We start from the raw sequence: 56964 nt of genomic DNA on the forward strand, positions 1-56964 counted from the left end.
CAGCGCCGACGACAGAACCGTGCCGATGGCGAGCAACGACGCGCGCCGCAAGCTTCGCGACAAGACCACCCGTGCCAAAACCCGCACGGCCAAGCCGGCTTCGACCGCGCGGCGGTCGAAAGGCGGTGGTTCCGGCGGGTCGGGGGGTGGACGGCGCCGGCGCGGCTTCCTCGGCCACATCTTCCGGCTGTTCCTGATGCTCGGCCTCGTCGGCGGCCTCGCCGTCGCCGCGGTGGTCGGTTATTTCGCCGTCAAGCTGCCGCAGGAAGCCTGGGCGATCCCGGATCGCCCGCCGAACGTCAAAATCGTTTCGGTCGGCGGCGAACTGATGGCCAATCGCGGCCTGACCGGCGGCAAGGCGGTCTCGCTCGACGAAGTCAGCCCGTACATTCCGCAGGCGGTGATCGCCATCGAGGATCGGCGCTTCTACGAGCATTGGGGCATCGATCCGGTCGGTATCGTCCGCGCCTTCAACGAGAATTTGGCGGCAGGCGAAACGGTGCAGGGCGGCTCGACCCTGACCCAGCAGCTGGCCAAGAACATCTTCCTGAATCCGGAACAGACCATTCAGCGCAAGATCCAGGAGGCGATCCTGGCGCTGTGGCTGGAGACCAAGTTCACCAAGAACCAGATCCTCGAAATGTACCTCAACCGGGTTTATTTCGGCTCGGGCGCGACCGGCGTCGAGGCGGCCGCGCGGCGCTATTTCAACAAAACGGCTTCCGAGGTCGATCTGGGTGAGGCGGCGCTTCTCGCCGGGCTTTTGAAAGCGCCGTCGCGTCTGTCGCCCGCCCGCGATCCGGCTGCCGCCAAGGCGCGCGCCGAGGTGGTGCTGGGGGCGATGCGCTCGGCGGGCTTCATCGGCGAGGCCGAATACGCGGCCGCCAAGGCGCAGCAGCCGACCACCGCCAAGAGCTACTGGACCGGCGCGGAGCACTATGCCGCCGACCTCGTCATGCGGGACATTCGCGATCTCATTGGTAATGTGACCGAGGACGTCATCGCCGAGACGACGATCGATCTCGGACTCGAAAGGACTGCCGAGAAGGTCATCCGTCAGACCATCGACGGCGCCAAGCAGAATGTCTCGCAAGGCGCGCTCGTCGCCGTCGACGGCACCGGTGCGATCCGCGCCATGGTCGGTGGCCGCGACTACGCCCAGAGCCAGTTCAACCGCGCCGTCGACGCCAAGCGTCAGCCGGGCTCATCGTTCAAGCCCTTCGTCTATGAAACGGCGCTTGAAAACGGCTGGCGTCCCGAGACGGTGATCGACGACGCGCCGGTCAAGATCGGCAATTGGACGCCCCAGAACTACGACAATCGCTATCGTGGCCCGGTCACCGTTGCCGACGCGCTCCGCCAGTCGCTGAACACGGTCGCGGCGCGGCTGGTGGACAATGTCGGCGCTCCGGCGGTGATCGAGACCGCCAAGCGCATGGGTATCGAGTCGCCGATGGTCGACAATGCCTCGATCGCGCTCGGCACGTCCGAGGTTTCGCTGCTGGAGTTGACCGGGGCCTTCGCGCCTTTCGCCAATGGCGGCTATCGGGCGACTCCGCACCTCGTCAACCGCATCACCACCGAGAGCGGCAAAGTGCTATGGGAGCGCGGCGCCGAGGTTCCGCCGATCATCGTCTCCGCTGACATCGTCGGGATGATGAACGCGATGCTCACCCGCGTCGTCACCGGCGGCACCGGCCGCAAGGCGGCGATCGAGGGATGGCAGGCCGCCGGCAAGACCGGAACGACCCAGGATTACAAGGACGCATGGTTCCTCGGCTACACGGCCAATTTGACCGCTGGCGTCTGGCTCGGCAACGACAACGGCGCCAAGATGCAGAAGGTCACCGGCGGGTCGTTGCCGGCGCAGGCCTGGCACGATTTCATGACCGCCGCCCATGAAGGCCTGCCGGCCGTGCCGCTTCCCGGCGACTACCGGATCGGCGAGGCGGAAGCACCGCTCACCGCGGACAGTGGTTATGGTGAGGACCGCTATTACGATTCCGAGATGCCAGCCGGCGAGGATCAATATTACAATCAGGCCGGCGCGCCGCTTCCGCCCGCCGATGTCGGCGGGCAGGGGGTCGTCATTTATGACGGACCGCCGCCGCCGGGCGTGACGGTGGAAGGCCGCGTCAATCCCGGCCGGTCGAGCGACCGGTCCTTGTTTCGGCGCCTGTTCGGCGGCTGATCGGCCGTTCTCCGTCAGCGGACGAGACCACTGCCCGAGTAAACTCAAGCCTTCCACGTACAGATCGGAGCGGCCAGCGGCTGCGACAAAGTCGCGCGGCGCTTCGGCGCGCCGTGTCGCTTCCTCCGCTGTAGCGGGTGGCAGACCGCTGGCGTCAGGGGGTGGAGGCCGCGGCGGCGGGCGATCTCACGCTCGCTCCATGCCCTGCGGTGAAATGTCACTCTTTTTGTCAACGGAGTGGAAGGAATTTGCTGGCACGCTAAGGAATTGAATTTAAACAGGAGATAGGCGTGAAGCCGCTGCGCGGACTGATCCGACGCTTTGCCGGGAACCGGGATGGCACCATTGCCATCATCGGGGCGCTGGTGCTGCCCGCGGCGGTCGGCATGATGGCCATTGGCGTGGAAGCCTCGATGTGGCGTGCCCGTCAGGTCAAGCTCACGACGGTGACCGACGCCGTCGCGTATTCCTCTGCCCTGCTCAGGAAAGACGGTGTCGGTCTCGACACTGTGCGGCAACGAGCCCGCGCGCAAGCCATTCTGGCAGGGTTTCCGGCCGATACTGTCACGGTTGATGTCGATTTCGATTCCGCCGGCAAGACGAATGTGCAGATCTCGGAGAAGCAGCAGCGCTATTTCTCGCTGGTTTTCGGAAATGCGGACATCGACATCGCCAAGAGCGCGGTGGCGGAAGCCACCGCCGGCTCGTCCGCCTGTCTCGTCGCGCTCAATCAGACCGGCCCGGCGCTCTCCTTCGGAGGCAACGGTCAGGTGCGGCTGCGCAATTGCGTCGCCGCGTCGAATTCGCGCGCGACGAACTCGATCTACCGTTTCGGCTCCGCTTCGCTCGATATGGAATGCCTGGTCACCGTCGGCGGCATCCAGGGTGTGAACCCGAACCAGACGGTGTGCGAGGCAGAACAGACCGGCATTGCCCCGATCGCCGACCCGCTGGCTTTCGTGGCTACGCCCCAGGTCTCGGGAACGTGTTCGATCAGCGTTTCAGGCACGAAGAAGAATATCGTGAAGACCATCCGCCCCGGCCGGTGCTCTGCCTTGGATTTTACCGGATCCGTGCGCCTTGAGCCTGGCACCTACGTCTTCTCCAGCGACCTCAAACTGAATTCGGGCACCGAGGTCACTGGCGACGGCGTGACGCTGGTCTTCGAGAAGAACGCCAGCCTGTCGATCAACGGTCATGCCCGGGTCGAGCTGACGGCCCCGAAGACCGGGCCACTCAAGGATATTCTGCTGTTCGGCCGTGACAGTGACGGCTTTACGCACAACGGCACGGCGGACGTGGCGCTGTCGGGGATCATCTATTTCCCTTCGTCCGACGTGAAGATCAACGGCAATGCCACCAGCGTTGCCAGCTGCACGCGGATCATCGGCGGGTCGATCGCCTACAAGGGCTCGAGCTTCTTCGACAGCACCTGCGTCGGCGGCGGCGAGGGACAGAGCGACCTGGTCGTCAACCGATCAGCATGGATCACGGACTAGCGATGGCATTCCGCCCGAAACGCTTTCGCGGAAACGAGTCTGGGATCGCCGCGCTGGAGTTCGCGATTCTGGCGCCGTTGTTCGCGATCGCGGCGATCGGAACCGCCGACTACGCGCTTCGCTTCGAGGCGCAAGCCTCGCTCGACGACGCCCTTCGCATTGCCGTCGAGGGCGCCATCCGGCTCGGCGACGATGCCGAGGGCGTGGCCGAATTTCTCAATCAGAACGGCTATTCTGCGACAACGACCACCTTTTCTTCGAGCGATTCGCCCAAAACCACCACTGCCGCCGAAGCGGGCGTGTTGCAGCTCGAGGTGCAGGCGACGGAAGCATGTTTCGAAAGCGGCGTCATGCAGGTGGGTGGGCGCGGCGAGACGGCTTGCGCCGGTCCGGAGAAGTGGCTCCGCCTGGCCAGCTCATACCGGATCGATACCTTTATCGCCGGAGCGGTCGACCTTGGCGCTCGGATCGATGTGAAGGTTCAATGAGCGGGATGCGGGTCGGGCCAGTCAGGCGTTTCCTCGAGGGTCGGCAAGGGACCACCTCGATCGAGTTCGCGGCGGTGAGCGTACCGTTCTTCCTGATGGTGTTCGGCCTGTTCGGCTTCGGCTATGTCGGCTACCTCGACAACGACCTGAAACATGCCGCCAACAACGTGCAGCGCTTCGTGCTCGTCAAGCACGTCACGGACAAGGCCATGATCGCGGAATTCGTCCGTAAGGACTTCCTTGGGGACGACGACAATCTCGACATCCAGGTCTATGAGACCGTCTCCGGCGGCCGGCGGTTCCTGAATGTCGATTTGGCCTTTGTCATCGCGTTTCCCGGACCAATCGAAGTGCTGCGGGAAGGCATGCGGTTGGAGCACAAGCGGATGATACCGCTGTAAGGCGGCCGCGCGGCGGATACGCCCGGCGGGCGAACGTCCTCAAAAGGCGATCGCAGGTTCCGATCATGGCGGGTATCGCGCCGCTCTTTCCACGGGGGCGATCGCCCGTATTGGGACGTGCTCGTTTCCAGAGCATCGGACCAAAAAGTGGAATCCGGTTCTTGGATAGCTCCGATGCTCAATCAAAGCGGTAGAGCGTCCTTTGTGCGTCCGAATGGACGCACGGCGCTCTAACGGACGCCCAGGATCTGCTTCGCTTGCGCGAGCTTTTGCACCGATTGCGCGTGCGAGCCGGCCGCATGCAGTCGTGCGCCCTCTTGACGGAGCGCGTTGACCTTGGCGCGGTCGGCATCGCTCACCGGCTTGGTCGCCAGCGCCTGATCGATGGTCGCCATGTCGGCGGGACACTGGAATGCGAAGGCCGGGGCGGCAAAGCCGATCGCCGCCGCCGTGGCAAGAACGAGGAATTTCATCTCGACGGACCTCCCTTGTCGGGAGGGGCCAGGCGCAACGCGATGGGAACCCAGCCCCCATGCCGGACAATCCGGTGCCGCGATCCTACGCGTCGCCGGGCGGCGGGACAATTCACGGTCGCATGATCTGACGCTGGCGAGCCGGTCCGGAACGCCAACGCTCGCCAGAAGCTGCGGCCGTCGTTGAATGTGTATCGGAGCGCGAGCATTGCCGGTGGGCGGCGAGCCCGGCCGGCCATCGGGAGCGGACCCACAAATCAAAATCATCGCTCGCCGCTTATTGGGGCAGTTGACGGCGAGCGATGAGTTTTTCGCGGGGTCGATGACCCCTCGAAGAACTTCTCTCTTTTACGACCGACATGGTTTTGTCGCATCCCTCAAATGGGGGATGCGCTGCAATTTTGGCAGCCACGGCGACGCGGTCGAGGGCCGTTCCTTCGCCAATGGTGCGATGTGGCGCCGGAGTGCGGGATCGCGGCGCCATCACGATCGGCCGTGGCGGGTTGGCGCAGAACGACGAAAAATTCCCTTGACGCCGCGAGGTGCGGGCGTAGTCTTTCCTTGCGTATAAGACGCCGGGGAGGTCTCCATGGAACCACCTATGTACGATGCCGCGAAAACCGCCGGGGCTGATGTTCGGGTCCCCGCGTAGCGGCTTCTCACTGACAGGTCTCCGGGAGTGGCTGATGAGCCGCTAAAGTCGTAGAAGGCTCTCCCTAGCCACTCCTGGATTTCGCTTTGGCGGAGGGTGCCGGTCGGAAAGCATTGATGATCCGCAAATTCTCAGTCCCGCCTGCTCTCTAGCGCGTCGTGCGTCCATCCGGGCGCCCAAAGGACGCGCTAACATCTTGATTGAGCATCGAGTTATCCAAAAACCGGAGCCCACTTTTTGGTCCGATGCTCTAGCGTTGAATGGCAAGCGCCATGAGGAACCTTCTCGTTCCGGTCAATTCGGATGGGCGGATGTGGCCGGTATTGGAGACAGCGCGTCTCGTGGCCGATATATTCGGTAGCTACATCGAGGGCATCGCGCAGCGCCCCGAATTGCCGGAGGTCGTTTCGGCCGAATTCATCGTCGCCGCGCCGACGCTCGACCTGGATTCGCAACAAAAACTCATGGACCAGGCGCATCGCGCATTCGATGAGTTCATGAACCAGGCCGGCGTTCCGCCCTACAGTGACGGTTCGAACGCGCCCTCTTTCGGTTGGGCCGGTCGGCATTTGGCGACAGACCTGCACATCGGCAGTTACGGGCGGTTGTTCGACCTGATCGTGCTGGGCCGCCCGAACGTGGCCGGAGAGCCAACCCGGATCGCGACTGTCGAGGCGGCGCTATTCGAAAGTGGCCGTCCGCTCTTGCTGGTGCCGCCGTCGGGGGCGACGACGATCGGCAAGACTGTCGTGATCGCCTGGAACGGCAGCACCGAAACTGCCAGGACCGTCGCATTGGCCATGCCGTTCCTTCAAAAAGCGCAGCGGGTGATCGTTCTGAGCGTCGACGGATGGGAGGTCGACGGGCCGAGCGGTGAGAGTCTGGCGCGCAATCTGCTGCGAGCGGGTATCGCCGCCGAGGCCACGACGCGCGACAGCGAGTCCTCGCCCGGTCAAGCCGTGCTCAAGCATGTGCAGGCGCTTGGCGGCGATCTCCTGATCAAGGGTGCCTATACCCAGAGCCGCCTCCGGCAGATGATTTTTGGCGGCGCGACGCGTCACATCATGAGCAAGGCCACCGTGCCGGTTCTGATCGCGCATTAGATCGTGCCGATCTGCCCACCTTGCTCGCTTCACGGCTCCAGGATCGTCGTTCAGCCCGCTTTGCGAATGCCCACGTCCTGGCGCGCCTGCAAGAGCTCCGCAAGCGGCTGCGGCCGGTGGAAGAAAAACCCCTGGCCATAGCCAATGCCAAGCGATCGCAGAATGGTGACGGATTCGGCATCCTCGATCCGCTCGGCGATGACATCGACGCCCAACTCGTGGGCGATCGTACCGATCGAGGCGACGACCGCTCGATCGAAGCGGCTTTTCGCCAGGTTTCGGACAAAGGCGCCGTCGATCTTGATGCTGTCGACCCGGAAGCGTTTGAGATAGGCGAAGGAACTCAAGCCCGCGCCGAAATCGTCGAGACTGATGCGGCAACCGGCCCGGCGGGCGTCGCGGACGAAGCGTTCGGCCGCGACGAAATTGTCGACCGCTGCCGTCTCGGTGATTTCGAAGACGAGACAGGCCGGCTCGACCTTGGTGCGTTCGATGACTGTCTTGACGAACGGCCAAAGCTCGGGGTCGCTCAGGGTATTGGCCGACAGGTTGATGGCGACTGACAAGCCGTTCGCCCTCAGGCTGGCGGCATGGGTTTCAAGCGTATGCTCGATGATCCAGCGGTCGACGGAGCCCATCAGGCCAAATCGCTCCGCGGCCGGAATGAACTGGCCTGGCGGAATGATCGAGCCGTCCGCGGCCATCATTCGACAAAGGATCTCGATATGGTGGCCCGGTTGGGAAGGGGCGTCGAGATCCCGAACCTCCTGCCCGAAGACCACCAGGCGCCGCTCGGCGAGAGCGTCGGCTAATCCCGATGCGACCTGGATCTGAGCCAGATTGCGTTGCGCGGCCCCGACGCTTGCCGAATAGGCGGATACGCGGTTGCGACCTGCGGATTTCGCGGCGTAGCAGGCGGCATCGGCGCGCGCGGTGGCGGTTTCGAGATCCAGCCCCGGATCATCGATCGCCGCGATACCGATGCTGGCTCCGATCTCGTGGTGTTTGCCGCCCCAATGTAGCCGGCGGGTACGGATTTCGGCGAGCAGCCCCGAGGCGATCGTCGTCGCGTCGTCCATATCGGCGACCGGAACGACGGCGGCGAATTCGTCGCCGCCCAGACGTCCGACGACGGTCTCGCGCGGCAGAAATCCCGTCAGCGTGCGCGCGACCATCTTCAGCAATGCGTCACCCGCCGCATGGCCGACCGTATCGTTGATCATCTTGAAACGGTCGAGGTCGAGATAGAGGAGCGCGCAGTCGCGACTGCCAATGGCGGCCTGGAGGTTTTCCTCGAACGCCACCCGGTTCAATAGTCCGGTCAGGGAATCGTGCCGCGCCGCGTAGGCCAGTTGGCGCTGCAGCGTGCGGGCGTTGGTGATATCCTGGATTACCAGAACCGCGCCGACCACCTGGCCGTCGGGATTGATGATCGGCGAGGCGAGATCGCGGACCGCCCGCCCACTGCCGTCACTTCGCACGAAAATCGCATTCTCTTCACGGTCGACGGTGCGGCGCGACAGGACAGCACGATGGGTGGAGGAGGCGAGCGGTGCCTCGGTCTCTTCGTCGACCAGAGGAAAAACGTCGTCGATATTGGCGCCAACAAGTGCCGCTTGGGCGCTGCGCAGCAGACGCGCCGCGGCGGGATTGGCGAAGGTGATGCGGTTGCCGACGTCGGTGCTGATGACCGCGTCGCCGATCGACTGAAGCGTGATGCGCAGACATTCCTTTTCGGCGGCGAGTGCCGCGGCGTTTTGCACCTGCTCGGTGATGTCCCAGATGCTGCCGACAAGCAGCGGCGGCGCGTCGCTATAGTGGACCCGCCGGGCGAGCGCCTGCAGATGCCGGATTTCGCCGTTTGGCTTGACGATCCGGTAGGAGGTCTTCATCGGCTCGCCGGTTTCGGCCGTGATCGCGATGGCGCGCTCGGCCGCGGCGGCATCGTCCGGGTGAAGGTGCTCGTGCCAGGTCGAACGTGGCACCTCGGCGGGACCGGGACCCATGCCGTAGATGTCGCGTATTCGCTGATCCCAGACGAGGCGGCCGCTCTCGGTCTCGAACTGCCACAGGCCGACCTGGCCCGCATCGGCAGGGCGTCGAGGGATGGTGAGGAAGGGTGCGGAGCAGCGTCGGTCATGCGCGCAACCTGCCCCACTTTCAGGCAAAAAATCGTTAAGGGCGACGGACCAATTCATCCCCGCCAAGACCAATGCCGACCGTTCGGCGGTCGGTGCTCGATCGCTGCTCCCGAAGCCGCAATCGCACGCGGGCGCATCACCCGGACGGGTGTCGCAGGAACGATCCGTTTACCCAAAGTGTTACGCCGACGGACATTGTCGCATCCCTGCACTACGCAAGGATGGCCTAATAGGGTAAGAAACCCAATGGTTTCACGTTTTTTGGCGACGATAGCGGCGGAATCCCGTTTGGCGCTCCACTTGCGTTAGCGGCGGATCGCTGTCCGTCCAACCCCGCAACCTCCACACGGCCGGCCCAGGCTGTCGCTTTCAATGCATCTGCACAAGGAAAACCCCATGAAGGCTCGACTGACATCCATCCGGGCGCTCGCCGCGACTTTGGCACTGGCACTTGGCGTAACCGCCGCTCCGGCGCTGGCCGCCCAGTGTGGCAATGGTCCCGGCGGCTTCAACCAATGGAAACAGCAATTCGCCCAGGAGGCGCAGCGCGCCGGAATCTCCGCAGGCACCATCCAATCCGCGCTGATGCCGACAAAGTACAGCAGCAAGGTCATCAGTCTCGACCGCAACCAGCATTCCATGAAGCTGTCGCTCGACGCCTTCATGCAGCGCCGGGCGCCGGCATCCTTCGTCAAGAAGGGCAAAGGGATCATCCAGAAGAACGCCGGCCTGTTGAACTCCATCGAACAGCGCTACGGCGTCCAGAAGGAGGTCATTGTCGCGATCTGGGGCATGGAGACCGGCTTCGGTGCGAATTCCGGCAACATGAACATCTTCAGCTCGCTGGCGACGCTGGCCTATGATTGCCGCCGCTCGGCCTTCTTCACCGAGGAACTGCTGGCGGCTCTGGCGATCGTCGATCGCGGCGATATGCGGCCGGAGAATATGCGTGGCGCCTGGGCCGGCGAGATCGGCCAGACCCAGTTCCTGGCCAAGAACTATCTGCGCTTCGCCGTCGACGGCGACGGCAACGGCCGGCGCGACCTGATCAATTCGAAGGCCGATGTGCTCGCCTCGACCGCGAACTTCCTGCGTCAGCATGGCTGGCGGCCGGGCGCCGGATACCAGGAGGGGCAGCCGAATTTCTCGGTGCTGCGCGACTGGAATCGGGCCGGTGTCTATCAGAAGGCGCTGGCGCTGTTCGCCTCCAAGCTCGCCAATTGATGAGGTTGTAGGGCGGGGCGTTCCGCTCCGCCGCCATCGATTGCAACGCCCCGACCGCAGTGCCGGGGCGTTTGCGCGTCGGGTCGGCGTCAGTCGGCGTCGAGTTCCGGGTAATAGCGAAAGATGCCGTCCTCATTGAAGGCGATGCGCCGCTTGCTCGCCAGATAGGCGGCGACCGCCGGATGGGCGGCGACCCGCGCTGCCAGCGCCTCGGTTTTCGGGTAGTCCGCAGCGAGTGCCGCCATCCGCTTGGGAAAGGCGTAAGCGAGGCCGGCAAGGGTCTGGAACAGGCCGAGATCGGCATAGGATAAGTCAGCGCCGACGAGAAAGCCGGAGCCAGCCGGATTGGCGGCGATCAGGCGCTCGTACCAGCCGAGATATTTCGGCATGCGTTTGTCGCGAAAGCCGGCCGCGCGCCGCTTCGCCTCGCTTTTTTGATCCTCGTAATAGTCCTCGATGCCGACCGGATGATGGGTGTCGTGCGCCTCGTTGACAAAATCGGCAGTGGTCAGAGCGATCGAGCGGGCAAACAGCCGGTCGGCTTCGTCCTTCGGCGCAAGCCCATGACGCTCGCCGAGAAAGACACAAATCTCGGTAGTTTGCGAAATCAGCAGATCTCCATCCACAAGGAAAGGCGGCGCGAACGGGGTGCGATGGCCATGGCGGCCGGCGACAAACGCCATCATGGCGCCGATACCGCCGCCTTCGCTTTCCGGCAGCCGCGCCACGTCGCGATAGGGCGCTTCAGCCGCTTCCAGGACGAGGCGCACATATTCGCCGCGACCCGGAATCATCGGCCAGTAATAGAGATCGTAGGTCATACACGCTCCTTCAGAGCCGCTTCATAGCGGACGGGAGAGGTGGCGGCGTTCGGGGGAATTCAGCGCCAGACGAAGGTGGCGTTTATATTGTCGACGGACGAAATCTCATCCGAGACAATAGGCAAAAGGCTGAGAAGGCTCGATGAAAAATGAAGCGGTGGCAACTCGCTGCGCCCCTCCTCAAAGGATTTCCGCCCATTAATACTGCGACAATTGTCGTATGCCTTGTCCGACGATGAAACCGCTGCGCGGACCGGCTTGGCGAATTGCGTTCGAAGCCGGAAAAATTCGCTGCAATGCCAATGGAATCGGATGGGATTTCCAGCCCGATAGCGAGTGTCCTGTTCGATCTCTCATCTTCAAGTGAAACGCCAACCGGGGCCCCAAGGTAAACGAATTCATAAAGATGTCTGGCTACGTATATCGAGGCGAGAGCGTGATTCGACGTTCGATTCCGGCGGGAAACGTCAGGAAGCCAAATACGGTAGAAATTTCTTTCCCCAAGGGTCAAAACATGCACGCCAGCACCCCCCAGAAAAATAATGAGCCCGCCTCCGCGGGCTTGGACGCCGCAAGCCTCGCCGCGTTGCGACGCATCGAACCCATTCTCACGAGCGTGCTGGATGGCGCGCTTGACCAGTTCTACACGGTGATCCGTGGCAATTCATCCATGAAGGCGTTCTTCACCGACGAACGACATTTGCAGTATGCCTATGACAAGCAGAAGGAGCATTGGCTGGCTCTCGCCAAGGGGGAAATCGGAGCCGCCCATGTCGCGCGAACGGAGCGCATCGGCACGGCCCATGCGCGCATCGGCCTCGAGCCGAAAGAGTTCATCGCTGGCTACGGGTCGCTGCTCGGAGCGCTCGCCAGCCGAACCCTGGCACAGCTCTGGCCGAAAGGCCTCTTCGTCAAAGGCAAGACAGAAGAGGTCACGGCCTCGATCGACGCCCTGATCCAAGTCGCGCTCCTCGACATGGAGCGCACGATCTCCAGCTATCTGGATATCCTCACCCGGCAGGCGTCCGAGAAAAGCATCCAGGAAGAGCAGCAACGCGGCGCGGCTCGCAGCATCGTCGTCGACGAACTGGGCAAGGCGCTGAAGCGGATGGCCGAGGGCGATCTGTCCCAACCGATCACGGCGGCGTTTCCTGAAGAGTTTCAGGCGCTGAAGGACGATTTCAATCAGGCCGTCACGGCGTTCGGGGGCACCGTCGCGTCAACGCGCGGATCGGCGGAGGCGGTGGAAACCGGCGCGCGGGAGATCGCCAGCGCATCGGAGGATCTCGCCCGCCGCACCGAGCAGCAAGCCGCCGGCCTGGAAGAGACCGCCGCCGCCCTGCAGCAGCTCGCCGTTGGGGTTCAGGGCGCATCGAGCCGCGCCGCCGAGGTTTCGGCGAATGTCCAAAGTTCGATGAACGAAGCCCGGAATGTCGGAGAGATCGTCCAGAAGGCGGTCGCGGCGATGGGCCGGATCGAGCAGTCGTCGAAAGAAATCGGCATGATCATCGGGGTGATCGACGAGATCGCCTTTCAGACCAATCTTCTGGCGCTGAACGCCGGGGTCGAGGCGGCGCGGGCCGGCGAGGCCGGTCGCGGCTTTGCCGTGGTCGCCCAGGAGGTGCGCGGGCTCGCCCAGCGTTCGGCGGAGGCCGCCAAGGAGATCAAGACGCTGATTTCGGCAAGTTCGGTGGAAATCGCGAGCGGGGTCGAGCTGGTCGGGGGCACGGGCGAGGCGCTCGGCAAGATCGTCGAACGCTCCACGGAGATCACCGCTGGCGTGGCCGATCTCGCCAACACGTCCAGTGAACAGGCCATCGCCATCAAGGAGGTGAACACCGCCGTCGCGCAGATGGACCAGCATACCCAGCAGAACGCGGCGATGGTCGAGCAGGCGGCCGCAGTCGCGGTCACGCTCAGGGACACGGCCTCCGAGCTGTTGCGAATGATGGCCGAAATCCGCACGACCGCCGATGGCGACGCTGGCAATTCGGCTCATTCAGGGCCGGCTCGCCAGCGGGCGAAGACCCTCGAAAGAGGCCTTCGCAGGAACGGCATGATCGCGGCCTGACGGCGAGCGACCGGCGGCACGTCACGCGCCGCCGGTCGCCACCATCTCGGCTTGAAATTATGCCGCTGCCATCTCCGGCTCCGGCTGCTTGGCGCCAGTCATCAGCGCAACCGCGTCGTTCATCGTCGCGTTCTTCGGATCGACGACGCACAGACGCCGTCCCAGCCGGTGGATGTGAATCCGGTCGGCGACCTCGAAGACATGCGGCATATTGTGCGAGATCAGCACGATCGGCATGCCGCGCGAGCGTACGTCCTGGATCAGCTCAAGAACTTTGCGCGATTCCTTGACGCCAAGCGCCGCCGTCGGCTCGTCGAGGATCAGCACCTTGGAGCCGAAAGCCGCCGCGCGGGCCACCGCGACGCCCTGGCGCTGACCACCGGACAAGGTCTCCACCGCCTGGGCGATGTTCTGGATGGTCATCAGCCCGAGTTCGGAGAGTTTGTCGCGGGCGATCTTTTCCATCGCGGCGCGGTCGAGCATCCGGAGATATTTGCCGAGCGGGCCGGGTTTGCGGATCTCGCGCCCCAGGAACATGTTGTCGGCGATCGACAGGGCCGGCGACAGCGCGAGATTCTGGTAGACCGTCTCGATGCCGGCGTCGCGCGCCTGCATCGGCGCGGTGAACCGCACCGGCTCGCCGTTCAGCCGGATTTCGCCTTCGTCGACGACGACCGCGCCGGACAGCGCCTTGATCAGCGTCGACTTGCCAGCGCCGTTGTCGCCGATAACCGCCAGGATCTCGCCCGGATAGAGGTCGAAGTCGGCGTGGTCGAGAGCGGTGACGCGGCCGTAGTTCTTGACGAGGCCGCGGGCCGACAGGACGGGAGTCTGGGAGGCGCTCATGCGGAGATCTTCCTGATCCACTGGTCGATGGCGACCGCGATGATGATGAGCCAGCCGGTGGCGAAGACCTGCCACAGTACGTCGACACCGCCGAGCCGCAGGCCGGAATTGAACACGCCGACAATGAGGGCGCCGATCATCGGCCCGAGGATCGAGCCGCGGCCGCCGAACAGGGAGATGCCGCCGATCACCACGGCGGTGATCGATTCCAGATTGGCCTCGAAGAACGACGTGGGGCTGACCGAGCCGACGCGGCCGATCGAGGCCCACGCGGCGATGGCGCAGATGAAGCCGGCGACGACATAGACCGAGACCAGCGTGCGGTCGGTGCGAATGCCGGAGAGCTCCGCCGCTTCCTTGTCGTCGCCAATGGCGTAGACATGCCGGCCCCAGGCGGTGCGGTTGAGCACGTACCAAAGGATCAGGAAGATCGCGATCATCAGGACGACGCCCCAGGTCAGCACCGCGCCGCCTAGGGTGAAACGTTCGCCGAACAGCTTCAGGAGTGGCGCGTCGGCGTCGAGCGTCTGGCTGCGGATGGTCTCGCGATTGGAGAAATAATAGTTCAGCGCCAGAAAGATGTTCCAGGTGCCCAGCGTCGTGATGAAGGGTGGCAGCCGCACGCGGGTGACCAAAATGCCGTTGAGCAAGCCGGTGAGCGCGCCGACGACGAGGCCGACCAGAATCGCCAGCGGCACCGGCAGGCCGAACTCGGTCGACAGCCGGCCCATGATCACCGAAACCATCACCATGACGGCGGCGACCGACAAATCGATGCCGGCGGTGAGGATGACGAGGCTCTGCGCCGCCGCCAATATGCCGACGATCGCCACCTGCTGCATGATCAGCGACAGGTTGAAGGCGGAGAAGAAATTGTCGGAGACGAGACCGAACACCAACACCGACAGCAAGAGCACGATGACCGGCACCATGGTCGGGTTGCCGTGCAGGAAATGCTGCAGGTTGCCGAGCGGGCCGCGCGGGCGATGCCCGAAGGCGGCGACGGCGCTGTCGCTCTGGCTCAGGGAGGATTCGAAATCCGCCCCCTTGTCGGTGGTTTCAGTCATGGCGTGTCGCTCCGGAAGGCCAGGGCCGCTAACGCATCAACGCGCGAGGGACGGGCGGGGTCAAGTGGACGGCCCGCGAAGGGCCGCCCACTTGGAAGATCAGCCCCAGCAGCGATCGGTGCCTTCCTTGACGTCGATCGACTCGACGCCATCGACGGCCTTGTCCGTCACCAGATTGACGCCGGTGTCGAAGAAATCGAGCCCTTCGCTCGGCTTGGGCACGGTGCCGTCCTTGGCGAACTGGGCGATCGCCTCGATGCCCTTGGACGCCATGTCCAGCGGGTATTGCTGCGAGGTGGCGCCGATCACGCCCTCCTCGACGTTCTTGACGCCCGGGCAGCCGCCGTCGACGGAAACGATCAGCACGCCTTCGGTCTTGCCGAATGATTTCAGCGCCTCGTAGGCTCCGGCGGCCGAGGGCTCGTTGATGGTATAGACTACGTTGATGTCGGGGTCCTTCTGCAGAAGGTTTTCCATCGCGGTGCGGCCACCTTCCTCGTTGCCGGCGGTGACGTCATGGCCGACGATGCGCGGGTCGTCCTCGTCGCCAATCTTCTTCTCGTCCTTGATGTCGATGCCGAAGCCCTTGAGGAAGCCCTGGTCGCGCAGGACATCGACCGAGGGTGCCGACGGCGACAGGTCGAGCAGCGCGATCTTGGCGTCGGCCGCCTTGTCGCCCAGCGTTGCCTTGGCCCACTGGCCGATCAGCTCGCCGGCCTTGAAATTGTCGGTGGCGAAGGTTGCGTCGGCCGCATCGATCGGCTCCAGCGGCGTATCGAGCGCGATGACCAGAACGCCCTGGTCGCGGGCCTGCTTGACCACGTCGGTGATCGCCTTGGTGTCGGACGCGGTGATCAGGATGCCCTTGGCGCCGGCGGCGATGCAGCTTTCGACCGCCTGGACCTGGGTCTCGTGATCGCCGTCGACCTTACCGGCGAAGGTCGACAGCTCGATGCCGAGCTCTTTGGCCTTGGCGGTGGCGCCTTCCTTCATCTTGACGAAGAAGGGGTTGATGTCGGTCTTGGTGATCAGGCAGGCCTTGGTGCCTTCCTGCGCGGCGGCCGGAGCGGCAAGCCCGGCAACGGTCGCGGCGACGATGGCGGTGGATGCGAGAAGCGTGCGGATTGTCACGGACAAACCCTCCCAAACTGAATGATAAATGCGCCGGGTAGCGCCCGGTCGGCGGGCCGGGCCGCCTCCTCGACAGCCCGATCACTCCTCACGAAACACCACGGCCTGCGGCTTGTCAATGAATATAAATCAGGTGGATTTATTTATTGACCGAAACTTCGCGGAGTGGAACAGTTGCACCCACGTCGAGCGCCAAAGCGTCAGACGCCGTCCTTGGAATCGCGATCGGTTTGGGGATTGGGGAGGAACGCATGGATCACACGACGGCCGGCGAGACAGCCGCGGCGACACGTCGCGACGAACGCATGCGCGGCTCGAACCAGGCCGGCCTGAGGGCCCACAACGAGCGCGCCGTGCTGACGCTGATCCGCCGCCACGGCGAGCTGGCCAAGGCCGATATCGCCCGGCACACCGGCCTGTCGCCGCAAACCGCGTCGGTGATCATGCGCGCGCTGGAGGCCGAACATCTGGTGCTGCGCGAAAAGCCTCGTCGCGGCCGGGTGGGCCAGCCCTCGGTGCCGATGCGGCTCAACCCCGACGGGGTGTTCTCACTGGGGGTCAAGATCGGCCGGCGCTCGGTCGAGCTGGTGCTGATGGATTTCGTCGGCGTTATACGAGCGCGCGAACGCCGCACCTATGCCTATCCCAAGCTCGACGCCGTCTTGGACTTCGTCGCCGTTGCCGCGGCGCGCGTCGTCGCCGCGATCGAGCCGGAATTGCGAACGCGGATCGTCGGCCTCGGCGTCGCCATGCCCTTCGAGCTGTGGTCGTGGGCCGACGAAATCGACGCACCGGCGACGATTATGGACGAATGGCGCAGCGCCGACATTGTCGGGCTCCTGGGCGAAGCGACCGGCCTGTCGGTTCATCTCGCCAACGACGCGACCGCCGCCTGCGCTGCCGAGAACGTCTTCGGCGCCACGCGCTCGTCGGATTATCTCTACGTCTTCGTCGGAGCCTTCGTCGGCGGCGGGCTTGTCATCGGTGGCGACGTCGTCACCGGTCGGACCGGCAATGCCGCGGCGCTCGGACCGATGCCGGTACCCCGCGCTAGGGTGGCGGGTTCCGACACGGGCGGATTCGACGAACTGATAAACGTCGCCTCGATCTTTGTCCTGGAGAAGATGATCGCCGAAGATGGCGGCGATCCAAGTGCGATCTGGCGAAGCGATGCGGCCTGGGACGGGCTCGGCCCCATCCTCGATCGCTGGCTGGCGATCGCCGGGGAGGGGCTCGCCCATGCTTTCGTTGCGGCGAGTTCGATCTATGATTTCGAATGTGCGGTCATCGACGGCGGCTTTCCGCCGGCCGTGCGCGCGCGCCTGGTCGCGACAACCGAACGGGCGATGGCGAACCTCAAGCGCAAGGGCTTGACGCCGCTGGAGATCCGGCCTGGCACGATCGGTTCCAGCGCCCGCGAGATCGGCTCGGCCAGCCTGCCGCTCTTCGCGCGCTATCTGCTGGATCACCGGGTGCTCTACGCGGAGGGGGGGTAGGGCTTCTCCTCACCGTGTGGCGATCACCCCGGTCGAAAGCGCGCAGGCGTGAAGTCAGCGGCGGGGTCTCCTCCGCCATTTGCGCGATTCTGTCAAAGTCAGGCGATGGTGTCGCCGTTCTGCTGCCTCGCGGCCCCGATGCTCTAGGCGCCGGGCGATAGAGCCGACGCGGGTAGAAAACTCTTGACGAGTCTCGCCACGTCCAGTTCCGACGACCGCGTCTTGGTCACCGTCGCCCTGACGCGCGCATGCACATCGCGGCTGATCTCCGCCGCCGAGAAGACGATCACCGCAGTCTGTTCGGGTAGATCCGGCAGCAGATCGAGCCCCGATCCGTCGGGCAGCGCGATATCGAGGATGACGACGTCGAACTGGCTGTGGGCAAGAATCTGCCGAGCCTCGGTCAAGGAGCGCGCTGACGCGATCGAGATATCCGTCCCCAATCCCATCGACATGATGTGGAGAACGCTTTCGTCGTCCTCTACATGCAAGATCCGCGGCCGGAGATCGCCGGACTCCGGCGGAAGCTCGAGTTCCCTCGACGCGGCGAGGAATTCCGCCAGATCGACGTAGAACACGGTCCCCGCGCCCAACTGTGTGTCGAAGCCGATCGTGCCATCGAGCTTTTCCACAATGGCCTTGGCGATGCTGAGGCCGAGGCCGGTGCCACCTTTCTCCCGTGTATCGGAGGCATCCGCCTGTTCGAACTTGCCGAAAATCCGCTCCCGAAACGCGTCCTCGATGCCCGGTCCCGTGTCGATCACCGAAAGGCGCAGCCGGCCGCCCTCGCGTCGTCCGATCTTCACCGTGACCGTTGCTCCGACCGGAGAAAATTTGATCGCGTTCGACAGAAGGTTGGCAAGCACCTGATGCAGGCGGTTGGGGTCGATGTTCGCCTGCGCGCGCGGAGCGTCGTCGATCAGTACGGTCTGGATCTGTCGCTCGGGGAGATAGTTGGCACTGGCGCTGATGGCGCCCTCGATCAAGTCACGAAGGGGCGTGGGCCTCAGATCGAACTGCATCTTCCCCGATTCGATCTTCTCCATGTCGAGAATGTCGTTGATCAACAGCACCAAACGTTCGCTGTTATCGTGCGCGATCTCGACCAGGCGGGCGGCCTTGGCCGGCAGTTCCCCCGCCATGCCGGCGGCGACGAGGCCAAGCGAGCCGCGGATCGAGGTCAAAGGCGTGCGCAACTCGTGGCTGACGGTCGCGATGAATTCGGCCTTGACCTGAGCCGCGCGCTTCATCTCGGTGATGTCGCGATTGTAGGTGATAATTCCGACGACGCGGCCTTGTTCATTCCTGAGAGGGACCTTGAGCGTCGAAAGCCAGCCGGTCGTTCCGTTCGGCAATAGCGTCTCCTGGTCGACGCGCTCGGGTTTGCCGCGCTTCAACATGGCGGCTTCGTCCTGCCGGAATTTTTCCGCCAGGTCGGCTGGATAGAAGTCGAAGTCGGATTTGCCGATCAGGCCTTCCGCGGTGTCCGCCCGCATCAGCGTCGCCGTGGCCGGGTTGGCGACGACGAACCGGCCCTCCATATCCTTCACGTTGAGGCAGTCGGGCAGTTCACGCACCATCGCCCGGTAGATCAGGTTGGAGGTCAACAGGTCGCGCCGCCGCGCCTGCCATTGCAACACGACGGTCATCAGTACCGTACTGACGAAGGTGAGCGCGACGAGCGGAAATCCGGTGCTTGCGAGAAGCGCCATGCGCATGTCCGCCGGGACGGCGACATAGGCGAGCAGTCGGGAAAACGCGACCACGAGCGCGACGATCAGGATAAGGCTGGTCGTCTTGGGCCGAGACCGCGTCCACCAGAAACCGGCAAGCCCGACAAGGCAAGCGATCAGCAGATCAAGAACGCCCGCTGGCACGCCCGCGCCGCCAAGATGCAGACGGTAGATCAGGGTTGCCGTCCCGGCGACGGCCACTGCCGGCAGACCGCCGAAGAAGGCCGCGGCGGCCACCAACGGTGCGCGCAGGTCGATGACAAACCCCGGGAACAGCGGTTGCGCCGTCGCCATCGACACGATGGCGCCGCCGCCCATGATGAGCCCCAGGAGCAGGGGCTGGAGCCGCACCGACAGCCGCCCCGTCCACTCGCTGATGAAGTCCCACAGTACGACCAGGATCGCAACGAGCGCGAGGTTCGCAAAAAGGGATTGCCAAAGCGATGCCATGCCTTTTGCTAGCAGGTTACGATTAAACGGACATTACCGGCGCCACAGGCACAGTCAGTTTCCGAAAGTTCTATAATTTCCGAAATAAACTTCGGTCGCCATTCGTCAGTAAATCATCGTATTACAAGAAAGGCATATCGGACGATATCCACGGTCTTGCTGCGTGGCGGCGCGGCATTTCGAGGCGAGTGCCAGTGCCGGACATCAGGGGGCTTACCTGGAAGGCGGGGGAGGGGCGTGTGGGGGTCCGCCGCACAATCACCCAATCGCCCATCGTGGTCATGGCCGTACGCCGGACTCCGCGGTGCGGCACATCGAAACTGACTGGCGTCACTGGCTATATTTCTGTAATCTTATAATATACCATTATAGACAAGAAGATATATTATATCTATACGATATTAACATATATATCCTATAAATTTGCATTATTTATATTTGTAAATTGGTATATTACCATGAGTAAAATATACATGTTCCGAAATTGCTGTAATCGCCAGCTAGACGTCATCAAACGGTCATAGATGAGTGTGTGTTGCGAAGGCCGACCCGGCATCGGCCTGGCGAGGCACCGCAATCAACCTGGAGATCAAGACCATGCGCAAGTTTCTCGCTAATGCGGCGCTCGCCGCCGTTCTTGCTCTGCCGGCAGTTGCCGGCTTCGCGCAGGACGGCCAGAAGGCCGGCGGCGACGATATGGGCAAGATGATGCAGGGCCAAGCTGACATGCAGGGGCAGACGATGTCCATGCAAGAGGGCGTTGCCCCAACGCAAAGCTCGCAAGGCTACATGGATGCCATGCAGCGTATGCAGGAGCAGATGGGAGCCATCCAGATGTCCGGGGATGCCGATACCGATTTTGCGAAGATGATGATCCCCCACCATCAAAGCGCGATCGAGATGGCGAAGGTCGAGCTGGAGAACGGCAAGGACGAGGAATTGAAGGCGCTAGCTCAGAAGATGATCGATGATCAAGAGAAGGAAATCGAGCAGCTACAGACTTGGCTGGAAAAGAACGAGAAGAAATAACGTCAGACTCGTTAGCGCAGCTGGGCGAAAGCCCGGCTGCGCTGTGATCATAGGGCTACGCCCCGCCCTGCCAGACCTTCACCGCCTCGATCGGCCAGAGCAGCATCAGGACGTTGAGGGTGAGATTGTCGCGGATCATCCATCCGGTGAACAGCTCGAAGGTGACGGCGATCAGGACCGTCAGCCAGACCGGCAGCCGGTCGGCCAGCCAGAAGCCGAGCACCATGAAGCCGAGATCGCTGACCGAATTGACGATGCTGTCGCCGAAATAGTCGAGCGAGATCGTCGCCTCGCGGTAGTGCTGGATCACCCTGTCGGTGTTCTCGGCGATCTCCCAGGCGCTTTCGACGATGAGTGCCAGGACGAGCCGGGCGCCGAGCGACCAGCGCCGCAAAACCAGCCATCCAAGCCCGAAAAAGATGAAGCCGTGGATGACGTGCGAGGGCGAATACCAGTCCGACAGATGCTGGGAGTTTTCCGAGCTTTGCACCACGCCGTGCCAGAGCTTGACCGTGCCGCAGGTGCAGATCGGTTCGCGGCCCATGGCGTAGAGGACAAGCGCCGCCAGCGCGACGATGACGAGCCCGATCAGGGCGTGCCACCGGGAATATCCGGCGGTCGAGACGGTCGTTTGCGGCATGGCCTATCCTCGACACGAAGAGGCCGGCGCGTCCCGCCGGCCTCATGTCCTATATCGTCGCAGGCTTGCGCCTACTGTTCCTCGGTGATCCGCCCGTCGGTGGCGGGATCATAGGCGGCGTTGTCCCGGCCAAGATACTGCGCCACCACCTCGTCGAGCGCCGGGCCGAAATCATAGGCCTCCATCCCCTTGTCGGCGAAGATCTTGTAGCCGTCGCCGCCGCCGCGCATGAAGTCGTTGGAGACGATGAGATAGGTCTTCTCCGGGTCGAGCGGCACGAAGCCATCACCCTCCTTGACCGCGACCGACGTCACCCGGTCCTCGCCCGGCGTGCCGGCTTTCGACCAGGTGAACTTCAGCCCAGCCACCTGCGGGAACCGGCCGCCGCCTTCCTCGACCTCGGAGACGCCATTCTCCAGCGCCTTTTTGAAGTCGGTGCCGGTCAGCTTGAAGGTCGCCAGCGTGTTCTGGAACGGTAAGACGGTCAGCACCTCGCCCATGGTGATCTCACCGGCGTCGATCGAGGCGCGCAGGCCGCCGCCATTGGTGATGGCGATCTCGGCGCCCTGGTCCCTGACCCGGTCGAGCATCGCCTCGGCGACAAGGTTGCCCATCTGGCATTCGCCCGCCCGGCAGGTGTCGCGGCCGCCGTCGATCGGCGCGCTCGTCTCGGCCACGACCTTCTGGCGGATTTCGTCCAGCGGCTTGGCCAGTTCCGCGATTCGGGTCTTCAGCGCGCTGTCTTCGACCACCTCGCCATCCATGATGATCGGCTCGCCCGAGGCGGCGGTGACGATGCCGGCATCGTCGAAGGTCACGTCCAGCTGGCCGAGATATTTGCCATAGGCATAGGCCTGGACGATGGCCACATCGCCCTCGGGCCCCTTGATCATGGTCGGGTAGGGGCCCTTGGCTTTCTTGTCGGTGTTCGACAACAGCGTGTTGGTGTGGCCGCCGACGATGACGTCGATGCCGGGTACTTCGGCCGCGACGCGCTGGTCGACCGCGTAGCCGGAATGGCTGAGCACGACGATCTTGGTGACGCCCTCGCCGGTCAATTTTTCGACCTCGCGTTTCAAGGCCGCCACCGGATCGGCGAAACTGACGTTCGGGCCGGGGCTCGACAATTCGGCCGTGTCGGCCGGCGTGATGCCGATCAGGCCGATCCTTTCGCCGTCCTTCTCGATCACCGTCGAGGATTTCAGCGCGTCGGCGAGTTCCGGCTCCTTGGAAATATCCGCATTGGCGAGCAGGATCGGGAAGTCGATCGCCTCCATGAAGGCGCGCAGCACCTTTGGCCCGTCGTCGAACTCGTGATTGCCGACCGTCATCGCCTCGTAGCCGAGCGTGTTCATCAGCTCGGCCGCCGCCTTGCCCTTGTATTTGGTATAGAACAGCGAGCCTTGGAACTGGTCGCCGCCGTCGACGGGAATCGAATTCGCCGCCGCTTCCCGCGCGGCCTTGATGCCGGTCGCGAGCCGCGCCGAGCCACCGAAACAGGCGTTCTCGGCGGCGTCCTTCTCGCCGCAGCCCGAATCGTATTTGTTGATCGGCTCGATGCGGCTGTGAAAATCATTGGTGTGCAGGATCGTCAGTCTGTACTCGGCGAGCGCGGCGCCGCCACTCGCGGCGGTCAGCGCCAGTGCGGCGGCGGAAGCGAAAAGCAGTCGCATGTCAGATCCTTCCCATCATGGCGGGGCGCCAGGGTCGGCGGCGATGCCATCTCCCGGCGGGCGTTGGTCGCGTGACAGCTCGATCATAAGCGCGGCTGGCGACGCTTTGCTAGTGTCTTTCCCCGCGTCGCCGGCGCCACTCCGGACGTCAGTCACCGATCGTTGATTGACGGATCAATCAATCGATCTATGCTGCCGGCCATGAACCAATGGACCCGCATCCGGCCCGCCGCGACAGGCCTCGAGGCCGCCCGCCGCGAGGCGCTGATCACCGCAGCCATTGCTGCCATCGAGGAAGCCGGCTCGATGGAGGCCACCACCATGGCGCAGATCGCCGCCCGCGCCTCGGTGTCGCCGGCGCTGGTGCATCATTATTTCGGCGCCAAGGACGATTTGATGATCGCCGCGATGCGCCATCTGCTGTTCGGCTTTCGCGATGGCCTCACCCGCCGGCTCACTGCTGCCGGCACACCCCGCGAGCGGGTCAGCGCCGTCATCGAAGGCTGCTTCGATCCCAGCCAGTTTTCCCGCGAGGCCATCGCCGCCTGGCTGGTCTTCTACCTCTACGCCCGCCGCTCGTCCGAGGCGGCGCGGCTATTGCGGCTGTATTTCCGCCGGCTGGAGACCAATCTGATCTCCGGCCTCGCACCGCTCCTCGGCGCCGATGCGGCCATCCCGGTCGCCGCGGCGACCGGCGCGATGATCGACGGCGTCTGGCTGCGCCAGGCGCTGACCCCGCTCACCGCCCCCGACGGACCTGCGGCCGTCCGGATGGTTGAACGCTACATCGACGCGGAGATCGGCACATGAAAGTCATCGAGGAAGCCGACTACGTCGTTGTCGGCTCTGGTTCGGCCGGCTCGGCGCTGGCCTACCGGCTGTCGGAAAGCGGAAAATACGACGTGGTCGTCGTCGAGGCCGGCGGCACTGATGCCGGCCCGTTCATCCAGATGCCGGGCGCGCTGTCCTTTCCGATGAACATGGCCCGCTACGACTGGGGTTACCGCTCCGAGCCCGAGCCGGCGCTCGCCGGTCGGCGCCTCGCCACCCCGCGCGGCCGGGTCATTGGCGGCTCCTCCTCGATCAACGGCATGGTGTTCGTGCGCGGCCACGCCCATGATTTCGACCATTGGGCCGAGATCGGCGCATCCGGCTGGGCCTATGCCGACGTGCTTCCCTATTTCAAGCGCATGGAGTGCTTCGAGGGGGGCGCCGGCCCCGGAACGGGCCAAGCGACGACGGCAAATGGCGGTGATCCGGCCTGGCGCGGCGGTTCCGGCCCGCTCAACGTCAAGCGTGGCGCCATGGAAAACCCGCTCTATGGCGCCTTCGTCGAGGCCGGGCGGCAAGCCGGCTATCCGGTCACCGACGACTACAACGGCGAATACCCCGAGGGCTTCGGCCCGATGCAGCAGACGATCTGGCGCGGCCGACGCTGGTCGGCGGCCAACGCCTATCTGAGACCGGCCATGGCGCGGGGCAATTGCCGGCTGCTCCAGGCCAATGTCATGCGCGTCGCCTTCGAAGGCAATCGCGCCACTGGCGTCGAGGTGAAGCGATCCGGCCGCACCACCGGCCTCGTCAAGGCGCGGCGCGAGGTGGTGCTTGCCGCCGGCGCCATCAACTCGCCGCTGATCCTCATGCATTCGGGCATCGGCGATCCGGCCGAGCTGTCCCGCGTCGGCATCGACACGCGGCTTGCCCGCCCGGGCGTCGGGCAAAACCTGCAGGATCATCTCGAACTCTACATCCAGCAGAGCTGCACCCAGCCGATCACCCTCAACGGCTATCTCGACCTGTTCTCCAAGGGCCGGGTCGGGCTGGAATGGATGATGCTGCACACCGGCTACGGCGCCACCAACCATTTCGAGGCGGCGGGCTTCATCCGCTCACGCGCCGGCATCGACTATCCCGATATCCAGTACCACTTCCTGCCGGGCGCGATCCGCTATGACGGCCAGGCGGCAGCCCCCGGCCACGGTTTCCAGGCCCATGTCGGGCCGATGCGCTCGAAATCGCGGGGCGATATCCAGCTGACCAGCGCCGATCCAGGTGCCAAGCCGGCGATCCGCTTCAACTACATGTCGCATGACGACGACTGGACCGAGTTTCGCCAGGCAATTCGGTTGACCCGCGAGCTCTTCGCGCAGGCCGCCTTCGATGACTATCGCGGGCCGGAGATCCAGCCGGGCGAAGCGCTACAGAGCGATTCCGACCTCGACGGCTTCATCGCCCATTACGCCGAAAGCGCCTATCACCCCTGCGGCGCCGCGCGCCTCGGCGCCGAGAGCGACGCCAACGCCGTGGTCGATCCCGAATGCCGGGTGATCGGCATCGACAATCTGCGCCTCGCCGACAGCTCGATCTTCCCGCGCATCACCAACGGCAATCTCAACGGCCCGTCGGTGATGGTCGGCGAAAAGGCCGCCGACCATATCTTGGACGAGGGGATGCTGGCGCCGGAGCCCGAACTGCGACCCTGGATCAACCCGGACTGGCAGACCCGTCAGCGATAGGCCTCGCGCCGTCCCAGTGGAGGTGGGCCGTATTCGTTGGTCACCGCCTCGCTGGGCTGGGCGGCGAAATAGAGGAAGACCAGCCAGCCGATCAGCGGGATCAGGCCGACCAGCAGCCACCACGCCGAGCGGCCGGTGTCGTGCAGCCGCCGCGCGGCCACCGCCAGCGTCGGCAGGAAGACCGCCAGCGTGAACAGCGCGTCCAAAGGGCGGGCGCCGTGACCGCTCAGCGGGCTCAAACCGAGGATGGGTCCGACGATCACGCTGTCGACGAGGCCTAGGACAAAACTGGCGATCAGGGTGAACAGCACGAACCACCAGAATTCCGAGCGCGGCGCGCGGCCCTGGAAAATGGCGTAGTTCGAAAACACCGAGCGGACGGCTTCTGTAAATCGCATGCTTGCCTCGACTGGATAGCGGACCGATGCCGCCGAAGTGATGCTCCAAACGATGCCGCAGGGCCGTCGGCGGCGCCAGCGAACTTACCGAACGTCCACAGCAGGCGTAAACTGCAACGCTCTGCCCGCTTGGGAGGTTGCGATGCCTGTATCATCCCCAGATGCCGCGTCGGCCGGCTCCTGCCTGTCCCGCCGCCAGGTCCTCGGCCTCGCGGCCCTGTCCGGCCTCGCCGCGCTTGGCGGCTGCGCCACGGCCGGTTCGACGAGCCCGCCGCCGGGCGTCGCGGCCGTTATTTCCGCGACGACGCTGCTGGCGTTCAGTCCGGCGGTTGTCCAGGTCAGAGCCGGCGACACCGTCGAATGGCGCAACGCCTCGCCCTTCGGCCACACCGTGACCGCCGATCCGTCGCTGGCGAAGAATGCTGCCAATGTCCGGCTGCCGCTGGGCGCGGGGCCGTTCAATGGCCCACTGCCGGCCGGCGGGATCTATCGGCGGACATTCGCCCGGCCGGGCACCTACGACTATGTCTGCCTGCCGCACGAGGGCGCCGGCATGAAGGGCCGGGTGGTGGTGACAGCGGGGTAGGGCGTTTGCTGCCTTCGGCTGCAGAAGCAGCGCAGGCGATGACTCCGCCTACGGATTTCCCACCTCGTCCGCCTTATCCGCGTCGCACCAGCGGACCACGATCGGCGCGGCAGGCTCGGCCCCGAGCGTCAGGCAGTCGCCAGCTGTGCCCTCAGGACTCCCCTCTGCGCACAGGGTCCAGCCCGCTCCGGTCGCGCCGGAGGCGGCGAGCACCAGCTCCGGGATGGCGGCGAGATGCGGCGTATAGACATAGGCGCCGTCCTTGAGCACCGCGTCCGGCGGCGGCTCCATGCCGGCGCCGGAGCCCTCGACGCGGCCCTCGACCACGGTCAGCCCGTCCGGCCCGGCGGTCCAGCGTTCCTGCCAGCTGGTCTTTTCCACCGAGTGGGTCCAGGCGAGGGTGAAGGCGGAGGCGGCGAGCACGATCGTCTTGCCGGCGGTGAGGACGCAGATCATTGCGCCAGTGTCGTCGTTTCGTCGGCGGCTTGGACAGAAGCGGGCCGCTCCACGAGACCGCCGGGTCCGCCGGTGCGGTTCACCGTTTCCGGCACGCCGTACTTGCGCACTTGCCACAGGTGCCAGCCGATCACCAGCGCGGCGAGGCCGAAGCCGATTTCGTCGGTCGCCGGCAGCGCCGCGATCAGCGTGAAGGCGGCGACGGCGGCCAGAATCCGCTCCCACCATTTGAGCGGCGCGACGAGGAAGCCGATCGCTGCCGCGCCCCACAGCCCGATGGCGAGGCACGCCTTGATGACGACGTAGATGACCGCCGGCCAGAAGCCGATCGCATCGGCGAGTGGTCCACCATCCTGCAGCATCAGCGCCGGCGTGTAGACCGCCATGAACGGAATGATGAAGCCGGCGAGCGCCACCTTCACCGCTTCCATCGAGATCTTCAGGCCCGGCGCCTTGGCGATCGGCGCCGCCGCGAAACAGGCGAGAGCCACCGGCGGGGTGAGGTCGGCGAGGATGCCGAAATAGAACACGAACATGTGGGAGACGATCAGCGGCACCCCCAGCGCCAGCAGGGCCGGACCGGCGATCGAGGAGGTGATGATGTAGTTGGGGATGGTCGGAATGCCCATGCCCAGAATCAGGCAGGTGATCATGGTCAGCACCAGCGACAGGAACAGCGAGGTATCGCCGACGGAGACGATGTATTGGCCGAAGGTGTTGGCGACGCCGGTCAGCGTCATCGTGCCGACGATGATGCCGACGATGGCGCAGGCAATGCCGACCGGCAGCGCCGTCTTGGCGCCTTCCGATAGCGCGTCGCGGGTCAAGATCAGCGTCTCGCGACCGCCCTTGAACAGCGCCGAGAGGGCGATGAGGATCGCCAGCGCGATCATCACCGGCATGATGCCATATTGAAAGAAGGCGGCGGCCGACAGGCCGAGGCCGATCCAGAACACATAGCGCAGCGCCTGCACAGAGATGCGCCCGGCGAGCGGCGCGCCGAGGATCAGAAGCGCCGTCAGGGCGAGGCCGATGGTGCCTGCGAACAGCGGCGTGTAGCCGTTGAACAACAGCCAGACCAGAACGATCAGCGGCAATAGCAGATACCAGCCGTTCCTGAGAGCCGCCAGCGGCGAGGGCAGTTCGGCGCGCGACAGGCCGAGCAGGCCGCGCTTGCCGGCTTCCAGATGCACCATCCAGAACACCGAGCCGAAATACAGGATCGCCGGGACCACCGCCGCCTGCACGACGGCGGTGTAGGGAACGTCGATAGTCTCGGCCATGATGAAGGCGACGGCGCCCATCACCGGCGGCATGATCTGGCCGCCCATCGAAGCGGTCGATTCGACGCCCCCCGCGAAGGCGGCGCGGTAGCCGAAACGCTTCATCAAGGGAATGGTGAACTGTCCGGTGGTCACCACATTGGCGACGCCGGAGCCGGAGATTGTGCCCATCAGGCCGGAGGAGATGACCGCCACCTTGGCCGCGCCGCCCTTGGCGCTACCGACGAGGCCGAGCGAGATGTCGGTGAACAGCTTGATCATCCCGGCGCGTTCGAGAAACGAGCCGAACAGGATGAACAGGAAGATGTAGGTGGACGAGACGTAGGTCGGGATGCCGTAGATGCCCTCGGTGCCGAAGGCCATGTGGTCGATTACCTGCGAAAAATCGTAGCCGCGGGTGACAAAGGGCGAGGGCAGATACTCGCCGAACAGCGTGTAGGCGAGGAACGTCCCGGCGATGATCGGCAGCGCCGGCCCCATGATCCGCCAGGTGGCGACGAACAGGATCGCCAGCGCGGCGACGCCGACGGCGGTGTCCATCGGCAGCGGCATGCCGGCTCGAAAGATCAGCGCCTCGTATTCCCACCATTGGTAGAAGGCGACCCCCATGCCGGCGACGCCGAGCGCCCAGAACAGTGCGCGCGAAGCCGGGTTTTCGCGCTTGATCGCGGCGATCAGCGGCAGGCCGAGCAGGCAGAGGAAACCGACATGGACGGCCCGCACGATCTGGCTCGGCAGATCGAGAAGATGCGAAGCCGTCGCAAGCTGGAAGATCGAGAAGAAAAACGCGATCCAGAACAACAGCCGGCCTTCGAGGCTGGCCGGAAACCCGGATGACAGCGGGTCGTGCAACTCCGCCCGTTCGTCGTCGGTCGGATTCAGTTTCTCCGCAAGCCCCTGATTCATGATGCGGTTCCTCCCGAATGCCCGTCGCGGCGGGACCTTAGCCGCGCGGAGGAGGGGGTGCAAACGGCCAGGCGCCGGGCTGCCGGAGGCTCGCAGGGCCGCAGTGACCGGGAATCACTTTGCCGCCCTATTGCGTCGGTAATTCGCTAGCCGGGCACACGTCCGAATCACCAAGGAGGCCTTCAATGAAGACCAGAGCGGCAATGATGAAAACCACAACGATCCTGTTTCTTGGCGCGGCTCTTGCCGCCACACCGGTTGCGATCGACTGGACCCATTTGTCCGTCGGGTCGGCGGATGTGCTGGCCCAAGGCAAAGGCGGCGGTAATGGTGGTGGAAACGGGGGCGGCAACGGCGGTGGTAACAGCGGCGGCAATGGTGGCGGCAACAGCGGCGGCGGGAATGGAAACGGCAATGGCGGGCGAAGCGCCAGTGGCGGGAACGCTCACGGCAAAAGCGGCGAGAATCGCAACTCCGCTGCCTCGCTCGGCCGGTTGAATGCCTCCCACGCATCCGCGACCGCGATGGAAAATGCCTCCTCGCGCTCGGTGGTTGGCCAACTCGGCGCATACAAGGACGCCGTGGCCGACGACGACATGGAAAAGGCCGCGGAGTTCCTGGCCACGGCGGCGAATCATACGGTGACCGAGGAGACCGTCCGCGCCGTCAATACCAAGCTCGGCATCGAACTCGACGACCCCAAGGAGGTGGCGAAGCTCGCCGAGATGGCGAGGCAGATGCAGTAAGCTTCGGCTATTGCCCGGTCCCAAGGTGGTGACAAGATCGCTTCTTGGGGCGGGGCGTCAACCTTCACCCACCTTGGCACGACCGAGCGGTCCTCTCGAAGGGCCGCTCGACGCTGTTCGCGGAGGCCGTTTGCCGTGGTAGGAGCGGGGCGGTTAAGGCCGCAACGGCAATCCGTTCGGCGGTCTCACGTGAATCACCGCGAAGGACCCGCTCCATGGCCCGCCCCAACATCCTGATCGTCATGGTCGATCAGTTGAACGGAACGCTGTTTCCGGACGGGCCGGCGGAGTTTTTGCACACGCCGAACCTTGGCGCGCTCGCGTCACGGTCGCTGCGGTTTCAGAACGCCTATACGCCGAGCCCGCTCTGCGCGCCGGCCCGCGCCGCCTTCATGGCCGGACAATTGCCGAGCCGCACCGGCGTCTACGACAATGCGGCGGAATTTATGTCCTCGATCCCGACCTTCGCCCATCATCTGCGGCGCGCGGGCTATCGCACCGCCCTCTCCGGCAAGATGCATTTCGTCGGCCCCGACCAGTTGCACGGCTTCGAGGAGCGGCTGACCACCGACGTCTATCCGGCCGATTTCGGCTGGACGCCGGACTATCGCCGGCCGGGCGAGCGGATCGACTGGTGGTATCACAACATGGGCTCGGTCACCGGCGCCGGCGCCGCCGAGATCAGCAACCAGCTCGAATATGACGACGAGGTCGCCTATCACGCCGGCGCCAAGCTCTACGATCTGGCGCGGGGACAGGACGAGCGGCCGTTCTGCCTGACCGTATCCTTCACCCATCCGCACGACCCCTATGTGGCGCGGCGCCGCTTCTGGGACCTTTACGAGGATTGCGCCCATCTCGATCCCGCGACCGGGCCGATCCCCCTCGCCGAACACGATCCGCACTCGCAAAGGCTTCTGAAGGCGTCCGATTTCGAGAAATTCGCGATCACGCCCGAGGATGTCCGCCGCTCGCGCCGGGCCTATTTTGCCAACATCTCCTATCTCGACGAAAAGATCGGCAAGATCCTCGGCGTGCTGAAAGACTGCCGGATGGCGGAGAACACCGTTGTCCTGTTCGTCTCCGACCATGGCGACATGCTTGGCGAGCGCGGCCTGTGGTTCAAGATGAGTTTCCGCGAGGGCTCGTCGCGCGTACCGCTGATGCTGAGCCTGCCGGGCGGCGAGAGCGGGCTGGTGGCCGTGCCGGTCTCGACCCTCGACGTGCTGCCGACGCTGGGCGATCTCGCCGGCATCGACGCCGCCGACATCGCACCCTTCGCCGATGGGCAGAGCCTGTTGGCGACGGCGCGCGCCGGAAGCCGGTCCGGACCCGTACCGATGGAATACGCCGCCGAAGGCTCCGAGGCGCCGATGGTCTCGCTCAGGGAGGGGCGATTCAAGCTCAATCTCTGCGAGATCGATCCGCCGGAATTCTTTGACCTGGAGACCGACCCAGGCGAAGCGTGCAACCTGGCGGCGGAGCCCGGATGCGACGGGCCAGCGGCGAAGGAAGCCTTCGATAGGCTGCGTCAGGCGGCGGAAACGCGCTGGAATCTTGCGGCCTTCGACGCGGCGGTGCGCGAGAGCCAGCAACGGCGACTGATCACCTACGAGGCGCTGCGCAACGGCGCCTATTACCCCTGGGACTACCAGCCGCTGCAAAAGGCCTCGGAACGCTACATGCGCAACCACATGGATCTCAACGTGCTGGAGGAGAACCAGCGGTTTCCCAGAGGGGAATAGGCGAGGCGGAGCAACGGTCCTGCTGGCTCCGGGCGACGGCGGTTTGGCGCAAAAATCTGCAGGCGGCTGTTTTTTGCGCTGTCATCGAAGCTTCGTCATTGCGTCACGAACCGTTTTTGAAGCACTGTTACGGGGCGTCTTCGACAAGCTCGGCAACAGAGCCCGAGAGTCGCATCAACGGGTGAGGACATCAGATGAACCGCAAACTTCTCAGCGCAGCCGTCGCGCTTGGGGCGATGATCGCTGGCGCGAGCCAGGCTTTCGCCGTGACCGAACTGCAGTGGTGGCACGCGATGACCGGCGCCAACAACGAGGTCGTCGAGACGCTGGCCAAGGAATTCAACGAAAGCCAGCAAGACTTCAAGATCGCGCCGGTGTTCAAGGGGACCTATCCCGAAACGCTGAACGCGGGCATTGCCGCCTTCCGCGCCAAGCAGATGCCGGCGATCATTCAGGTCTTCGACGTCGGCACCGGCGTCATGATGGGCGCCGAGGGCGCGGTGAAGCCGATCGCCGAGGTGCTCGAGGCGGGCGGCTTTACCTTCGACAAGTCGCAATATCTGCCGGGCATCGTCGCCTATTATTCCAGGCCCGACGGCACCATGCTGTCGTTCCCGTACAATTCCTCTTCGCCGATCCTCTATTACAACAAGGACATCTTCGAGAAGGCCGGGCTCGACACCGAAGAGCCGCCGAAGACCTGGCAGGCGGTGTTCGAGGCGGCACGCAAGATCAAGGAATCCGGCGCGGCCGAGTGCGGCTATACCTCGACCTGGCTGACCTGGATCCATCTGGAGAACTTCGCCGCCTGGAACGACGTGTCCTATGGCACCGAGGAGAACGGATTGGCCGGCACCAATGTCGAGCTGAAGCTCAACGAGCCGATCTATGTCGAGCATTTCCAGGCTCTCGCCGATCTCGCCAAGGACGGCGTGTTCCGCTATGGCGGCCGCACCTCGGAGGCCAAGCAGCTGTTCCTGTCCGGCGAATGCGCCATCCTGACCGAATCCTCCGGCGGGCTTGGCGATATCGTCAAATCCGGGATCAACTACGGCATCGGCCAACTGCCCTATGACGAGAACGCCGAAGGGGCGCCGCAAAACACCATCCCGGGCGGCGCCAGCCTGTGGGTGTTCGGCGGCAAGTCGGACGAGGAATACAAGGGCATCGCCCAGTTCTTCAATTTCCTGTCGCAGACCGACATCCAGGGCCGCCTGCATCAGGCCTCCGGCTATCTGCCGGTGACCAAGGCCGCCTATGAGGCGACCAAGAGCTCCGGCTTCTATGACGAGAATCCCGGCCGCGAGACGCCGATCACGCAGATGATGGGCAAGGAGCCGACCGCCAATTCCAGGGGCGTTCGCCTGCCGAACCTGCCGCAAATCCGAGACATCGCCAACGAGCAGTTCGAGGCGATGCTGGCCGGCGACCAGGATGCCCAGACGACGATGGACAAGATCGTCGAGCAGGGCAACGAGGCGATCGCCGAAGCGCAGTAGGACGCCGAACCCGCAACGCGCGCCGGGCGGTTCGACCGCCCGGCCTTTTCCATGGGCTTCGCTTCACGTGTGGCCTGATTCGGACCCAGGATCGCCGTGTCGAAAGCCATCTTTCCCAACAAATGGCTGCCCTATCTGCTGGTCGCGCCGCAGGTGGCGATCACCCTGGTCTTCTTCTACTGGCCGGCAAGCCAGGCGTTGTACCAATCAGTCCTGCACGAGGACCCGTTCGGGCTGAAATCAAAGTTCGTCGGTCTCGCCAATTTCCAGTCGGTCCTGTCGGACCCGGCCTATCTCAACGCCATCAAGGTGACCGCGATTTTCAGCATCTCGACAGCCGCGCTGTCGATGTCGCTGGCGCTGCTTTTGGCGACCGCTGCCGAGAAGGTGGTGCGCGGACGCGGGCTTTACCGCACGATGCTGATCTGGCCCTACGCGGTGGCGCCGGCCGTGGCGGGCCTCTTGTGGATGTTCATGTTCAATCCGGTGATGGGCACCTTCGCCTACATGCTGCGACGCAACGGCTTCGACTGGAACCCGTTGCTTGACGGCGATCAGGCGATGCTGCTCGTCGTCGTCGCGGCGGCCTGGAAGCAGATCAGCTACAATTTCCTGTTCTTCGTCGCCGCCCTGCAGTCGATCCCGAAATCGCTGATCGAGGCGGCGGCGATCGACGGCGCCGGGTCGACAAAGCGCTTCTGGACGATCATCTTTCCATTGATCGCGCCGACGACGTTCTTCCTGCTGGTGGTCAACACCGTCTACGCCTTCTTCGATACGTTCGGCATCATCGATTCAGTGACCTCCGGCGGCCCGGCGCGGGCGACGGAGACGCTCGTCTACAAGGTCTATGTCGACGGCTTCGTCAATCTCGATCTCGGTAGTTCGGCCGCCCAGTCGGTGATCTTGATGGCGATCGTCATCGCGCTCACGGCCTTCCAGTTCCGCTATGTGGAGAAGCGGGTGCACTATGCGTGAGGCGGAGATACCGCGATGATCGAGCGTCACTCCATTGGCCGCCCGATCGCGCATGTGATGCTGGTCCTCGGCATCGTGATCGTCGCCTTTCCGATCTACTACACTTTCATGGCGTCGACGCAGACGCTGCAGGCGATCCTGCGTCCGCCGCTGCCCCTCATACCGGGCGGCGAATTCGTCGAGAACTATGGCGAGGCGCTGTTCGGCGGCATCGGGCGGATCGGCGGCGTCAACGTCTGGACGCTGTTGTTCAACACGACGGTGATGGCGCTCGGCATCGCCATCGGCAAGATCGTCATCTCGATCCTGTCGGCCTTCGCTATCGTGTTCTTCCGCTTCCGGCTGCGCATGACCTTCTTCTGGCTGATCTTCATCACCTTGATGCTGCCGGTCGAGGTCCGCATCCTGCCGACCTACAAAGTGATGGTCGATCTCGGTATGATCGATACCTATGCCGGGCTGATCCTGCCGCTGATCGCCTCGGCGACCGCAACGCTATTGTTCCGGCAGTTCTTCATGACGATCCCGTCCGAGCTGGTCGAGGCGGCGCGGGTGGACGCAGCCGGGCCGATGCGCTTCTTCTGGGACATCCTCATCCCGCTGTCGAAGACCAACATCGCGGCGCTGTTCGTCATCCTCTTCATCTATGGCTGGACGCAATATCTGTGGCCGCTGCTGGTCACCAACGACAACCAGATGAACACCATCGTCATCGCGCTGAGGAAGATGGTGTCCTTCGCCGACGCCGATACGCCCTGGCACCTGGTCATGGTGACGTCGATCCTGGCGATCGTCCCGCCGGTGCTGGTGGTCGTCCTGATGCAGCGATGGTTCGTGCGCGGCCTCGTTGAAGCGGAGAAATAAGCGTGGCAGGCATCGAACTTTCCGACGTCCGCAAGGTCTATCCCGGCGGGGTGGAAGCGGTGAAGGGCGTTTCGCTCGACATTCCGGACGGCGAATTCGTCGTGCTGGTCGGCCCCTCCGGCTGCGGGAAGTCGACGCTCTTGCGCATGGTGGCGGGTCTGGAGACGATCAGCGCCGGGACGATCTCGATCGGCGATCGCATCGTCAACGATCTGGAGCCGGCCGAGCGCGACATCGCCATGGTGTTCCAGAACTACGCGCTCTATCCGCATATGAGCGTGCGACAGAACCTCGAATACGGCCTGAAAAACCGCAAGATGGCGAAGGCCGAGATCGCCCGCCGGGTCGATCAGGCGGCCGGGATTCTCGAAATCGCGCCGCTTTTGGCGCGCAAGCCCGGCCAGCTTTCCGGCGGCCAGCGCCAGCGCGTCGCCATGGGCCGCGCCATCGTGCGCGAGCCGGAAGCCTTCCTGTTCGACGAGCCGCTGTCCAATCTCGACGCCAAGCTGCGGGTGCAGATGCGCGCCGAAATCCGCCGGCTGCAGCGCAAGCTCGCGACCACCAGCCTCTACGTCACTCACGACCAGCTCGAGGCGATGACGCTGGCCGACCGGCTGGTCGTCCTCAATGGCGGGCGGATCGAACAGGCGGGCACGCCGATGGACGTCTATGAGCGGCCGGCGACGCTCTTCGTCGCCACCTTCATCGGTTCGCCGGCGATGAATCTCATCCCGGTCGGGGCCGCCGGCGGCAGCATTGCCGGGCTCACCGGCCTCGACGGCCTGGCGGTTGCTCCGTCCGTCGGACAGACGCTCGGCATCCGCCCGGAACATATGCGCCTCGTCGAGGAGACCCAGGCCGCGCCGGGCGAATTGCTCGCCGATCTGACCGTCACCGGCGTCGAGGTGGTCGGCGCCGAGAGCTACGTCTATGGCGCGCTGCCCGACAAGGGTTCGGAGATCGCCGTTCGGGTGCCCGGCTACTCGCATCTGGAGCCGGGAACAAAGGTTCGCGCGGCTGCACCGCTCGATGCCCTGCATCGTTTCGACAGCGAGAGCGGCCGCCGGCTGGATTAAGTTCGAAACGCGGGAAAAATTTCTGGATTGGTCCCTATGAAGAAAGTCGCCGTTGAAAAGGCCCGTGGACGCGTCAATCGCGCTGCTTCCGCGATGAATGGCCTTGAAAAAAGCGCGGACTTCGCCTCGTTTTCCATTGCCTGCACCGACTTTTTGTTAGCAGCCAATAGCGTCTTTTCAATTCTGGAGAAGGGCGCAAAAGACAATGCCACCAGCCGGCAGTGGTACGGAGGAAAGAAAAAACAGTGCCGGCAAGACCCTCTTATTCGATACCTCGTTCAGGCGCGCAACGCCGACGAACACGGCATTGAACCGGTGGCTGTACATGCCCCCGGTTCCTTTGCAATCGGCGCGCCCGGCGAATCCGTCCTCCTAAGTAACATTACGGTCAACGCCGCCGGTCACACAACGGCTCTTGTACATTCTGTCGGCGGGAAATTACCGACTGTAGAAGTTCAGCCCCCACATCCGAAACTCGTTGCTGTCTATGACGATAGATTTGGCGGCGAGTGGTTTCAGCCGCCCACCAAGCATTTGGGTATGAAACTGCCATCCGCTACACCGCTACCCATCGCGCGGCTAATGGTGCGATTTCTCACAAATCTTGTGGACGAGGCGGCGTCATATATCCGCTATCCACCTCACATAGTTCTGAATATATCCAGAACCACGATTTCATGAGGAGCGCCAAATGACTTCTCTCGCAACGCGAATGCACCCGCCTCGATCATATCGCGCGTAACCTCAATCTTATTGCCGACCTGTCGTGAATCATCCTGCAAAATCGATCCTGCTTTCTCGCGTATAGCTCGGGAAATTTTCTCCCCGTGCTCCGCGCTGCTGCGACACTGATCCGGTCGAAGCGAGCGCGGGAGCGGACGATGGCGGTGAATGGAGACGTGTTGGCGGCGGCGCGCCGCATCGAAGCCGACCGGCATCGAGGCGACGGTGCTGATCGCCGTCGCCTTGGTCGAAACCCGCGCCGTCGCCTTTGCGCGGGCGGGCGCGCGCGGCCGGACTGGCCGATCCCCGCGCCGGCCGAGTCCGCAACCCGGCCTCGCAGGCGGCGCGCTGGCGGCTGTTCGACAAGGCGGCGGCGATCGACGCGGCCGCCGCGGCCCAGTCCGTCTCCTGGGGATTGTGTCAGGTGATGGGCGCGCATTGGAAGCGGCTCGGCTACCGGAGCGCGGAAGCTCTCGCGGACATAGCCCGCGCGTCGATCGACGGCCAGTTCGAGATCGCGGCGCGTTTTCTCAAGCTCGGCGGACTCGCGCGGCGGCTTGCTGGTGGCGATACGACTGGTTTCGCGCGCCGCTACAACGGCCCCGGCTACCGCCGCAACCGCTATGACGAGAAGATCGGGCGGCGTGGCTGGAGGCGCAACGGCTGCTCTCCCCATCATCCGATACGCCGAGCGAACTGCGCCGCGGCGCGCGCGGCGAGGCGGTGCGGCGGTTGCAGGCGGCGCTCGTGAGGCATGGTCATCGACTGGCGATCGATGGAATCTTCGGTCCCGCCACCGAGGCCGCGCTGCAAGCGTTTCAGCGCGCTCAGGGCCTCGCGATCAATGGGGTCAGCGATGTGGCGACGCTCCTCCAGCTGCTTCCAGAGCGTGGTCTTGGAGATTGCCGTTGAGGGAATGTTTGGCTTCGCCATCGGGTGGCTCTATGTAACAAGGCACCATGCCCTTGCCCCCTTCGATCGATCCGCACCGCCACGCCGTTTTCCTCGATTTCGACGGGACTCTCGTCGAGTTTGTCGATGATCCGCAGGCGGTCGCCATCGCGCCGGCGGCGCTCGACCGGTTGGAAGTGCTGCAGGCCGAACTCGCCGGAGCACTCGCCGTGGTCAGCGGCCGCCGGATCGCCGATCTCGACCGGTTTCTGGCGCCGATGCGGTTTGCGGCCGCTGGCGTGCATGGGCTCGAACGCCGCGTCCGTCCCGGCGACGAGATCGAACGTTTGGCGGGTCCCGAAACACTCGATGATGTGCGCAAGAGGCTCGAACGGCCGCTGCGGGACAATCCCCGGTTGAAGCTCGAGGACAAGGGCACGGCGCTGGTTCTGCACTATCGCACGGCGCCGGACCTGAAGGAGGCTGCCGAGCAGACGATGGCCGAGGCGACGGCAGGCCGTCATGACCTTGCCGTGATGAACGGCGACAACATCGTCGAGGTGCATCCGGCCGGCATGGACAAGGGCCAGGCGCTCGCCGCGATGATGAAGGATGCGCCGTTCGCGGGCCGCGTTCCCATCTATGTCGGGGACGACACCACGGATGAATTCGCGCTCGAACATGTGCGCGATGCCGGCGGCGTCTCGATCAAGGTCGGCGACAAGCATAGCGTCGCGGAATTCCGGCTGACGGATGTCACGGCGGTCCATCGCTGGCTGGCGGCATCGGCCTGACCACAGGTCTGGTCCGGCAGCGGGATCGCAAACGAAGAAATGTCGGTGCAATGCCGGCCGGGGACAGGAGAAGGGAGACGATGGCTGAGGGGCAGCGGCGACTGGTTGCGGTGTCGAACCGGGTCGGACCATTGAATGACGAGGGCAAGGCGGGTGGCCTGGCCGTCGGCTTGTCCGACGCGTTGAGGCGGCGCGGCGGGCTCTGGTTCGGCTGGAGCGGCGAAACCTCGGACGAGGGCACCTTCAAGGACGCGCAGACCCAAGTTCAGGGCGACGTGTCGATGACTACCATCGACATGACCGAGGCGGAACTCGAAGGCTTTTATTACGGCTACGCCAACCGGTCCTTGTGGCCGCTGCTGCACTATCGCCTCGATCTTGCGCAGTTCGACCGACAGTCCGAACGCGCCTATCGCTCGGTGAACCAGCGCTTCGCGGCCCGTCTGGCGCCACTCGTCACGGACGACGATCTCGTTTGGGTCCACGACTATCATTTCTTCTTTCTTGGCTCGGAGCTGCGCCAGTGCGGGTTCAAGGGCAAGATCGGCTTCTTCCTGCACATTCCGTTCTGTCCGCCGGAAATCTTCACGGCGCTGCCGGCCAGCCACGATGTCGTCCGGGCGATGCTCGCCTACGATGTCGTCGGCTTCCAGACCGACACCGACCGCCGCAACTTCCTCGCCTTCTGCGTGCGCGAACTGGGCGGTGAAAAGCTGGAGGGGCACAGGATCAAGGTCGGCGACCGCGTGGTGAGGGCGGATACTTTTCCGATCGGCATCGACGCACCGGGCTTCGAGCGCTTCGCCGTCTCGCCGGAGGCCAGCGAGCACGAGGAGATGGTCCGCGAGATGGTCGGCGATCGGTTGCAGATCGTCGGTGTCGACCGGATGGATTATTCCAAGGGGCTGGTCGAGCGCTTTCGCGGCTTCGAGCGGTTGCTGGAGGACTACCCGGAGAATCGCGGCAAGGTGCAGTTCCTGCAAGTGGCGCCGCTGTCCCGTTCGGAACTCGACGCCTATGTCGAACTGCGCAGTGAGCTCGAAGAACTCGCCGGCCATATCAACGGCCGTTTCGCCACGCTGGACTGGACGCCGATCCAGATCATGACCCGTGGCTTTAACCGGCGGGCGCTGGCCGGCATCTATCGCGCCGCTCGCGTCTGCCTGGTCACGCCCTTGCGCGACGGCATGAACCTCGTTGCCAAGGAATTCGTCGCCGCGCAGGACCCGGACGATCCCGGCGTGCTGGTGCTCTCGCGCTTTGCCGGCGCGCGGGCCGAACTGCCCGACGCGCTGATCGTCAATCCCTATTCGACCGATGATGTCGCGCGGGCGTTGCAGCAAGCCCTGACGATGCCGTTCGATGAACGCGATCGCCGCTGGAAGGCAATGCGCGAGGCGGTGTTCGCCGGGACCTCGTCGCATTGGTGCGACGCTTTCCTCGGCGCCCTTGAGAGCGCTGGGGAAAGCTGAGGCTTCTTGGCGTTGAATAGTGTCGGCGGAGACTTTCATCTGTCCGCCGATGTTGGAACGTCCTATGGACGGATGTAGGAATAGTCGTCTTCCTGGAGTTCCATGAGGCGAACCACGCCCGAGGGAACCTCGGTGGCCTCGTCGAGCAACGGAATCTCCTTGCCTTCCTTCTTGGCCATTCCGGCGCGGGTGTTGCCGCAGGCGGCGAAGGACAGATTGGCGATTTCCATCGACATCATCTTAATGCGGTCGGCGACGGGGGATGTGTCGGAGCGCAGCATGTTCAGCCCCGGGCCATAGGTGACCACCTCGATGGTCACGTCCTCGCCCTTCTCGTCGTAATAGGCCTTGATGTTCTGGACGTTGTTCAGCGCCATGTTCATCCGTTGGGGGTCGTTCTCATCGATATGGATCGCGACCTTGTGCGGTTCCGCCGCCTGAGCACCCGTCACGCCGCCGGCGAACGGCGCCGCGAGCATGAAGGCAAGCGCGGCGAGGGCCGCGAAACGCGTCATTGCAATTTTCATTGATACTTCTCCCGTTGCGATCCGATGGGACACGGCTCTCAAATCCGCGCACCGTTTGCGGCGGCAGTGTTGCCGAAGCGGTCCTTGATGTCTACGGTGATATTCACAAATACGAATATGTCGGGTTCACGATGGCGCGACGGGGAGGTCTTATGAAGCAAGCGATGGGTGCCGTTCGGGCAGCAAGCCTATTATCTGTCGTCGCCGAGATTTGGGGTGGGGCCGCCGCATTCGCGCATGGCTTGATCGGCGGCGCACCGGTCCGACCCTTCGTATCGTGTCTCGTGGCCGCTGGATTTGCCGTGGTGGCTCTCGGCGTATCGCCCGCGAGCGCGGCGGAAGCCAAGGCTGTCGAACTCTCCCTCAATGATCTGACGCTGACCGGCGACCTGGTGCGCCCCGATAATGTCGATATGAGCCAACCGGTCGTGCTTCTCGTCCACGGCACCTTTGCGCACAAGGACGTCGAGCTGATCGAGGCGCTGCAGGGCGCGCTGGCCGAACGCGAGATCGCGTCGCTCGCCGTCACCCTCTCGCTCGGACGGGATCGACGGGAAGGCATGTGGGACTGCAATCAGCCCTCGACCCACCGGCACGAGGACGCGGTGACGGAAATCAGCGCATGGGTGGACTGGCTCGGCAGTGAGGGTTTCGGGCAGGTTGTTCCGCTCGGCCACAGTCGCGGCGGCGGACAGGTCGCCCTGTGGCTCGCCAGCGTAGGCGAACGCGACGATATTCCCACCGCGGTTCTACTGGCGCCGATGACCGAGGACGCCGACGCAGCCGCTGCAAGCTACGAACAGCGCTTCGGCGCCACGCTGGTGGATGTGCTCGCCAAGGCAAAGACCACCACGCCTGACCAGATGCTCGATGTCCCGGGTTTGGTCTATTGCTCGGATACCAAGGCAACGGCCCAATCGGTGCTGTCCTATTATGGGGAGACCCTTGAACGCGACACGCCGACGCTGCTGACGCAGGGCGTTTCGATGCCGGTTCTGGTGATCGCCGCCGGCGAAGACGAGGTGGTTACCGATCTGCCGGAGCGGATGGCGCCCATCGTCGATGGCGCGAAGATTCGCCTGGAGACTGTCGAGGGGGCCGATCATCTGTTCCTCGACTTCTTCGCCGAGGACGCCGCCGATCTCGTTGCGGAGCACATCGCGGCGCTGCCCTGAGAACCCGAGATCTCAACCGAAGGAGAGTTGCTATGAAACGGACTGCCATCAAGGGAGGCGCAATCGCGCTTCTGTTCGCCGGTTTCGCCGCCATGCCAGCCACCGCGGCCGAGACTGTTACCTCCTACGAGACCACTGCGCCGTTCGACGAGGTCCGTCAGGACTTGTCGGACGCGATCGTCAACCGCGGCTATGTCATCGACTACGAGGCGTTCGTCGGCGACATGCTGGCCCGCACCGGCGCGGACGTCGGAGCCGAGAAGACCATCTTCCAGGACGGCCGCGCCAACATCATGCAGTTCTGCTCCGCCGTTCTGTCGCGCAAGGCGATGGAAGTGGACGTCATGAACCTTTCGTTCTGCCCCTATGGTTTGTTCGTCTATGAAAGCGCTGACGCGGCCGGCACCGTGACGGTCGGTTTCCGCCGCCTCGACGAGAGTGGCTCGGATGAATCCAAAGCCGCGCTCGGCGAGATCAACGCGGTCCTCGACGACATCGCCAAGGAGGCTGCCGGCGCCGAATGATCGCCGGGTGATTTCAGGCGGCGGCCGGTGTTTCCGGTCGCAGCCGGATCGCGACCAAAAGTGCCGATAGGCCGAGGGCGAGCACCGCCGCCGAGCCGATCAGGGCGGTGTTGTAGTCCGCCTCGCCGGCGACGAGGAATCCGGCGGCGAGCGGGCCCAGCATCTGGCCGAGGCCGAAACCGGCGGTGAGGATGGCAAAGCCCCGTCCGCCGAGACCGTGCCGCCCGAGCGGCATGGTCAAGACGGTGATCGCCATGAAGGTGCCGCCGAACAGCACGGCGGCGACCAGCGCCGCCGTGCCCGAACCGCTGATGGCCGGCAGGAGGACGCCGACGATCTGGGCAGCGTAGGCGGCGGCGAGGGCGGCGGAAAAGCCGATCCGCTCGGCGATCCGCGACCAGATCAGGCAGCTTGGCAGGCCGGCGAGGCCAACGATGATCCAGACCCAGTCGCCCATCGCTTCCAGTCCGGGCCGGGATTTGACGATCGCCACGATGAAGGTGGCGAAGACCGAATAGCCCAGCCCCTCGCAACTGTAATTGATCAGCAGCGGCCAGAACGGCAGTGGTCGGGGCACGCGGCGTCTGGGGTCCGGCGTGTCCGTCCGCGCCGGCAGCGTGCGATCGCGAACCTCGATGAAGACGATCGGCGCGAACAGCGCCGCTAGCAAACCCCCGGCGATCCACAGACCGGCCGAATCGAGCACTGGCGCCGCAAAAAGCACGAGCAGGCCCGAGGCGGCGATTCCGATCCCGACGCCGCCGAAGACCCAGCCGAGCCGTGCCTCCGAGCCGACGCGCGCCAGCGACTCGGCGACCATGCCGGCGGCCGAGATCATCGCAAAGGCGCTGGCGAGCCCGGAAATGGTGCGCAGCGCGAGCCAGACGCCGAGCTGGTCGCTGAGCCCCATTGCGAGCGTGGTCAGAACGCTGGCGACGACGCCGATGCGGAAGGCGGTGAGCCGCGGCGCGCCGCGCGGGACGAAACTGGCGAGAATCGAGCCGGCCAGGTAGCCGGCGAAGTTGGCCGCCGCGATGAGGCCCGCCACGTCGACGCCGAAGCCGTAGTCGCGCTGCATGAGCGGCAGCAGCGGCGTATAGTAGAATCGGCCGACGCCCATGACGATCGCCAGCGTCAGGAAACCGCCGAGAAGAAGTCGATTGGTCGGATGCATGGCGAGAACCGGTTCCGTCGACGAGCCGTTCGCGCCGCCAATGGTTCTTTAAAGCATGAATCCACGCTTCGAAATGCTGTTGTCGCGAAGTTGCCGCGCCGCCCTATGTGCTGAGCGACATGAAAAGAGGAGGCCGCCATGGGCGATCGCAAATCCGGCGTCAAACGCCTCGCCGACCTCGATATGGACGCGAAAATCCCGAAGGATGAGTACGAGCCGCGGCTGGAAGCGGTGCAGACTTGCTTCCGCCAGATCCAGCAGGCCTATCTGCATACGAAGGACGAGGCCGTGATTGTCTTCGAGGGCTGGGACGCGGCGGGTAAGGGCGGCGCAATCCGGCGGATGGCCAGCGTGATGGACCCGCGCGGCTTCCGGGTCTGGCCGATCGGCGCTCCGTCCGCCGAGGAGCTGGCCCGGCACTATCTGGCGCGGTTCTGGGAGCGGCTGCCGGCAAAGGGCGAGATCGCGGTCTTCGACCGCTCCTGGTACGGGCGGGTATTGGTCGAACGTGTCGAGGGATTCGCCGAGGAGGCCGAATGGCGCCGTGCCTATGAGGAGATCAATCAGTTCGAGGCGATGCTGACCGATGCCGGAACCAGGATCGCCAAGGTGTTCCTCTATATCGACAGGGACGAGCAGCTCGAGCGGTTCGAAAAGCGGCTGCGCGATCCGTTGAAGCGCTGGAAGCTGTCTTTCGAGGATTTTCGTAACCGCGACAAATGGGATCAGTACGAAGAGGCCGTCAATGACATGCTGGAGCGCACTGACACTACGGCGGCGCCATGGCAGGTCATTTCCGCCAACCACAAGAAATACGCTCGGGTGACGGCCCTCACCGGGATCGCCGACCGGCTCGCGAATGGGGTCGACCTGTCGCCACGGCCACTTGATTCCGAACTCGAACGGCGCTTCGAGCGGGAAACGACAGATTAGGGGGCACGGTCGGCCACGCTGGTGGCCGACCGAAAGCTTTGAACAGACACGCCGGGTAAAAAGCGGGCTATCTGCTTGCCGCGACGATGCTGGCGATAATGCCGGTGGCGGTCGCAAAAAGTATGTAGTCGTTGTCGACCTTGACCCAGCGGTGGCCCGAGGGCGGACGACGCAGTCCGTGGCGTTGCCAGTTGGAAACAACCGGCCCCCTTGCGGTGGCCGGCAAATGGGCGCCGCGTCGACGCCAGTCCGCGGCATGGCGAGTATCCTTGCTGGCCTGGCGCAGGGTCCTGCTCGGCGCGGCTGCTCTGTAGGTCGTTTTGGCGTCGTGCGCGAAGGCCGGCACGGTCGTCGTGGCCGGGACGGCGAGGCCGAGAGCGATTGCGAGCGATTTCATCATGACGATTCTCCTTTGCTTTCGTCGCAGGAGTAACCACGCCATAAGTCTCGCGATCCAGTTTCAAACTATGTCATTTGTAACGGAGCCAACGGCAAGCGGACGGTCTGTTCGAGACCGCCGGTCTCGCGGTTGGCGACTCCGATCGAACCGCCGGCCTGCTCGACGATCTCCTTGGCGATGGCCATGCCGAGCCCAGCCCCCGGCTTGAACTTGCGTCGACCGGGATCGACCCGGAAGAACGGCTCGAAGGCGCGGTCGATCATCTCGTCCGGTATGCCGGGTCCGTCGTCGGTGATGCTGATCACCGCCTCGCTCCCCTTGCGATGCAGCGCGACCCGCGCGCCCTCGCCGTGGATGGCGGCATTGTCGACGAGGTTGCGCAGCGCCCGTTTCAGCGCGAGGGGCCGGGCGACCACGACAAGGGGCGGTGCGCCAGCCGGCATCTCATCCACCGGACGGCCGATCTCGCGCAGTTCCGCCGTGATCTCCGCCAGCGTCCGGTCGAGCCGAATCGATTCGTCCGGGGCCGTATCGACTTCTTCGCGCACGAGGCGGATGGCGCTGTCGGCGATGCGGTCGAGCTCGGCCAGATCTTTCAGCCAGACCTCCCGATCCTCGTCGGGCAGGAACTCGGCGCGCAGGCGCATGCGCGTCATCGGGGTCCTGAGATCGTGGCCGGCGGCGGCAACGAGGCGCATGCGGCTTTCGATCGCCTCCCGCACGCGGCTGGTCAGCCGGTTGAGCGCCGCGGCGGTGGCGCGGACCTCGGCCGGACCGTCTTCCGGGACATGGGCGGGAAGGCCGTCCGGGCCGATCGTCGAAACCGCCTGATCGAGGATGCGAAGCGGGCGTGTCATCTTGGTCGCGGCAAAGAGCGAAACCGCCGCCGCGCCAAGGATGACCAACGCCATGTAGGACACGAAAGCAGGCCAATTGCGGGTTCGCATGCCGGGATGGGGCAGGTAGGCCCAGCGTCCCGGCGCGAACTCGAAGGCGAGCTGCGGCGTATGCGTTCGCATGTCGCCGACCATGCGCACCGGGATGGAGAGGCCATCGCCGGCCAGGCTCTCAGCAATGCCGCGCGCTTCGTGCACCATCATGCCGTCGCCGGGAACCGGTTCGTCGCCGACGACGATGCCGAGGCGGTCGGCCGCGCCCGGATCGGCCGCGAGAACCGTGGCGACGATGCGAACCTCGTTGGCGAAAGCCGCGCGGAAACTCTCGCGGTCGGGCCGTTCGAGCACCTGCACCGAGACCAATGCCGCGATGACGACGACGCCGACAATGGCGAGGACAAGAAGCAGGGCCAGCCGCGAGCGCAGCGATCTCATGACGCGTCACCCGCGTGCCGTTCGACCCGCGCCGCAAATTGATAGCCGCCATTGCGCACGGTCTTGAACAGCCGGAAGACGCCGTTGTCGTTGAACTTGCGCCGTAACCGGCTCATCGTCACATCGACGGAGCGGTCGAATGGATCGGCGGAGCGGCCGTGCAGCAGGTCCATCAATATGTCGCGGGACAGGACCCGGCCCGGTCGTTCGAGGAAGATCATCAGGAGGTCGAACTCAGCGCCGGTCAGTTCGATCTCCTCACCGTCGGGCGCGCCGACGTGCCGGCGCTCCGGATCGACGGTAAAGCCCTCGAACGCATAAAGGGCATGCCCCGACGGAGGCTCCGGTGGATTCTCCCCACCGCGCCTGAGCACCGCCCGGATGCGGGCGGCGAGTTCGCGCGGATTGAACGGTTTGCCGAGATAATCGTCGGCGCCCAGTTCCAGGCCGATGATCCTGTCGACATCTTCCTTCAGGGCGGTCAAGAGGATGATCGCGATGTCCGGCCGGCGCTCCTTCAGATCGCGGCAGATGTCGAGGCCGGAGCCGTCCGGCAGCATGACGTCGAGCACGACGAGGTCGATGCGGGAATCGGCCACCTTCTGTTCGCAGGCGCGCCGGCTGGCGGCGAGCGAGCAACGAAACCCCTGGCTCTCGAGATACTTTCCGAGCAGTCGTAAGATTTCCGGGTCGTCGTCGACGACGAGAATGTGGGGCAGGCTCATGCGGCGTTCGTCCTTCTGCGCACCCTATTGTCTGTCTGCTCCCGGCCCGGCCCGGCCCGGCGCGCGAGGCGAATTTTGTAACGGGACGTTGCCCCTGGACCCTGTGACACGTTTCGTAACAACTCTCCGTGTCCGGGCCATGTTTCGTAACATTCCGCCGCATCACCGCAACAAGTGGCACCTAGGTTGAGGGTCCAGACGTCATCCAACCAGAGGACATCGACATGACCCAACTTCACAATCGCAACACGGCCCGTCCCAAAAGGTTCGTTGCCATCGCCGCCGCGGCGCTCATGGCCAGCACCGCTGCCGGCACGGCTTTCGCCCAGCAGGCCACCGCCCCGGCGCAGCCTTCCGCCGCGACCGCTTCGGACTCTCGTGACGGTTCAATGATGCGACGCGGCGACGGCAAAGGCATGTCCGGGCAGCGCGGAGAGCGCGGCGGCAAGGAATTCAAAGGCCACGGCGGTATGCGTGGCATGGGCGGGATGGGCCGCATGGGTGGCGGCGGACGTCACGCCGGCATGATGGCGCGCATGTTCACGCCGGCGCACGTCGCTGACGCGCTGTCGACGATCGAGACCGGTATCGGCGTTCGGCCGGACCAGATGGAGGCATGGCGCAAGTTCACCGCCGCAGTGGTCGCCTTCGCCGATGCCTCGCAGCCGCCGCGCATGGGCATGGGCATGGGGCAGGGACGCGGCATGATGATGCCGAATGCCGGCGCCGACACGTCCGATGATGACACCGCGATGGCGGATGATACCGACAGCACCGCGATGGCCGACGAGGAGACCGACGACACCGCGGCCTCGGACGAGGCGATGCAGTCGGATAGCGAGACCGATACCGGCGACCAGGCCAAGCCGCAGTTCCGCGGCTTCCAAATGCTCGACCGCATGGCGGACCGGGCGATTGCCCAGGCAGGCAAGGCCGAAGCGCTGAAGAGCGCGCTGGCCGAGGTCGAGGCTGTGCTGACGCCCGAGCAGATCACCGGTGTGCAGAGCATCGTTCGCTCGATGATGCGCGACGCACGTGGCGAGCGTCGCATGCAGATGCGCGGCCATGGCGGTGGACGCGGCAACATGGGCGGCGATCACGGGCGCGGGGGTGATTCCTCGGGTGGATTCCATGGTCGCGGCGGCGACGACGACCGGCGCTAACGAAATCGCACCTTCTTGGGCGCTTGCGCGCCGCTGAAAACAACGGCCGGCCTCATGACGAGGCCGGCCGTTTTTCGTAAGAGTCGCGCGGGTCAGCCCAGCGCGTCGGCGATCGCCTTGCCGCAGTCTTCGGTGCCGAGCGGGCCACCGAGGTCGCCGGTCCGCAGCTTTTCCTCCGCCAGCACCGTCTCGATGGCGCCGACGATCGCCGCAGCGGCCTCGGCGTGGCCGAGATGGTCGAGCATCATCGCCCCGGCCCAGATCTGGCCGACCGGGTTGGCGATACCCTTGCCGAAAATGTCGGGCGCCGAGCCATGCACCGGCTCGAACAGCGAGGGGAAATTCCGCTCCGGATTGATGTTGCCCGACGGCGCGATGCCGATCGTGCCGGTACAGGCCGGCCCGAGATCGGAGAGGATATCGCCGAACAGATTGGAGGCGACGACGACGTCGAAACGATCCGGATTCAGCACGAAATGCGCGGTCAAAATGTCGATGTGGTACTTGTCCCAGCGAATATCCGGATAGGACTTCGCCATCTCCTCCACCCGCTCGTCCCAATAGGGCATGGTGATCGAGATGCCGTTCGACTTGGTCGCCGAGGTCAGGTGCTTCTTGTCGCGGCGCTGGGCGAGCTCGAAGGCGTAGCGAAGAATCCGGTCGACGCCGACGCGGCTCATCACCGTCTCCTGGACGACAAATTCGCGGTCGGTGCCCTCGAACATGCGGCCGCCGACCGAGGAATATTCGCCCTCGGTGTTCTCGCGCACGACGAAAAAGTCGATGTCGCCCGGCTCGCGGCCGGCGAGCGGGCTCTTGACGCCCGGCATCAGCTTGACCGGACGAAGATTCACATACTGATCGAACTCACGGCGGAACTTGATGAGCGAGCCCCAGAGCGAGACGTGATCGGGCACCGTGTCCGGCCAGCCGACAGCGCCGAAGAAGATCGCGTCGTGTCCGCCGATCTGCGCCTTCCAATCCTCAGGCATCATCTCGCCGTGCTTGGCGTAGTAGTCGCAGGAGGCGAAGTCGAAGGTGTCGAACTTCAGGTCGAGGTAGAATTTCGACGCCGCCGCCTCCAGCACGCGCAGGCCCTCGGGGATGGTTTCCTTGCCGATGCCGTCACCGGCGATGACGGCGATCTTCAGACTGTTGGATGACATAGGACCTCTTTGCTTCAGGTGTAAGTCGGAATGGTTCGGGTTGTCGGTGCGGGGCTTATCGCAGCATTTCGACCGCGACAGCCGTCGCCTCGCCACCGCCGATGCAGATCGCGGCGACGCCGCGCCGCTGTCCCCGCTCGTGAAGGGCGGCGAGGAGCGTGACGATGATGCGGGCGCCGGACGCGCCGATCGGGTGGCCGAGAGCGCAGGCGCCGCCATGGACGTTCATGATGTCGAGCGGAATGCCGAGTTCGCGCATGGCGATCATCGGCACGACGGCGAAGGCCTCGTTGATCTCGAAAAGATCGACATCGGTGAGCTGCCATTCGGCGGCGTCGAGGACGCGGCGGATCGCCTCGACGGGCGCGGAGGTGAATTTTGCCGGCTCTCCTGCGAACTGGCTGGTCGCGACGATCCGCGCGAGTGGCGTCAGGCCACGCTTTTCGGCGCCACTCTCGCGGCCGAGCACCAGCGCCGCCGCGCCGTCGGAGATCGACGAGGAATTGGCGGCGGTCACCGTGCCGCCGGCCCGGAAGGCGGGCTTCAGGGTCGGGATCTTGGCGGCATCTGCCTTACCGGGCTGTTCGTCGCGGCTGACGGTGATCGAGCCCTTGCGGGTCGCGACCTCGACGGGAACGATCTCGGCGCCGAGCGCGTCACTCCCTTGAGCATCAAGGGCGCGGGTCAGCGAGGCGACGGCGTAGTCGTCCTGTTCGGTACGGGTGAACTGGTAGGCTTCGGCCGCGTCCTCTGCGAAACTGCCCATCAGCCGGCCCTTGTCGTAGGCGTCCTCCAGGCCGTCGAGGAACATGTGGTCGATCACCTGGCCATGGCCGAGCCGCAGGCCGGCGCGCGCCTTGGGTAGCAGATACGGCGCGTTCGACATCGACTCCATGCCGCCGGCGACGCGCAGGCCCTCCGGCCGCGCGCAGAGGCTGTCATGGGCCATCATCACCGCCATCATGCCCGAACCGCACATCTTGTTGACGGTGGCGCAGGGGACGGATTTCGGCAGGCCGCCGCCGATCGCCGCCTGACGGGCCGGCGCCTGGCCGAGCCCGGCGGGCAGCACGCAGCCCATCGTCACCTCGGTAACGGCGTCGGTCGCGGCGCCAGTGCGCTGCATCGCGGCGGCGATCGCCCTGGCGCCCAGCTCGGTGGCCGCAAGGCCGGCCAGTTCGCCCTGAAAGCCGCCAAGCGGCGTGCGGGCGCCGCCAAGGATGACGATCGGGTCCTGCATGGCAAATGCTCCTTAAAGCGGCGGGCGGGTCGCGGCCAGCGCCGGCCGATCGGATGCCAGCTCGCGCAGAGCAGACAATCGCGGCGTTGCCGAAATCCACTCGGCGCCGGGAAAGCGTAGCTCAACATAGTCGAGCGCGGTGATGGCGGCGATGGTGCCGAGATCCAGACGCTCGCCGGGCGTGTCGAGGACCATCGCATCGAGGCGCTTCAGGCCGTCGGCGACGGAGCGCCTGCGCCTGGCGGCGATCGGATTGGCGTCGAAGGCGTGGTCGGCGAAATCGCCGCTGACGATCCGGCGTCCGATGAGGATCTGCACGGCGGCGTCGCAGACGCCGATACCGGTGCCGGTGATCGCAAGGCTCTTCGGATCACTGGCCGAGAGGGCGCCCTTGCCCTGTCGCTCGGCGACGGTCGCGATGAGCAGGCACTCGGTGATCGTCGTGCCATCGTCGAGAACGAGGCAGGGAACCCGCCCGGCGCTGTTGGCGGCCAGCAGATCGGCCTCGTCCGCCCAGGGATCGACGGTCTGGATCTCCAGATCCGCGATTTTCGCCTCGATCAGCGCCGCATGGGCGATGCGGGCGAAGGGCGAGGTGGCGTTCTTTAAAAGCTTCATGGCCGGAACCTCAGATGCAGCGGCCGCCATCGACCTCGAGGACGGCGCCGGTGATCATCGCGGCTTCGTCGGAGGAAAGGAAGACAGTGGCGTTGGCGATGTCCTCGGGCCGGCTCATCCGGCCGAGCGGGATGGTGGCGATAAATTTGGCGCGGTTCTCCGGCGTATCGGGAACGCCCATGAATTCGGACAGAAGTCCGGTCTCGCCAATCACCGGGGCAATGCCGCAGACGCGGATCTTCATCGGCGCCAGTTCGACGGCGAGCGACTTGGTCAGCGTGTTCACCGCGCCCTTTGACGAATTGTACCAGGTGAGACCCGGACGCGGACGCAAGCCGGCGGTCGAGCCAATGTTGATAATGACGCCGCCGCCCGCGTCGCGCATGGCGGGGACGCAGGTCCGGGTCATGTGGAAGATCGCCTTCACATTGACCGCATAGACCTTGTCGAACTCCTCCTCGGTGACCTCGAGGATCGGCTTGTTGCGGTGGGTCCAGCCGGCATTGTTGACGACGATGTCGATGCCGCCCAGCGCGTCGGTGGCCGTCTTCCACGCCGCTTCGACCGCTTGTCCGTCGGTGAGGTCGCAGGGAATCGCCACATGCCCGTCGCCGAGTTCGCCGGCCACCCGCCGGGCGCCTGCCTCGTTGATGTCGAGCACGGCGACCTTCGCGCCCTCCTTCGCAAAGGCCCTGGCGATGCCTTCGCCGAAACCGGAGCCGCCACCCGTGACGAGGGCGCGCTTGTTGGCCAGACGCATGAATGATCCTCCCGATCGATCGTCTATCTATTCGCCGTGGTTGAACACGACCGTCTTCAATTCCGAAAACTCGTAGAGGGCCTCGAAACCCTTCTCGCGGCCGTGGCCGGATTTCTTCACTCCGCCGAAGGGAAGTTCGATGCCGCCGCCGGCCCCATAGCCGTTGACGTAGACCTGGCCGGCGCGGACCTTTCGGGCCATGCGCATCTGCCGGTCGCCGGCATTCGTCCAGATTCCGGCGACAAGGCCGTAGTCGGTGCCGTTTGCGATGCGGACGGCATCCGCCTCGTCCTCGAAGGTGGAGACGGCAAGCACAGGGCCGAACACCTCCTCGCGGGCCAGGCGATGCTCGGGCGGAACCAGCCCGAGAACGCGCGGCGCGACATAAAAGCCGCCGGCCGGCGCGTTCGGCGAGATCCGGCCGGTCGCCAGCGTCTTGATGCCGGTTTCGGCCGCGTGATCGAGGAAGGACTGGACGCGCGCCTTCTGCTTGGCGCTGACCAGGGCGCCGAGATCGGCGTCTTCGTCATGGGGCGCGGCGACAAGGCTCTCGAACTTCGCCGTCACCCGCTCCAGTACCTTGTCGAGGATCGGTCTGTGGATGAGCAGCCGGCTGCCGGCCGAGCAGGTCTGGCCGCCATTCTGGACGATCGCGCCGGAGATGAACGGCAGCGCCTTGTCGAGATCGGCGTCGTCGAAGAGGATCTGCGGAGACTTGCCGCCGAGCTCCATGGTGCAGCCGACATTGTTGATGGCGCACGCCTGCTGGATCAGCGTGCCGACCTGGGGCGAGCCGGTGAATGACATGAAGTCGATGCCGGGATGGGCGGACAGCGCCGCGCCAGCCTTTTCGCCATAGCCGGTGACGAGATTGATCGCGCCCTCCGGCAGGCCGGCCTCGAGCGCCAGCTGGGTCAGGCGGATCGGCGTCAGGCAGGCTTCCTCGGCCGGCTTGATGACTGTCGCGTTGCCCATCGCGAGCGACGCGCCGATAGTCCGGCCATACATCTGCGCCGGGTAATTCCAGGCGATGATATGGCCGGTGACGCCCTTGGCCTCGCGCAGGGTCATGACGGTGTAGCCGTTCATGAAGGGCAGCGTCTCGCCATGTACCTTGTCCGCGGCGCCGGCGTAGAACTCGAAATATCGGGCGCAGGCGGCGATGTCGGCCCGCGCCTGTTTCATCGGCTTGCCGCAGTCGAGCGCTTCCAGCTGCGCCAGTTCCTCGGCGTTTTCAGCGATGAGCAGGGAGAACTTCATCAGCAGCCGGCCGCGATCGACCGCCGAGAGCCGGCCCCAGGCTCCGCGCTCGAAAGCCTCGCGCGCGGCGGCGACGGCGCGGTCGATCTCGGCCTCGCCGCCAGCGGCGATCTTCGCCACGACTTCGCCGGTCGATGGGGCGATCACATCGATGGTTTCGCCCGAATCCGCAGCGGCCCACCGGCCGGCGATCTGGATCGTCGAACCGCTCGCCGCGTTGTCGAACTTGAACTGCTGGTTCACCGCTTCCTCCCTGTTTTCCGTACAGACGCGCTAAGACACCGTCGCGTCGGCGCCTCCGCACCTATTGCCAAGGCCCTCTTACGGCTTTGCCGCGCTGGAGGAAAGCCAGCGGATGAGGACGAAGCGCGGCGTCTGACCTTACGCGGTCAATCGTCGGTCTGCTCCCCTAACGACGAGCAGTGTCGACCCATCGCTTCGTCATAGCAGGACTTTGGGTTCAGGGCGGCCCCGCACCGGAAGGTCGATGAGGAAGGACGTGCCGGCATGCGGGTCATTCTTACGCGATTTTTCCGAGAGGCCGGACCAGGCCGAGGTGACGATCATCCGGTCGAGTTTCGGGCCGACGAAGCAGGGGCAGGTGACCTGCCGGGCGTCGATTGCGATCGTGCGGAGGCGCGTCCCCTCCGGCGAATAGGCGTCGACCGTTCCATTGCCCCAGCGCGCGTTCCAGATCACACCGTCGGCATCGCAGATCGCGCCGTCGAGCCCACCCTTGCCGCCGCGCTGGTCGAAGAACAGGGTGGGCTCGGCGGTGGGCAAGCCGGTTTTCGGATCGACGGCGACGCGCATCAGACGGTTGATGGCGGTGTCGGTGAAATAGGCGAGGCGCCCGTCGGGCGAAAAGCAGATCGCATTCGGGATCGTGACGTTGGAATAGAGCGTCCGCAATTCGCCGCCGCGATACCAGTAGATCGCGCCGGCGCCCTTCTCGTGCGCCTTGCCCATGGTGCCGATCCACAGCGCGCCGGACGGATGGACGCGGCCGTCGTTCGAGCGCGTCGCCGCATTGTCGGCCTCCAGCGGCCGATGCAGCGACAGCCGCCCGGTCGCCGTCTCGCGAAGATAAAGGCCATCCTCCGCCGCGATCAGCTGGCGCTCGGCATCGACGACGGCGAGGGCGCTCGCCATGAAAGGCAGGGGATGGACGGTCGCTTCCGCCGCGTCTCCGCCTTTTTCCAGCAGGGATCGGCCCTCGATGTCGAACCACCACGCCGTGCCGGTCGCCGGATCGTAAGTCGGACCCTCGCCCAGCTGGCAGGCGATGTCGCAATAGAGGCTGACGGAAATTTCGGCGTCGGTCATCGGCGGTCCAGACTTTTCTATCAACCAAGAATGGCCCGTTCGCCCGGCCCTGTCGATCCGGCCCTGTCGATCCGGCGCGACGAGCCCGAGATGGGACAAGACACGTCCCGGCGCTCGTCGCTCCAATGTGCCCTCCGCAACACATTGGTCGTTAAACAAGATTCAAGATCGCAGGGTTAGTTTGACAGACAGCGCCGTGGCCAACTAGCTCCCGGCAAGCCAATCGAGAGCCCCGCCCCAGTGACGTTCCGCCTTTTCGCCCGGCCCGGCCTTGTCGCGCCCTTCAAAGCGACGATCGCCGCGCTCCTCGCGCTGTCGCTCGTCGCCTGCCAGTCGACGGAGCTGACGACCGCCGGCTTGATGTCAGCGAGTGGGCCACGCGCGGCCAGTGCCCTCGCCGGCGAAGCGGAGATCCGCGGGCAGTCCACGCTGGTCCTTGATTACGCCAGCGGCCGCACGCTCTACGAGGAGGCGGCCGACGGCCTGCGCTATCCGGCCTCGCTGACCAAGATGATGACGCTCTATTTGCTGTTCGAGACGATCGGCGAGGGTCGCCTCTCGCTCGACAGCGAGCTTGTCGTCACCGAGAACGCGGCGTCGAAGCCGCCGGCCAAGATCGGCCTCAAAGCAGGATCGACGATCCGCGTCCGCGACGCCGCCCAGGCGATCGCGGTGAAGTCGGCCAACGACGTCGCGACCGTCATCGCGGAAAACCTCGGCGGCTCGGAAGATGGTTTCGCGGCGGCGATGACGGCGAAGGCCCGCTCCCTCGGCATGAGCCGGACGCAATTCGCCAACGCCTCCGGCCTGCCCGATCCGCGCCAGATCTCCACGGCGCGCGACATGGCGACGCTCGGCCGCGCCTTGCTGTCGCGCTTTCCCCAGTATGCGCCGCTGTTCAGCGTGACCGAGTTCGAATATGGCGGCAAGAGCTTCAAGGCGACGAACAAGCTTCTCGGCAAGGTGCCTGGCGTCGACGGTTTGAAGACCGGCTATATCCGCGACGCAGGCTTCCACCTCGTCGCGACCGCCAAGCGCGGCGGACGCCGGATCATCGTCGTCGTGATGGGCGGCGAAAAAGGCAAGGAACGCGACGCCAAGGTGGCCGCGCTGATCGACCAATATCTCGGCGCTGCCCAGTTCGCCGAGCGCTGAGTCTGGCGCCCGGCCGGCTTCGCGAAAAGTCCGGCGATCCGGCAATATGACAGCTACGACATTGGTTTTCTCGCCGTTCGAGGCTCTGGCCCGGCAACGGCCGGCTGATCCCGCACGGCAAACGGGAATCCGCCATTGACGGGATGCCCCGGCGGGGTCGACAGTGGATTCTTCGATCACCGGACGCTGATCGACAAAAATCGCTTGCAAAAGCCCGCAGATCGTAGCGTTTTGCAATTAAGGTATACGAAAGGCGACAGGCCCGATTGCGTTGTGTGGCCGAAGCGGACAGTATGCCGGCAACGAAAAGAATCCATTGTGGGGAAGCGAATGGCATCGGTGACGTTCCGGGACGTGCGCAAGGCGTTCGGTCCGGTGGAAGTGCTGCATGGCGTCTCGATCGATATCGAGGAGGGGCAGTTCGTCGTGCTGGTGGGCCCGTCGGGCTGCGGCAAGTCGACACTGCTGCGCATGCTCGCGGGGCTGGAGCACATCTCTTCCGGTGAGATCCTGATCGGCGACCGGGTGGTCAATGCCTTGCCGCCGAAGGACCGCGATATCGCCATGGTCTTCCAGAACTATGCGCTCTACCCGCACATCTCCGTGGCGGAGAACATGGCGTTTTCGTTGATGCTGAAGGGTGCCTCGAAGAACGAGATCGAAGCCCGGGTCAAGCCCGCCGCCGAAATCCTCGGCCTGACCCATCTGCTCGACCGTTATCCGCGCCAGCTTTCCGGCGGCCAACGCCAGCGCGTCGCCATGGGGCGGGCGATCGTGCGCGAGCCGCAGGTGTTCCTGTTCGACGAGCCGCTGTCGAATCTCGACGCCAAGCTGCGCGTCTCGATGCGCTCCGAGATGAAGAATCTCCACCAGCGCCTGAAGACCACCACCGTCTACGTCACCCACGACCAGATCGAGGCGATGACCATGGCCGACAAGATCGTCGTCATGCACGACGGGATCGTCGAGCAGGTCGGCACGCCGCTGGAGCTCTACGACCGTCCCGACAATCTTTTCGTCGCTGGTTTCATCGGCTCGCCGGCGATGAACATGGTGACCGGCGCGGCCGATCCGGACGACCGAACATATTTCGTCACGGGCGATGGACATCGACTGCCGATCGCGCGGCCGGGCAAGGTCGAGCCTGGACGCGAGACGATCTACGGCGTGCGACCGGAGGGGATGAGCCTCGGCGGTGACGTGCCGCTCAAGGTCGAGGTGGTTGAGCCGACAGGCTCCGAGACCCACGTCATCGCCAAGCTTGGCCAGACCGAGATAATCTGCGTCTTCCGTGAGCGCATTTCCGAAGGGCCGGGAGACGAGCTGCGGGTGTCGATCGACCCGAACGCGGTGCATCTGTTCGACGCCAAGTCCGGGGCGCGCGTCTCGGAGTGATCTCAGTCGGCACGCGTCTGGCCTAAGCGG

The 56964-nt window shown here is 64.8% G+C and carries 52 protein-coding genes (1 of these 52 cut by a window edge); 29 read left to right on the top strand and 23 right to left on the bottom strand.

Annotated features, from left to right (window positions below; genetic code table 11):
* The 4 genes from VQ044_RS05970 to VQ044_RS05985 form a co-directional block, all read left to right on the top strand.
* On the top strand, positions 1-2191 hold the 3' portion of the coding sequence (locus VQ044_RS05970) for a transglycosylase domain-containing protein (protein ID WP_327646015.1). It extends 68 nt beyond the left edge of the window; 2191 of the gene's 2259 nt are visible here — the last part of the coding sequence; its start codon lies off the left edge, out of view; the stop codon is at positions 2189-2191.
* A gap of 290 nt (positions 2192-2481) precedes the next feature.
* The gene (locus VQ044_RS05975) at positions 2482-3690 is read left to right on the top strand and encodes a TadE/TadG family type IV pilus assembly protein (RefSeq protein ID WP_327646016.1); all 1209 of its coding nucleotides are present in this window, start codon (positions 2482-2484) and stop codon (positions 3688-3690) included.
* 2 nt (positions 3691-3692) lie between these two features.
* Positions 3693-4178: a TadE/TadG family type IV pilus assembly protein gene (locus VQ044_RS05980; protein WP_327646017.1), complete on the top strand. Its 486-nt coding sequence runs from the start codon at positions 3693-3695 to the stop codon at positions 4176-4178.
* A complete protein-coding gene (locus tag VQ044_RS05985) occupies positions 4175-4579 on the top strand; it encodes a TadE/TadG family type IV pilus assembly protein (RefSeq protein WP_327646018.1) in 405 nt (134 codons plus the stop codon). The genes VQ044_RS05980 and VQ044_RS05985 overlap by 4 nt, the downstream gene beginning before the upstream one ends.
* Before the next feature lie 230 nt (positions 4580-4809).
* Here VQ044_RS05985 and VQ044_RS05990 read toward each other — a convergent pair whose 3' ends face one another.
* Positions 4810-5052, bottom strand: coding sequence for a hypothetical protein (locus tag VQ044_RS05990; protein ID WP_327646019.1), 243 nt, complete (start codon positions 5050-5052; stop codon positions 4810-4812).
* A gap of 924 nt (positions 5053-5976) precedes the next feature.
* Between VQ044_RS05990 and VQ044_RS05995 the strand changes: the two genes are divergently transcribed.
* Entirely contained in the window at positions 5977-6807 is an 831-nt protein-coding gene (locus VQ044_RS05995; RefSeq protein WP_327646020.1) for a universal stress protein, read from the top strand.
* 50 nt (positions 6808-6857) lie between these two features.
* Here VQ044_RS05995 and VQ044_RS06000 read toward each other — a convergent pair whose 3' ends face one another.
* Positions 6858-9005, bottom strand: a complete 2148-nt coding sequence (locus VQ044_RS06000) for an EAL domain-containing protein (RefSeq protein WP_327646021.1) — start codon at positions 9003-9005, stop codon at positions 6858-6860.
* Positions 9006-9344: 339 nt separating this feature from the next.
* Between VQ044_RS06000 and VQ044_RS06005 the strand changes: the two genes are divergently transcribed.
* Positions 9345-10172, top strand: coding sequence for a lytic murein transglycosylase (locus VQ044_RS06005; protein ID WP_327646022.1), 828 nt, complete (start codon positions 9345-9347; stop codon positions 10170-10172).
* An 89-nt stretch (positions 10173-10261) separates the two neighbouring features.
* Here the strand turns inward: VQ044_RS06005 and VQ044_RS06010 are convergent, their stop codons facing one another.
* Entirely contained in the window at positions 10262-10993 is a 732-nt protein-coding gene (locus VQ044_RS06010; RefSeq protein ID WP_327646023.1) for a glutathione S-transferase, read from the bottom strand.
* 562 nt (positions 10994-11555) lie between these two features.
* Here VQ044_RS06010 and VQ044_RS06015 point away from each other — a divergent pair.
* A complete protein-coding gene (locus VQ044_RS06015; protein ID WP_327646024.1) occupies positions 11556-13064 on the top strand; it encodes a methyl-accepting chemotaxis protein in 1509 nt (502 codons plus the stop codon).
* 57 nt (positions 13065-13121) lie between these two features.
* Here VQ044_RS06015 and VQ044_RS06020 read toward each other — a convergent pair whose 3' ends face one another.
* The 3 genes from VQ044_RS06020 to VQ044_RS06030 all read right to left on the bottom strand — a co-directional run bounded on the left by VQ044_RS06020 (position 13122) and on the right by VQ044_RS06030 (position 16108).
* Positions 13122-13910 (bottom strand): ATP-binding cassette domain-containing protein, encoded by a 789-nt coding sequence (locus VQ044_RS06020; RefSeq protein ID WP_327646025.1) that lies wholly within the window; start codon positions 13908-13910, stop codon positions 13122-13124.
* Positions 13907-14977 (bottom strand): ABC transporter permease, encoded by a 1071-nt coding sequence (locus VQ044_RS06025; RefSeq protein WP_327623663.1) that lies wholly within the window; start codon positions 14975-14977, stop codon positions 13907-13909. The genes VQ044_RS06020 and VQ044_RS06025 overlap by 4 nt, the downstream gene beginning before the upstream one ends.
* Before the next feature lie 99 nt (positions 14978-15076).
* A complete protein-coding gene (locus VQ044_RS06030; protein WP_327646026.1) occupies positions 15077-16108 on the bottom strand; it encodes a sugar ABC transporter substrate-binding protein in 1032 nt (343 codons plus the stop codon).
* Between the two features lie 251 nt (positions 16109-16359).
* Between VQ044_RS06030 and VQ044_RS06035 the strand changes: the two genes are divergently transcribed.
* Positions 16360-17604, top strand: a complete 1245-nt coding sequence (locus VQ044_RS06035) for an ROK family transcriptional regulator (RefSeq protein WP_327646027.1) — start codon at positions 16360-16362, stop codon at positions 17602-17604.
* Between the two features lie 143 nt (positions 17605-17747).
* Here the strand turns inward: VQ044_RS06035 and VQ044_RS06040 are convergent, their stop codons facing one another.
* Positions 17748-19787, bottom strand: a complete 2040-nt coding sequence (locus VQ044_RS06040) for an ATP-binding protein (protein WP_327646028.1) — start codon at positions 19785-19787, stop codon at positions 17748-17750.
* A gap of 597 nt (positions 19788-20384) precedes the next feature.
* Here VQ044_RS06040 and copM point away from each other — a divergent pair.
* Positions 20385-20816 (top strand): CopM family metallochaperone, encoded by a 432-nt coding sequence (copM, locus tag VQ044_RS06045; protein WP_327646029.1) that lies wholly within the window; start codon positions 20385-20387, stop codon positions 20814-20816.
* A 55-nt stretch (positions 20817-20871) separates the two neighbouring features.
* Here copM and VQ044_RS06050 read toward each other — a convergent pair whose 3' ends face one another.
* Together VQ044_RS06050 and VQ044_RS06055 are read right to left on the bottom strand one after the other, a co-directional pair.
* A complete protein-coding gene (locus VQ044_RS06050; protein ID WP_327646030.1) occupies positions 20872-21456 on the bottom strand; it encodes a DUF2585 domain-containing protein in 585 nt (194 codons plus the stop codon).
* 71 nt (positions 21457-21527) lie between these two features.
* The gene (locus VQ044_RS06055) at positions 21528-23129 is read right to left on the bottom strand and encodes a bifunctional metallophosphatase/5'-nucleotidase (protein ID WP_327650872.1); all 1602 of its coding nucleotides are present in this window, start codon (positions 23127-23129) and stop codon (positions 21528-21530) included.
* Positions 23130-23330: 201 nt separating this feature from the next.
* Between VQ044_RS06055 and betI the strand changes: the two genes are divergently transcribed.
* On the top strand, positions 23331-23939 hold the full coding sequence (gene betI, locus VQ044_RS06060) for a transcriptional regulator BetI (RefSeq protein ID WP_327625218.1): 609 nt from the start codon (positions 23331-23333) through the stop codon (positions 23937-23939).
* The gene (gene betA / locus VQ044_RS06065; protein WP_327646032.1) at positions 23936-25645 is read left to right on the top strand and encodes a choline dehydrogenase; all 1710 of its coding nucleotides are present in this window, start codon (positions 23936-23938) and stop codon (positions 25643-25645) included. The genes betI and betA overlap by 4 nt, the downstream gene beginning before the upstream one ends.
* On the opposite strand, the gene VQ044_RS06070 is transcribed toward betA, so the two are convergent.
* Positions 25636-26043, bottom strand: a complete 408-nt coding sequence (locus tag VQ044_RS06070) for a DUF805 domain-containing protein (RefSeq protein ID WP_327646034.1) — start codon at positions 26041-26043, stop codon at positions 25636-25638. The genes betA and VQ044_RS06070 overlap by 10 nt on opposite strands.
* Before the next feature lie 142 nt (positions 26044-26185).
* On the opposite strand from VQ044_RS06070, the gene VQ044_RS06075 reads away from it, so the two are divergent.
* Positions 26186-26629 carry a cupredoxin domain-containing protein gene (locus VQ044_RS06075; protein WP_327646035.1) on the top strand — a complete coding sequence of 148 codons (444 nt, stop codon included), beginning with the start codon at positions 26186-26188 and terminating at the stop codon, positions 26627-26629.
* A 48-nt stretch (positions 26630-26677) separates the two neighbouring features.
* Here VQ044_RS06075 and VQ044_RS06080 read toward each other — a convergent pair whose 3' ends face one another.
* Both VQ044_RS06080 and VQ044_RS06085 read right to left on the bottom strand, forming a co-directional pair.
* Positions 26678-27085 carry a DUF1850 domain-containing protein gene (locus tag VQ044_RS06080; protein WP_327646037.1) on the bottom strand — a complete coding sequence of 136 codons (408 nt, stop codon included), beginning with the start codon at positions 27083-27085 and terminating at the stop codon, positions 26678-26680.
* Complete coding sequence (locus tag VQ044_RS06085) at positions 27082-29274, bottom strand: TRAP transporter permease (protein WP_327625223.1); 2193 nt, start codon at positions 29272-29274, stop codon at positions 27082-27084. The genes VQ044_RS06080 and VQ044_RS06085 overlap by 4 nt, the downstream gene beginning before the upstream one ends.
* 185 nt (positions 29275-29459) lie before the next feature.
* Between VQ044_RS06085 and VQ044_RS06090 the strand changes: the two genes are divergently transcribed.
* The 11 genes from VQ044_RS06090 to VQ044_RS06140 all read left to right on the top strand — a co-directional run bounded on the left by VQ044_RS06090 (position 29460) and on the right by VQ044_RS06140 (position 40062).
* Positions 29460-30020 carry a hypothetical protein gene (locus VQ044_RS06090; RefSeq protein WP_327625225.1) on the top strand — a complete coding sequence of 187 codons (561 nt, stop codon included), beginning with the start codon at positions 29460-29462 and terminating at the stop codon, positions 30018-30020.
* A 215-nt stretch (positions 30021-30235) separates the two neighbouring features.
* Complete coding sequence (gene betC, locus VQ044_RS06095; RefSeq protein WP_327646038.1) at positions 30236-31765, top strand: choline-sulfatase; 1530 nt, start codon at positions 30236-30238, stop codon at positions 31763-31765.
* A 194-nt stretch (positions 31766-31959) separates the two neighbouring features.
* Complete coding sequence (gene ugpB, locus VQ044_RS06100) at positions 31960-33264, top strand: sn-glycerol-3-phosphate ABC transporter substrate-binding protein UgpB (protein ID WP_327646039.1); 1305 nt, start codon at positions 31960-31962, stop codon at positions 33262-33264.
* Positions 33265-33360: 96 nt separating this feature from the next.
* Positions 33361-34242, top strand: coding sequence for a sn-glycerol-3-phosphate ABC transporter permease UgpA (gene ugpA / locus VQ044_RS06105; protein WP_327646040.1), 882 nt, complete (start codon positions 33361-33363; stop codon positions 34240-34242).
* A 15-nt stretch (positions 34243-34257) separates the two neighbouring features.
* Positions 34258-35106, top strand: a complete 849-nt coding sequence (gene ugpE / locus VQ044_RS06110) for a sn-glycerol-3-phosphate ABC transporter permease UgpE (protein WP_327625229.1) — start codon at positions 34258-34260, stop codon at positions 35104-35106.
* A 2-nt stretch (positions 35107-35108) separates the two neighbouring features.
* Positions 35109-36182: a sn-glycerol-3-phosphate import ATP-binding protein UgpC gene (locus tag VQ044_RS06115; protein WP_327646041.1), complete on the top strand. Its 1074-nt coding sequence runs from the start codon at positions 35109-35111 to the stop codon at positions 36180-36182.
* A gap of 36 nt (positions 36183-36218) precedes the next feature.
* Positions 36219-36863, top strand: a complete 645-nt coding sequence (locus tag VQ044_RS06120) for a hypothetical protein (protein ID WP_327646042.1) — start codon at positions 36219-36221, stop codon at positions 36861-36863.
* A gap of 310 nt (positions 36864-37173) precedes the next feature.
* Positions 37174-37656: an N-acetylmuramidase domain-containing protein gene (locus VQ044_RS06125; RefSeq protein WP_327646044.1), complete on the top strand. Its 483-nt coding sequence runs from the start codon at positions 37174-37176 to the stop codon at positions 37654-37656.
* Positions 37653-37817: a peptidoglycan-binding domain-containing protein gene (locus tag VQ044_RS06130; protein ID WP_327646074.1), complete on the top strand. Its 165-nt coding sequence runs from the start codon at positions 37653-37655 to the stop codon at positions 37815-37817. Before VQ044_RS06125 ends, VQ044_RS06130 begins: the two co-directional genes overlap by 4 nt.
* Positions 37818-37864: 47 nt before the next feature.
* The gene (gene otsB, locus VQ044_RS06135; protein ID WP_327646045.1) at positions 37865-38590 is read left to right on the top strand and encodes a trehalose-phosphatase; all 726 of its coding nucleotides are present in this window, start codon (positions 37865-37867) and stop codon (positions 38588-38590) included.
* An 80-nt stretch (positions 38591-38670) separates the two neighbouring features.
* On the top strand, positions 38671-40062 hold the full coding sequence (locus VQ044_RS06140) for an alpha,alpha-trehalose-phosphate synthase (UDP-forming) (protein WP_327646047.1): 1392 nt from the start codon (positions 38671-38673) through the stop codon (positions 40060-40062).
* Positions 40063-40124: 62 nt separating this feature from the next.
* Here the strand turns inward: VQ044_RS06140 and VQ044_RS06145 are convergent, their stop codons facing one another.
* Complete coding sequence (locus VQ044_RS06145) at positions 40125-40589, bottom strand: DsrE family protein (protein ID WP_327646049.1); 465 nt, start codon at positions 40587-40589, stop codon at positions 40125-40127.
* A 152-nt stretch (positions 40590-40741) separates the two neighbouring features.
* On the opposite strand from VQ044_RS06145, the gene VQ044_RS06150 reads away from it, so the two are divergent.
* Positions 40742-41764, top strand: coding sequence for an alpha/beta hydrolase (locus tag VQ044_RS06150; RefSeq protein ID WP_327646051.1), 1023 nt, complete (start codon positions 40742-40744; stop codon positions 41762-41764).
* Between the two features lie 32 nt (positions 41765-41796).
* Positions 41797-42288 (top strand): DUF302 domain-containing protein, encoded by a 492-nt coding sequence (locus VQ044_RS06155; protein ID WP_327646052.1) that lies wholly within the window; start codon positions 41797-41799, stop codon positions 42286-42288.
* 13 nt (positions 42289-42301) lie between these two features.
* Here VQ044_RS06155 and VQ044_RS06160 read toward each other — a convergent pair whose 3' ends face one another.
* Positions 42302-43462, bottom strand: coding sequence for a YbfB/YjiJ family MFS transporter (locus VQ044_RS06160; RefSeq protein WP_327646053.1), 1161 nt, complete (start codon positions 43460-43462; stop codon positions 42302-42304).
* A 138-nt stretch (positions 43463-43600) separates the two neighbouring features.
* Here VQ044_RS06160 and VQ044_RS06165 point away from each other — a divergent pair, with 138 nt between their 5' ends.
* On the top strand, positions 43601-44395 hold the full coding sequence (locus VQ044_RS06165; protein ID WP_327646054.1) for a polyphosphate kinase 2 family protein: 795 nt from the start codon (positions 43601-43603) through the stop codon (positions 44393-44395).
* Positions 44396-44462: 67 nt separating this feature from the next.
* Here the strand turns inward: VQ044_RS06165 and VQ044_RS06170 are convergent, their stop codons facing one another.
* The 3 genes from VQ044_RS06170 to VQ044_RS06180 all read right to left on the bottom strand — a co-directional run bounded on the left by VQ044_RS06170 (position 44463) and on the right by VQ044_RS06180 (position 46851).
* Complete coding sequence (locus VQ044_RS06170) at positions 44463-44795, bottom strand: RcnB family protein (protein WP_327646056.1); 333 nt, start codon at positions 44793-44795, stop codon at positions 44463-44465.
* Positions 44796-44860: 65 nt separating this feature from the next.
* On the bottom strand, positions 44861-46126 hold the full coding sequence (locus VQ044_RS06175; RefSeq protein WP_327646058.1) for an ATP-binding protein: 1266 nt from the start codon (positions 46124-46126) through the stop codon (positions 44861-44863).
* Complete coding sequence (locus tag VQ044_RS06180; RefSeq protein WP_327646059.1) at positions 46123-46851, bottom strand: response regulator transcription factor; 729 nt, start codon at positions 46849-46851, stop codon at positions 46123-46125. The genes VQ044_RS06175 and VQ044_RS06180 overlap by 4 nt, the downstream gene beginning before the upstream one ends.
* A 224-nt stretch (positions 46852-47075) precedes the next feature.
* Here VQ044_RS06180 and VQ044_RS06185 point away from each other — a divergent pair, with 224 nt between their 5' ends.
* A complete protein-coding gene (locus VQ044_RS06185) occupies positions 47076-48014 on the top strand; it encodes a hypothetical protein (RefSeq protein ID WP_327646060.1) in 939 nt (312 codons plus the stop codon).
* A gap of 92 nt (positions 48015-48106) precedes the next feature.
* Here the strand turns inward: VQ044_RS06185 and VQ044_RS06190 are convergent, their stop codons facing one another.
* The 6 genes from VQ044_RS06190 to VQ044_RS06215 all read right to left on the bottom strand — a co-directional run bounded on the left by VQ044_RS06190 (position 48107) and on the right by VQ044_RS06215 (position 54384).
* Positions 48107-49180, bottom strand: coding sequence for a tartrate dehydrogenase (locus tag VQ044_RS06190; RefSeq protein ID WP_327646061.1), 1074 nt, complete (start codon positions 49178-49180; stop codon positions 48107-48109).
* 55 nt (positions 49181-49235) lie between these two features.
* Positions 49236-50420: an acetyl-CoA C-acyltransferase gene (locus VQ044_RS06195; protein ID WP_327646062.1), complete on the bottom strand. Its 1185-nt coding sequence runs from the start codon at positions 50418-50420 to the stop codon at positions 49236-49238.
* Between the two features lie 12 nt (positions 50421-50432).
* On the bottom strand, positions 50433-51038 hold the full coding sequence (locus VQ044_RS06200; RefSeq protein ID WP_327625244.1) for a glutathione S-transferase family protein: 606 nt from the start codon (positions 51036-51038) through the stop codon (positions 50433-50435).
* 10 nt (positions 51039-51048) lie between these two features.
* Positions 51049-51798 carry a glucose 1-dehydrogenase gene (locus tag VQ044_RS06205; protein WP_327625245.1) on the bottom strand — a complete coding sequence of 250 codons (750 nt, stop codon included), beginning with the start codon at positions 51796-51798 and terminating at the stop codon, positions 51049-51051.
* Between the two features lie 27 nt (positions 51799-51825).
* Positions 51826-53301 carry an aldehyde dehydrogenase family protein gene (locus tag VQ044_RS06210; protein ID WP_442872862.1) on the bottom strand — a complete coding sequence of 492 codons (1476 nt, stop codon included), beginning with the start codon at positions 53299-53301 and terminating at the stop codon, positions 51826-51828.
* A 198-nt stretch (positions 53302-53499) separates the two neighbouring features.
* Positions 53500-54384 carry an SMP-30/gluconolactonase/LRE family protein gene (locus VQ044_RS06215; protein ID WP_327646064.1) on the bottom strand — a complete coding sequence of 295 codons (885 nt, stop codon included), beginning with the start codon at positions 54382-54384 and terminating at the stop codon, positions 53500-53502.
* A 240-nt stretch (positions 54385-54624) separates the two neighbouring features.
* Between VQ044_RS06215 and VQ044_RS06220 the strand changes: the two genes are divergently transcribed.
* Both VQ044_RS06220 and VQ044_RS06225 read left to right on the top strand, forming a co-directional pair.
* Positions 54625-55539, top strand: a complete 915-nt coding sequence (locus VQ044_RS06220) for a D-alanyl-D-alanine carboxypeptidase family protein (protein ID WP_327646066.1) — start codon at positions 54625-54627, stop codon at positions 55537-55539.
* 330 nt (positions 55540-55869) lie between these two features.
* A complete protein-coding gene (locus tag VQ044_RS06225) occupies positions 55870-56934 on the top strand; it encodes an ABC transporter ATP-binding protein (protein ID WP_327625248.1) in 1065 nt (354 codons plus the stop codon).
* The last annotated feature ends 30 nt before the right edge of the window (positions 56935-56964 follow it).

The organism is Aurantimonas sp. C2-5-R2, from assembly GCF_036549495.1.
Classification (GTDB): domain Bacteria; phylum Pseudomonadota; class Alphaproteobacteria; order Rhizobiales; family Rhizobiaceae; genus Aurantimonas; species Aurantimonas coralicida_A.

Bases quoted from the DNA above. Each gene is read 5' to 3' on its own strand.
- VQ044_RS05980 (WP_327646017.1), top strand. From the start codon at position 3,693: ATGGCATTCCGCCCGAAACGCTTTCGCGGAAACGAGTCTGGGATCGCC.
- VQ044_RS05985 (WP_327646018.1), top strand. From the start codon at position 4,175: ATGAGCGGGATGCGGGTCGGGCCAGTCAGGCGTTTCCTCGAGGGTCGG.
- VQ044_RS05990 (WP_327646019.1), bottom strand. From the start codon at position 5,052: ATGAAATTCCTCGTTCTTGCCACGGCGGCGGCGATCGGCTTTGCCGCC.
- VQ044_RS05995 (WP_327646020.1), top strand. From the start codon at position 5,977: ATGAGGAACCTTCTCGTTCCGGTCAATTCGGATGGGCGGATGTGGCCG.
- VQ044_RS06000 (WP_327646021.1), bottom strand. From the start codon at position 9,005: ATGAATTGGTCCGTCGCCCTTAACGATTTTTTGCCTGAAAGTGGGGCA.
- VQ044_RS06005 (WP_327646022.1), top strand. From the start codon at position 9,345: ATGAAGGCTCGACTGACATCCATCCGGGCGCTCGCCGCGACTTTGGCA.
- VQ044_RS06010 (WP_327646023.1), bottom strand. From the start codon at position 10,993: ATGACCTACGATCTCTATTACTGGCCGATGATTCCGGGTCGCGGCGAA.
- VQ044_RS06020 (WP_327646025.1), bottom strand. From the start codon at position 13,910: ATGAGCGCCTCCCAGACTCCCGTCCTGTCGGCCCGCGGCCTCGTCAAG.
- VQ044_RS06025 (WP_327623663.1), bottom strand. From the start codon at position 14,977: ATGACTGAAACCACCGACAAGGGGGCGGATTTCGAATCCTCCCTGAGC.
- VQ044_RS06035 (WP_327646027.1), top strand. From the start codon at position 16,360: ATGGATCACACGACGGCCGGCGAGACAGCCGCGGCGACACGTCGCGAC.
- VQ044_RS06040 (WP_327646028.1), bottom strand. From the start codon at position 19,787: ATGGCATCGCTTTGGCAATCCCTTTTTGCGAACCTCGCGCTCGTTGCG.
- copM (WP_327646029.1), top strand. From the start codon at position 20,385: ATGCGCAAGTTTCTCGCTAATGCGGCGCTCGCCGCCGTTCTTGCTCTG.
- VQ044_RS06050 (WP_327646030.1), bottom strand. From the start codon at position 21,456: ATGCCGCAAACGACCGTCTCGACCGCCGGATATTCCCGGTGGCACGCC.
- VQ044_RS06055 (WP_327650872.1), bottom strand. From the start codon at position 23,129: ATGCGACTGCTTTTCGCTTCCGCCGCCGCACTGGCGCTGACCGCCGCG.
- betI (WP_327625218.1), top strand. From the start codon at position 23,331: ATGAACCAATGGACCCGCATCCGGCCCGCCGCGACAGGCCTCGAGGCC.
- betA (WP_327646032.1), top strand. From the start codon at position 23,936: ATGAAAGTCATCGAGGAAGCCGACTACGTCGTTGTCGGCTCTGGTTCG.
- VQ044_RS06070 (WP_327646034.1), bottom strand. From the start codon at position 26,043: ATGCGATTTACAGAAGCCGTCCGCTCGGTGTTTTCGAACTACGCCATT.
- VQ044_RS06075 (WP_327646035.1), top strand. From the start codon at position 26,186: ATGCCTGTATCATCCCCAGATGCCGCGTCGGCCGGCTCCTGCCTGTCC.
- VQ044_RS06080 (WP_327646037.1), bottom strand. From the start codon at position 27,085: ATGATCTGCGTCCTCACCGCCGGCAAGACGATCGTGCTCGCCGCCTCC.
- VQ044_RS06085 (WP_327625223.1), bottom strand. From the start codon at position 29,274: ATGAATCAGGGGCTTGCGGAGAAACTGAATCCGACCGACGACGAACGG.
- VQ044_RS06090 (WP_327625225.1), top strand. From the start codon at position 29,460: ATGAAGACCAGAGCGGCAATGATGAAAACCACAACGATCCTGTTTCTT.
- betC (WP_327646038.1), top strand. From the start codon at position 30,236: ATGGCCCGCCCCAACATCCTGATCGTCATGGTCGATCAGTTGAACGGA.
- ugpB (WP_327646039.1), top strand. From the start codon at position 31,960: ATGAACCGCAAACTTCTCAGCGCAGCCGTCGCGCTTGGGGCGATGATC.
- ugpE (WP_327625229.1), top strand. From the start codon at position 34,258: ATGATCGAGCGTCACTCCATTGGCCGCCCGATCGCGCATGTGATGCTG.
- VQ044_RS06120 (WP_327646042.1), top strand. From the start codon at position 36,219: ATGAAGAAAGTCGCCGTTGAAAAGGCCCGTGGACGCGTCAATCGCGCT.
- otsB (WP_327646045.1), top strand. From the start codon at position 37,865: ATGCCCTTGCCCCCTTCGATCGATCCGCACCGCCACGCCGTTTTCCTC.
- VQ044_RS06140 (WP_327646047.1), top strand. From the start codon at position 38,671: ATGGCTGAGGGGCAGCGGCGACTGGTTGCGGTGTCGAACCGGGTCGGA.
- VQ044_RS06145 (WP_327646049.1), bottom strand. From the start codon at position 40,589: ATGAAAATTGCAATGACGCGTTTCGCGGCCCTCGCCGCGCTTGCCTTC.
- VQ044_RS06150 (WP_327646051.1), top strand. From the start codon at position 40,742: ATGAAGCAAGCGATGGGTGCCGTTCGGGCAGCAAGCCTATTATCTGTC.
- VQ044_RS06155 (WP_327646052.1), top strand. From the start codon at position 41,797: ATGAAACGGACTGCCATCAAGGGAGGCGCAATCGCGCTTCTGTTCGCC.
- VQ044_RS06160 (WP_327646053.1), bottom strand. From the start codon at position 43,462: ATGCATCCGACCAATCGACTTCTTCTCGGCGGTTTCCTGACGCTGGCG.
- VQ044_RS06165 (WP_327646054.1), top strand. From the start codon at position 43,601: ATGGGCGATCGCAAATCCGGCGTCAAACGCCTCGCCGACCTCGATATG.
- VQ044_RS06170 (WP_327646056.1), bottom strand. From the start codon at position 44,795: ATGATGAAATCGCTCGCAATCGCTCTCGGCCTCGCCGTCCCGGCCACG.
- VQ044_RS06175 (WP_327646058.1), bottom strand. From the start codon at position 46,126: ATGAGATCGCTGCGCTCGCGGCTGGCCCTGCTTCTTGTCCTCGCCATT.
- VQ044_RS06180 (WP_327646059.1), bottom strand. From the start codon at position 46,851: ATGAGCCTGCCCCACATTCTCGTCGTCGACGACGACCCGGAAATCTTA.
- VQ044_RS06185 (WP_327646060.1), top strand. From the start codon at position 47,076: ATGACCCAACTTCACAATCGCAACACGGCCCGTCCCAAAAGGTTCGTT.
- VQ044_RS06190 (WP_327646061.1), bottom strand. From the start codon at position 49,180: ATGTCATCCAACAGTCTGAAGATCGCCGTCATCGCCGGTGACGGCATC.
- VQ044_RS06195 (WP_327646062.1), bottom strand. From the start codon at position 50,420: ATGCAGGACCCGATCGTCATCCTTGGCGGCGCCCGCACGCCGCTTGGC.
- VQ044_RS06200 (WP_327625244.1), bottom strand. From the start codon at position 51,038: ATGAAGCTTTTAAAGAACGCCACCTCGCCCTTCGCCCGCATCGCCCAT.
- VQ044_RS06205 (WP_327625245.1), bottom strand. From the start codon at position 51,798: ATGCGTCTGGCCAACAAGCGCGCCCTCGTCACGGGTGGCGGCTCCGGT.
- VQ044_RS06215 (WP_327646064.1), bottom strand. From the start codon at position 54,384: ATGACCGACGCCGAAATTTCCGTCAGCCTCTATTGCGACATCGCCTGC.
- VQ044_RS06225 (WP_327625248.1), top strand. From the start codon at position 55,870: ATGGCATCGGTGACGTTCCGGGACGTGCGCAAGGCGTTCGGTCCGGTG.